Origin of the sequence: Pseudomonas sp. MIS38, assembly GCF_019891575.1 — a bacterium.
GTDB classification, from domain to species: Bacteria; Pseudomonadota; Gammaproteobacteria; order Pseudomonadales; family Pseudomonadaceae; genus Aquipseudomonas; species Aquipseudomonas putida_A.
Map to the genome: position 1 here is coordinate 1 of NZ_JAFLXF010000029.1, position 56904 is coordinate 56904.

At 59.4% G+C, this 56904-nt stretch carries 51 protein-coding genes; 30 read left to right on the plus strand and 21 right to left on the minus strand.

What is annotated here, in order from left to right; genetic code table 11:
- Nucleotides 1–332: 332 nt before the first annotated feature.
- From J1G18_RS25305 to gcl, 8 genes are all read right to left on the minus strand, one after another.
- On the minus strand, nucleotides 333–1328 hold the full coding sequence (locus J1G18_RS25305) for a sulfate ABC transporter substrate-binding protein (protein ID WP_096796240.1): 996 nt from the start codon (nucleotides 1326–1328) through the stop codon (nucleotides 333–335).
- A 105-nt stretch (nucleotides 1329–1433) separates the two neighbouring features.
- Entirely contained in the window at nucleotides 1434–2258 is an 825-nt protein-coding gene (locus J1G18_RS25310) for an ion transporter (protein ID WP_095667160.1), read from the minus strand.
- Nucleotides 2259–2279: 21 nt separating this feature from the next.
- Nucleotides 2280–3194, minus strand: a complete 915-nt coding sequence (locus J1G18_RS25315) for an urea transporter (protein WP_135295237.1) — start codon at nucleotides 3192–3194, stop codon at nucleotides 2280–2282.
- Nucleotides 3195–3393: 199 nt separating this feature from the next.
- A complete protein-coding gene (gene pyk / locus J1G18_RS25320) occupies nucleotides 3394–4809 on the minus strand; it encodes a pyruvate kinase (RefSeq protein WP_007961656.1) in 1416 nt (471 codons plus the stop codon).
- The gene (locus J1G18_RS25325) at nucleotides 4806–6080 is read right to left on the minus strand and encodes a glycerate kinase (RefSeq protein WP_098967869.1); all 1275 of its coding nucleotides are present in this window, start codon (nucleotides 6078–6080) and stop codon (nucleotides 4806–4808) included. The genes pyk and J1G18_RS25325 overlap by 4 nt, the downstream gene beginning before the upstream one ends.
- 161 nt (nucleotides 6081–6241) lie before the next feature.
- Nucleotides 6242–7135 carry a 2-hydroxy-3-oxopropionate reductase gene (locus J1G18_RS25330; protein WP_003222962.1) on the minus strand — a complete coding sequence of 298 codons (894 nt, stop codon included), beginning with the start codon at nucleotides 7133–7135 and terminating at the stop codon, nucleotides 6242–6244.
- Between the two features lie 161 nt (nucleotides 7136–7296).
- A complete protein-coding gene (gene hyi, locus J1G18_RS25335) occupies nucleotides 7297–8079 on the minus strand; it encodes a hydroxypyruvate isomerase (protein WP_223009042.1) in 783 nt (260 codons plus the stop codon).
- A 177-nt stretch (nucleotides 8080–8256) separates the two neighbouring features.
- Nucleotides 8257–10032, minus strand: a complete 1776-nt coding sequence (gene gcl, locus J1G18_RS25340; RefSeq protein ID WP_096796234.1) for a glyoxylate carboligase — start codon at nucleotides 10030–10032, stop codon at nucleotides 8257–8259.
- A 268-nt stretch (nucleotides 10033–10300) separates the two neighbouring features.
- Here gcl and J1G18_RS25345 point away from each other — a divergent pair, with 268 nt between their 5' ends.
- Nucleotides 10301–10741, plus strand: a complete 441-nt coding sequence (locus J1G18_RS25345; RefSeq protein ID WP_027613943.1) for a GlcG/HbpS family heme-binding protein — start codon at nucleotides 10301–10303, stop codon at nucleotides 10739–10741.
- Between the two features lie 211 nt (nucleotides 10742–10952).
- Complete coding sequence (locus tag J1G18_RS25350) at nucleotides 10953–11411, plus strand: REP-associated tyrosine transposase (protein ID WP_223009052.1); 459 nt, start codon at nucleotides 10953–10955, stop codon at nucleotides 11409–11411.
- 100 nt (nucleotides 11412–11511) lie between these two features.
- On the opposite strand, the gene J1G18_RS25355 is transcribed toward J1G18_RS25350, so the two are convergent.
- Nucleotides 11512–12120, minus strand: a complete 609-nt coding sequence (locus J1G18_RS25355) for a TetR/AcrR family transcriptional regulator (RefSeq protein WP_034151540.1) — start codon at nucleotides 12118–12120, stop codon at nucleotides 11512–11514.
- Between the two features lie 134 nt (nucleotides 12121–12254).
- On the opposite strand from J1G18_RS25355, the gene J1G18_RS25360 reads away from it, so the two are divergent.
- Complete coding sequence (locus J1G18_RS25360; protein ID WP_098967870.1) at nucleotides 12255–13169, plus strand: DUF808 domain-containing protein; 915 nt, start codon at nucleotides 12255–12257, stop codon at nucleotides 13167–13169.
- Nucleotides 13170–13345: 176 nt separating this feature from the next.
- On the opposite strand, the gene J1G18_RS25365 is transcribed toward J1G18_RS25360, so the two are convergent.
- Together J1G18_RS25365 and J1G18_RS25370 are read right to left on the minus strand one after the other, a co-directional pair.
- Nucleotides 13346–14134 carry a VacJ family lipoprotein gene (locus tag J1G18_RS25365; RefSeq protein WP_007969640.1) on the minus strand — a complete coding sequence of 263 codons (789 nt, stop codon included), beginning with the start codon at nucleotides 14132–14134 and terminating at the stop codon, nucleotides 13346–13348.
- Nucleotides 14127–15425 carry a serine/threonine protein kinase gene (locus J1G18_RS25370; RefSeq protein ID WP_027613946.1) on the minus strand — a complete coding sequence of 433 codons (1299 nt, stop codon included), beginning with the start codon at nucleotides 15423–15425 and terminating at the stop codon, nucleotides 14127–14129. The genes J1G18_RS25365 and J1G18_RS25370 overlap by 8 nt, the downstream gene beginning before the upstream one ends.
- Before the next feature lie 223 nt (nucleotides 15426–15648).
- On the opposite strand from J1G18_RS25370, the gene J1G18_RS25375 reads away from it, so the two are divergent.
- Nucleotides 15649–16017: a hypothetical protein gene (locus tag J1G18_RS25375; RefSeq protein ID WP_134785772.1), complete on the plus strand. Its 369-nt coding sequence runs from the start codon at nucleotides 15649–15651 to the stop codon at nucleotides 16015–16017.
- Between the two features lie 115 nt (nucleotides 16018–16132).
- On the opposite strand, the gene J1G18_RS25380 is transcribed toward J1G18_RS25375, so the two are convergent.
- On the minus strand, nucleotides 16133–17728 hold the full coding sequence (locus J1G18_RS25380) for a beta (1-6) glucans synthase (protein WP_223009055.1): 1596 nt from the start codon (nucleotides 17726–17728) through the stop codon (nucleotides 16133–16135).
- A gap of 288 nt (nucleotides 17729–18016) precedes the next feature.
- On the opposite strand from J1G18_RS25380, the gene J1G18_RS25385 reads away from it, so the two are divergent.
- The 3 genes from J1G18_RS25385 to J1G18_RS25395 all read left to right on the plus strand — a co-directional run bounded on the left by J1G18_RS25385 (nucleotide 18017) and on the right by J1G18_RS25395 (nucleotide 21146).
- Nucleotides 18017–18868, plus strand: a complete 852-nt coding sequence (locus J1G18_RS25385; RefSeq protein ID WP_098967873.1) for a glycine betaine ABC transporter substrate-binding protein — start codon at nucleotides 18017–18019, stop codon at nucleotides 18866–18868.
- Between the two features lie 311 nt (nucleotides 18869–19179).
- Nucleotides 19180–19491: a DUF485 domain-containing protein gene (locus tag J1G18_RS25390; protein WP_027613950.1), complete on the plus strand. Its 312-nt coding sequence runs from the start codon at nucleotides 19180–19182 to the stop codon at nucleotides 19489–19491.
- Entirely contained in the window at nucleotides 19488–21146 is a 1659-nt protein-coding gene (locus J1G18_RS25395; protein ID WP_098967874.1) for a cation acetate symporter, read from the plus strand. Before J1G18_RS25390 ends, J1G18_RS25395 begins: the two co-directional genes overlap by 4 nt.
- 1016 nt (nucleotides 21147–22162) lie before the next feature.
- On the opposite strand, the gene gltA is transcribed toward J1G18_RS25395, so the two are convergent.
- On the minus strand, nucleotides 22163–23452 hold the full coding sequence (gene gltA / locus J1G18_RS25400; protein WP_003222994.1) for a citrate synthase: 1290 nt from the start codon (nucleotides 23450–23452) through the stop codon (nucleotides 22163–22165).
- A 363-nt stretch (nucleotides 23453–23815) separates the two neighbouring features.
- Between gltA and sdhC the strand changes: the two genes are divergently transcribed.
- The 12 genes from sdhC (at nucleotide 23816) to J1G18_RS25460 (ending at nucleotide 38373) form a co-directional block, all read left to right on the plus strand.
- On the plus strand, nucleotides 23816–24190 hold the full coding sequence (gene sdhC / locus J1G18_RS25405) for a succinate dehydrogenase, cytochrome b556 subunit (RefSeq protein ID WP_016773673.1): 375 nt from the start codon (nucleotides 23816–23818) through the stop codon (nucleotides 24188–24190).
- The gene (gene sdhD / locus J1G18_RS25410) at nucleotides 24184–24552 is read left to right on the plus strand and encodes a succinate dehydrogenase, hydrophobic membrane anchor protein (protein WP_003222999.1); all 369 of its coding nucleotides are present in this window, start codon (nucleotides 24184–24186) and stop codon (nucleotides 24550–24552) included. The genes sdhC and sdhD overlap by 7 nt, the downstream gene beginning before the upstream one ends.
- Before the next feature lie 3 nt (nucleotides 24553–24555).
- Complete coding sequence (gene sdhA / locus J1G18_RS25415) at nucleotides 24556–26328, plus strand: succinate dehydrogenase flavoprotein subunit (protein WP_007962857.1); 1773 nt, start codon at nucleotides 24556–24558, stop codon at nucleotides 26326–26328.
- Nucleotides 26329–26339: 11 nt separating this feature from the next.
- On the plus strand, nucleotides 26340–27044 hold the full coding sequence (locus tag J1G18_RS25420; RefSeq protein WP_003223007.1) for a succinate dehydrogenase iron-sulfur subunit: 705 nt from the start codon (nucleotides 26340–26342) through the stop codon (nucleotides 27042–27044).
- A 259-nt stretch (nucleotides 27045–27303) separates the two neighbouring features.
- Nucleotides 27304–30135 carry a 2-oxoglutarate dehydrogenase E1 component gene (locus tag J1G18_RS25425; protein WP_027614036.1) on the plus strand — a complete coding sequence of 944 codons (2832 nt, stop codon included), beginning with the start codon at nucleotides 27304–27306 and terminating at the stop codon, nucleotides 30133–30135.
- A gap of 42 nt (nucleotides 30136–30177) precedes the next feature.
- Complete coding sequence (gene odhB / locus J1G18_RS25430; RefSeq protein WP_003223011.1) at nucleotides 30178–31401, plus strand: 2-oxoglutarate dehydrogenase complex dihydrolipoyllysine-residue succinyltransferase; 1224 nt, start codon at nucleotides 30178–30180, stop codon at nucleotides 31399–31401.
- 97 nt (nucleotides 31402–31498) lie between these two features.
- Nucleotides 31499–32935: a dihydrolipoyl dehydrogenase gene (gene lpdA, locus J1G18_RS25435; RefSeq protein ID WP_003223013.1), complete on the plus strand. Its 1437-nt coding sequence runs from the start codon at nucleotides 31499–31501 to the stop codon at nucleotides 32933–32935.
- Nucleotides 32936–33135: 200 nt separating this feature from the next.
- Nucleotides 33136–34302 (plus strand): ADP-forming succinate--CoA ligase subunit beta, encoded by a 1167-nt coding sequence (gene sucC, locus J1G18_RS25440; RefSeq protein WP_003223015.1) that lies wholly within the window; start codon nucleotides 33136–33138, stop codon nucleotides 34300–34302.
- On the plus strand, nucleotides 34302–35183 hold the full coding sequence (gene sucD, locus J1G18_RS25445; protein ID WP_003223019.1) for a succinate--CoA ligase subunit alpha: 882 nt from the start codon (nucleotides 34302–34304) through the stop codon (nucleotides 35181–35183). The genes sucC and sucD overlap by 1 nt, the downstream gene beginning before the upstream one ends.
- A gap of 481 nt (nucleotides 35184–35664) precedes the next feature.
- Entirely contained in the window at nucleotides 35665–36978 is a 1314-nt protein-coding gene (gene brnQ, locus J1G18_RS25450) for a branched-chain amino acid transport system II carrier protein (protein ID WP_027614038.1), read from the plus strand.
- 256 nt (nucleotides 36979–37234) lie between these two features.
- On the plus strand, nucleotides 37235–37972 hold the full coding sequence (locus J1G18_RS25455; protein ID WP_027614039.1) for a DUF599 domain-containing protein: 738 nt from the start codon (nucleotides 37235–37237) through the stop codon (nucleotides 37970–37972).
- The gene (locus tag J1G18_RS25460) at nucleotides 37972–38373 is read left to right on the plus strand and encodes an MAPEG family protein (protein ID WP_007962864.1); all 402 of its coding nucleotides are present in this window, start codon (nucleotides 37972–37974) and stop codon (nucleotides 38371–38373) included. The genes J1G18_RS25455 and J1G18_RS25460 overlap by 1 nt, the downstream gene beginning before the upstream one ends.
- 88 nt (nucleotides 38374–38461) lie before the next feature.
- Here J1G18_RS25460 and J1G18_RS25465 read toward each other — a convergent pair whose 3' ends face one another.
- Nucleotides 38462–38698 carry a hypothetical protein gene (locus tag J1G18_RS25465; protein WP_007962865.1) on the minus strand — a complete coding sequence of 79 codons (237 nt, stop codon included), beginning with the start codon at nucleotides 38696–38698 and terminating at the stop codon, nucleotides 38462–38464.
- Between the two features lie 158 nt (nucleotides 38699–38856).
- Between J1G18_RS25465 and J1G18_RS25470 the strand changes: the two genes are divergently transcribed.
- The 4 genes from J1G18_RS25470 to J1G18_RS25485 all read left to right on the plus strand — a co-directional run bounded on the left by J1G18_RS25470 (nucleotide 38857) and on the right by J1G18_RS25485 (nucleotide 42565).
- Entirely contained in the window at nucleotides 38857–39333 is a 477-nt protein-coding gene (locus J1G18_RS25470) for a PaaI family thioesterase (protein WP_139054089.1), read from the plus strand.
- Nucleotides 39330–39782 carry a PaaI family thioesterase gene (locus tag J1G18_RS25475; protein WP_027614042.1) on the plus strand — a complete coding sequence of 151 codons (453 nt, stop codon included), beginning with the start codon at nucleotides 39330–39332 and terminating at the stop codon, nucleotides 39780–39782. The genes J1G18_RS25470 and J1G18_RS25475 overlap by 4 nt, the downstream gene beginning before the upstream one ends.
- Nucleotides 39783–39863: 81 nt before the next feature.
- Nucleotides 39864–41768 carry a molecular chaperone HtpG gene (gene htpG, locus J1G18_RS25480; protein ID WP_047600274.1) on the plus strand — a complete coding sequence of 635 codons (1905 nt, stop codon included), beginning with the start codon at nucleotides 39864–39866 and terminating at the stop codon, nucleotides 41766–41768.
- Nucleotides 41769–41836: 68 nt separating this feature from the next.
- Complete coding sequence (locus J1G18_RS25485) at nucleotides 41837–42565, plus strand: dienelactone hydrolase family protein (RefSeq protein WP_135295244.1); 729 nt, start codon at nucleotides 41837–41839, stop codon at nucleotides 42563–42565.
- A 203-nt stretch (nucleotides 42566–42768) separates the two neighbouring features.
- Here J1G18_RS25485 and J1G18_RS25490 read toward each other — a convergent pair whose 3' ends face one another.
- Together J1G18_RS25490 and J1G18_RS25495 are read right to left on the minus strand one after the other, a co-directional pair.
- Nucleotides 42769–43635, minus strand: a complete 867-nt coding sequence (locus J1G18_RS25490; protein ID WP_223009058.1) for a pirin family protein — start codon at nucleotides 43633–43635, stop codon at nucleotides 42769–42771.
- Between the two features lie 61 nt (nucleotides 43636–43696).
- A complete protein-coding gene (locus J1G18_RS25495) occupies nucleotides 43697–44113 on the minus strand; it encodes an OsmC family protein (RefSeq protein WP_027614046.1) in 417 nt (138 codons plus the stop codon).
- Nucleotides 44114–44243: 130 nt separating this feature from the next.
- Here J1G18_RS25495 and J1G18_RS25500 point away from each other — a divergent pair, with 130 nt between their 5' ends.
- Nucleotides 44244–45290 (plus strand): amidohydrolase, encoded by a 1047-nt coding sequence (locus J1G18_RS25500; RefSeq protein WP_262415673.1) that lies wholly within the window; start codon nucleotides 44244–44246, stop codon nucleotides 45288–45290.
- Nucleotides 45291–45428: 138 nt separating this feature from the next.
- Complete coding sequence (locus J1G18_RS25505) at nucleotides 45429–47054, plus strand: methyl-accepting chemotaxis protein (protein WP_103369304.1); 1626 nt, start codon at nucleotides 45429–45431, stop codon at nucleotides 47052–47054.
- Between the two features lie 193 nt (nucleotides 47055–47247).
- On the opposite strand, the gene J1G18_RS25510 is transcribed toward J1G18_RS25505, so the two are convergent.
- From J1G18_RS25510 to purM, 3 genes are read right to left on the minus strand one after another with little or no spacing between them, the layout of a single operon-like run.
- The gene (locus tag J1G18_RS25510) at nucleotides 47248–47961 is read right to left on the minus strand and encodes a DUF3108 domain-containing protein (RefSeq protein WP_007962880.1); all 714 of its coding nucleotides are present in this window, start codon (nucleotides 47959–47961) and stop codon (nucleotides 47248–47250) included.
- An 8-nt stretch (nucleotides 47962–47969) separates the two neighbouring features.
- A complete protein-coding gene (purN, locus tag J1G18_RS25515) occupies nucleotides 47970–48620 on the minus strand; it encodes a phosphoribosylglycinamide formyltransferase (protein ID WP_047600250.1) in 651 nt (216 codons plus the stop codon).
- On the minus strand, nucleotides 48620–49678 hold the full coding sequence (purM, locus tag J1G18_RS25520) for a phosphoribosylformylglycinamidine cyclo-ligase (RefSeq protein WP_027614051.1): 1059 nt from the start codon (nucleotides 49676–49678) through the stop codon (nucleotides 48620–48622). Before purM ends, purN begins: the two co-directional genes overlap by 1 nt.
- A gap of 374 nt (nucleotides 49679–50052) precedes the next feature.
- Between purM and J1G18_RS25525 the strand changes: the two genes are divergently transcribed.
- From J1G18_RS25525 to J1G18_RS25545, 5 genes are all read left to right on the plus strand, one after another.
- On the plus strand, nucleotides 50053–51111 hold the full coding sequence (locus J1G18_RS25525; protein ID WP_134785783.1) for a DUF2066 domain-containing protein: 1059 nt from the start codon (nucleotides 50053–50055) through the stop codon (nucleotides 51109–51111).
- Between the two features lie 34 nt (nucleotides 51112–51145).
- The gene (locus J1G18_RS25530) at nucleotides 51146–52219 is read left to right on the plus strand and encodes an AI-2E family transporter (RefSeq protein ID WP_134785784.1); all 1074 of its coding nucleotides are present in this window, start codon (nucleotides 51146–51148) and stop codon (nucleotides 52217–52219) included.
- Between the two features lie 219 nt (nucleotides 52220–52438).
- On the plus strand, nucleotides 52439–53143 hold the full coding sequence (gene hda / locus J1G18_RS25535) for a DnaA regulatory inactivator Hda (protein ID WP_025111852.1): 705 nt from the start codon (nucleotides 52439–52441) through the stop codon (nucleotides 53141–53143).
- 225 nt (nucleotides 53144–53368) lie between these two features.
- Nucleotides 53369–53983: a C40 family peptidase gene (locus J1G18_RS25540; protein WP_007962885.1), complete on the plus strand. Its 615-nt coding sequence runs from the start codon at nucleotides 53369–53371 to the stop codon at nucleotides 53981–53983.
- Between the two features lie 220 nt (nucleotides 53984–54203).
- Nucleotides 54204–54740, plus strand: a complete 537-nt coding sequence (locus tag J1G18_RS25545; protein WP_027614054.1) for a C40 family peptidase — start codon at nucleotides 54204–54206, stop codon at nucleotides 54738–54740.
- A gap of 129 nt (nucleotides 54741–54869) precedes the next feature.
- Here the strand turns inward: J1G18_RS25545 and J1G18_RS25550 are convergent, their stop codons facing one another.
- The gene (locus tag J1G18_RS25550) at nucleotides 54870–56183 is read right to left on the minus strand and encodes a PQQ-dependent sugar dehydrogenase (protein ID WP_134785786.1); all 1314 of its coding nucleotides are present in this window, start codon (nucleotides 56181–56183) and stop codon (nucleotides 54870–54872) included.
- Between the two features lie 66 nt (nucleotides 56184–56249).
- Nucleotides 56250–56834 (minus strand): hypothetical protein, encoded by a 585-nt coding sequence (locus tag J1G18_RS25555; RefSeq protein WP_096797405.1) that lies wholly within the window; start codon nucleotides 56832–56834, stop codon nucleotides 56250–56252.
- Nucleotides 56835–56904 lie beyond the last annotated feature (70 nt).

A 56904-nucleotide genomic window follows, 5' to 3' on the forward strand; every position in this document is an offset into this window, starting at 1 on the left:
GAAGCAATTTGCCGACCTGAAACTTGGTTGCCGAATCCATAATCCATAAGGTCTTTCAGGTCGATGTAACTCGCCAGACACCTCGGTTGGCTCCCTCTCCCTCCGGGAGTGTATGTACCGGAGGGGGAGGGGACTGTTTGGGGGATGCTGAAGCAATTTGCCGACCTGAAACTTGGTTGCCGAATCCATAATCCATAAGGTCTTTCAGGTCGATGTAACTCGCCAGACACCTCGGTTGGCCCCCTCTCCCTCCGGGAGAGGGCTGGGGTGAGGGTAAAACTGCCATGAAAAAGGCGACCACCGAGGGTCGCCTTTTTCATGTCCGCCAAATCTTACTGGCTGTAGATCTGATCAAAGATTCCGCCATCATTGAAGTGGGTCTTCTGCACCGAACGCCAGTCGCCGAAGGTTTTCTCCACCGACAGGAAATCGACTTTCGGGAAACGGTCGGTGTACTTCGCCAGCACTGCCGGGTCCCGTGGACGCAGGTAGTTGGCGGCGGCGATTTCCTGACCTTCCGGCGACCACAGATATTTCAGGTATTCATCGGCGGCGGCGCGGGTGCCTTTTTTGTCGACCACTTTGTCGACCACCGACACCGGTGGTTCGGCCTCGGCGGAGACGCTTGGGTAGATCACCTCGAACTGATCGCGACCGAACTCGCGAGCGATCATCTCGGCTTCGTTCTCGAAGGTGACCAGCACGTCGCCGATCTGGTTGGTCATGAACGTGGTGGTCGCGGCGCGGCCACCGGTATCGAGCACTGGCGCTTGCTTGAACAGTTTGCCGACGAAGTCCTTGGCCTTGTTCTCGTCACCGCCATTTTTCAGCACGTAGCCCCAGGCCGAGAGGTAGGTGTAGCGGCCGTTGCCCGAAGTTTTCGGGTTCGGCACGATCACTTGCACGCCGTCCTTGAGCAGGTCCGGCCAGTCTTTCAGGGCTTTCGGGTTGCCTTTGCGGACGATGAACACGGTGGCCGAGGTGAACGGTGCGCTGTTGTTCGGCAGGCGGCTGACCCAGTTTTCCGGCACCAGTTTGCCGTTGTCGGCGAGGGCGTTGATGTCGGTCGCCATGTTCATGGTGATGACGTCAGCCGGCAGGCCGTCGATCACCGAACGCGCCTGCTTGCTCGAACCGCCGAAGGACATTTGCACGGTGATGTTTTCGTTGTGCTCGGCCTGCCAGTGTTTCTGGAACGCAGTGTTGTAATCCTTGTAGAAATCGCGCATCACGTCATACGAGACGTTGAGCAGGGTCGGTGCGGCTTGAGCCACGCTGCCAAAGGCAAGACCGGCGGCGAGAAGTGAGGCGCCAAAGAGTTTTTTCACTGCGCATTCCTTGTTGTGTCGGTGATAACGGTCGGGGGTGATACCGTTTTGCCAGCGACTATAGCCGGGCTGGCATAGTCATTTAAAGATTAAAAAGCTCTGTGCTTATTCCACTTTCTTAAACAGCTGACTGCCGCACCGCGAGCAAAACGCTGCGTTCTGTTCATGGCTGTTTTTCTTGCACACCGGGCAGTCATGTTGCAGCTGTTCGCCGCGCATGGCGTTGGCCAGTTCTGCAGTGAAAATCCCGGTGGGCACGGCGATGATCGAGTAACCGGTGATCATCACCAGCGAAGAAATTACCTGACCCAGCGGGGTCTTCGGCACGATGTCGCCGAAGCCGACGGTGGTCAACGTCACGATAGCCCAATAGATGCCTTTGGGGATGCTGGTGAAGCCATGTTCCGGGCCTTCGATCACGTACATCAGGGTGCCGAACACCGTCACCAGGGTGCAGACGCTGACCAGAAACACCACGATCTTCTGCTTGCTGCCGCGCAGCGCCGACATCAGATAGTTGGCTTGCTTGAGGTACGGGCTGAGCTTGAGCACGCGGAAGATCCGCAGCATCCGAATGATGCGGATGATCAGCAGGTACTGCGCATCGCTGTAATACAGCGCGAGGATCCCCGGCACGATCGCCAGCAGATCCACCAGTCCGTAGAAACTGAAGGCGTAGCGCAACGGTTTCGGTGAGCAATACAGGCGCAGGATGTATTCACCGAGAAAAATGACGGTGAAACCCCACTCGATGTAGGCCAGCACATCGGCGTAGTTCTGGTGAATGCTGTCGATGCTGTCGAGCATCACCACCACCAGGCTGGCAAGGATGATCAACAGCAAGGTGCCGTCGAAGCGCCGCCCGGCGAGGGTGTCGCTCTGGAAAATCATCACGTAAAGCCGTTCGCGCCAACTGTTGCTGCTGTCCATGGATAACGCCTGAATTGAAGATCAGCGCAGCCTAGGTTGATTGTCCCCCTGTGCGCAAGGCGTGGCGTCGACGGCCGCTTTACCGAGCATCTGGATCCCGGCGCGGATCAGCCAGCCGGCGAGGATGAACGGCGCGGTCAGCATCGCCAGACCGAGAGCGGCGAACAGCGGGGTGACCAGCAGCGCAAGGACGATGCCCAGCAGCGGCAGCCACGGTTGCTGGCGCTGCGCACTGAAGGCGAGGGCGGCGAGCACCGCGTTGTAACTGCCCAGTCCCAGCAATGCCGCGCCGGTTTCGTGGTGCAACAGACTGGACGCAAGGCCGATGGCTGACGCGAACAATGCCCAGCAAAAGGCGCGGCGATCAGCGATCAACAAGCCGATGCCGATCAATGCGCCGGCCAGCGGATGCTCGAGGAACATCACCTGACCCAATCCACGCAGTCCTGCGGCGAGCAGGTTCAGCGTGTTCATCTCGATGTGCGCCGTCGGCGCGGATGGCTCGGCGAACAGCAACAGGATCCAGCCGATGGCCACGAATGGCGAGGTGTAGGCCGGTATCGATCGACTGCGGTAAACGTGTTTGAGCCATTGCTGAGTGAGCATCGCACTGACGCCGCCAGCCGCCAGAATCAGCGGCGGCAGCAGCGGTGACCAGGGGAAATACAGACTCAGTAACAAGCCGAGCAGCACGCCGTTGTAGCTGAACAAACCGGCCTGACGATCAGCCTTGGCATAGTTACGTCGCTGTGCAGTGAGCAATCCAGCGACCGCCCCGAGCAGCGCGCCGGCAAACAGCACCGGCGCAGTGAGCAGGATCGCCAGCAGGCACAACAGGCCGCATAGCGGGTGGCGCTGAAGGAATATCTGACTGAAACCGTTGAGCAAAGCCTCGGCCCAGTCGGGGCAGTGGGTGTTGAAATGATTGGCAGGCATGTTGAAAAAATCTGGGCAGTTGGAAAATCAAAAGGTCTTGCTTACCTGTGGTGAGGGGATTTATCCCCGATGGGCTGCGAAGCGGCCCCCAATCGGGGAGTGCGGTTTTTCTGTGAAAACCGTCACTCTCTTGAAAGCGGTGACTGCTGCGCAGTCAATCGGGGATGAATCCCCTCACCACAGGGTTCAGTCGCAATCGTCAGATCAATGTTTCGATCCGCAGTGAGTTAGTCGATCCCGGCTGCCCGAACGGCACCCCGGCAGTGATCAGCAACGTATCGCCACGCTCGGCCATGCCTTGCGCCTGAGCGATTTCCAGCGCGGTCGAACACACTTCATCGACCTGACGCAGGCGATCGTTGACCACCGAATGAATACCCCACGCCACACTCAAACGTCGTGCCGTCTGCAGGTTCGGCGTCAGGTTGAGGATCGGCGCTTTCGGCCGTTCCCGCGCCGCACGTAATGTCGAGGCGCCCGATTCGCTGTAGTTGACCAGCACCGCCACCGGCAGCACGTTGCTGATGCGGCGGATCGCGCAGCTGATCGCATCGGACACCGTCGCCTCGGCTTTCGGTCGGCTGACGTCGAGTTGAGTCTGATAGTCCGGACCGTTCTCAACCTGACGAATGATCTTGCTCATCATCTGCACCGCTTCCAGCGGGTATTCGCCGGACGCGGTTTCGGCCGAGAGCATCACTGCATCCGCGCCTTCAGCCACAGCGTTGGCCACGTCAGTGACTTCAGCACGGGTCGGTGCCGGGGAGAAGCGCATCGATTCGAGCATCTGCGTCGCCACCACCACCGGTTTGCCGAGTTCGCGGCAGGTGCTGATGATGTTCTTCTGGATCTGCGGCACGCTTTCCGCCGGCACTTCGACACCGAGGTCACCGCGCGCCACCATGATCGCGTCGCTCAGTTCGGCGATTTCGCGCAGTTGTTCAACTGCTGACGGCTTCTCGATTTTCGCCATCAGGAACGCCTTGTCGCCGATCAGTTCGCGGGCCTCGAGAATGTCTTGCGGACGTTGCACGAACGACAGCGCCACCCAGTCCACACCCAGCTCCAGACCGAAGCTCAGATCGCGGCGATCCTTGGCGGTCAGCGGGCTCAAATCGAGCACCGCCTGCGGCACGTTCACGCCTTTGCGGTCCGACAGTTCGCCACCGTTGAGCACGGTGGTGTCGATCGCGTCGGAGTATTTGCTGACCACGCGCAGGCGCAGTTTGCCGTCATCCAGCAGCAGATCCATGCCGGCTTCCAGCGCGGCAATGATCTCCGGATGCGGCAGATTCACCCGGCGTTCATCGCCCGGCGTAGCGTCCAGATCGAGGCGAAACGCCTGACCGCGATGCAACTGCACCTTGCCGTCGGCGAACTTGCCGACGCGCAGTTTCGGCCCTTGCAGGTCCATCAGGATGCCCAGCGGGTAGTTGAGCTGGCGCTCGACTTCGCGGATCCACTGATAACGCTTGGCGTGGTCGGCGTGATCGCCGTGGCTGAAGTTCAAGCGGAAGATGTTGACCCCGGCCTCGACCAGTTCACGGATGTCTTCGATGCCATCGACGGCAGGCCCGAGGGTGGCGAGGATTTTGACCTTTTTATCAGGCGTCATGATTTGCAGTTCTCAAGGATCAGGATGGCGCGGAAGTCGTTGACGTTGGTGCGGGTCGGCTCGGTTACGATCAGCGCGTCGAGCGCCTCGAAGTAGCCGTAGCCGTTGTTGTTATCCAGCTCGTCGCTGGCGCTCAGGCCCAGAGCGGCGGCGCGGGCGTAGCTGTCCGGGGCCATGATCGCGCCGGCGTTGTCTTCCGAGCCGTCGATGCCGTCGGTGTCACCGGCCAGCGCATAAACGCCGGGCTGGCCCTTGAGGCTGTCGGTCAGGCTCAGGAGAAATTCGGCGTTGCGTCCGCCACGGCCATTGCCGCGCACGGTGACCGTGGTTTCGCCGCCGGAAAGAATCACGCACGGCGCCGCCAACGGCTGACCATGGTTGATGATCTGCCGAGCGATGCCGGCGTGGACTTTCGCCACCTCGCGGGACTCACCTTCCAGGTCGCCAAGGATCAGTGTGCTGAAACCGGCCTGACGACATTTCACCGCCGCGGCATCCAGCGATTGCTGCGGGCGGGCGATCAACTGGAAGTGGCTGCGAGCGAGGCTCGGATCACCGGGTTTGACCGTTTCCGATTCCGCGCTTTGCAGCCAGTTGCGCACCGTCGCCGGGACTTCAATGTTGTAGCGCTTGAGGATCGCCAGCGCTTCGGCCGAAGTGCTCGGGTCGGCCACGGTCGGGCCGGAGGCGATGACCGTGGCGAGGTCGCCCGGTACATCGGAAATTGCGTAGGTGTAGACGGTGGCAGGCCAGCAAGCCTTACCGAGGCGGCCGCCCTTGATCGCCGAGAGGTGCTTGCGCACGCAGTTCATCTCGCCGATGGTCGCGCCGGATTTGAGCAGGGCTTTGTTGATCGACTGCTTGTCAGCCAAGGTAATGCCTTCGGCCGGCAGCGCGAGCAGGGCAGAGCCGCCACCGGAGAGCAGGAAGATCACGCGGTCGTCTTCAGTCAGATTGCTGACCAGTTCCAGCACGCGTTTGGCCACGGCCAGACCGGCAGCGTCCGGTACCGGATGCGCGGCTTCGACCACTTCGATTTTTTCGCACGGAGCGCCGTGACCGTAACGGGTCACCACCAGACCGGATACTTCACCCTGCCAGCAGCGCTCGACCACCTGCGCCATGGCAGCTGCGGCTTTGCCGGCACCGATGACGATCACCCGACCCGTGCGATCGGCAGGCAGATGGGCTTCGAGGACTTGGTTCGGATGGGCCGCGTCGATGGCTGTGGCAAACAGCTCGCGCAGCAGTTGTTGCGGATCGACCGACATGGCGGGCTCCCGGAATTCTTGTTATTCGAAAGGGCGGTAGAGATCCCTGTGGGAGCGAGCTTGCTCGCGAAAGCGATGGATCAGTCAATATCCATGTCGACTGATACTCCCTCTTCGCGAGCAAGCTCGCTCCCACAGGTTCAAGCGGTGGGGCAGTGGTTTTATTTTTTGTCGCGAATCGAGAAGTTGGCCATGTGTTCCAGACCCTTGATCAGCGCCGAGTGGTCCCAGTTGCTGCCACCGATGGCCGCGCAGGTGCTGAACACTTGCTGGGCGTTGGCGGTGTTCGGCAGGTTGATGTTCAGCTCCTTGGCGCCTTGCAGGGCCAGGTTCAGGTCTTTCTGGTGCAGGCTGATGCGGAAGCCCGGATCGAAGGTGCCTTTGATCATGCGCTCGCCGTGCACTTCGAGGATCTTCGACGAAGCGAAACCGCCCATCAGCGCTTCACGCACCTTGGCTGGATCAGCGCCGTTTTTCGAGGCGAACAGCAGCGCTTCAGCCACGGCCTGGATGTTCAGCGCGACGATGATCTGGTTCGCCACTTTGGCGGTCTGACCGTCGCCGTTGCCACCGACCAGAGTGATGTTCTTGCCCATGGCCTGGAACAGCGGCAGTGCGCGTTCGAAGGCATCGGCGTCGCCACCGACCATGATGCTCAGGGTCGCAGCCTTGGCGCCGACTTCACCACCGGATACCGGGGCGTCGAGGTATTGCGCGCCTTTCTCGTTGATCTTCTTGGCGAAGGCCTTGGTGGCGGTCGGCGAGATCGAGCTCATGTCGATCACCACTTTGCCTTTGCCGATGCCGGCAGCAACGCCGTCGGCGCGGAACAGCACGTCGTCGACCTGCGGGGTATCCGGCACCATGACGATGATGAATTCGGCTTCCTGCGCCACTTCGCGCGGGTTGGCCAGGGCGACGGCGCCAGCGGCGACCAGATCGGCCGGAGCGGCGTCGTGGTGCGCCGACAGGAACAGGCTGTGACCGGCTTTCTGCAGGTTCGAAGCCATTGGGTGGCCCATGATGCCGGTGCCGATAAATCCGATTTTAGCCATGAGAAAATCCTCTTGTTTTTGTCTTGCTCAAGCGAAATAGGGGGTGTTGCCTTGGGTGGGAGCGGGCTTGCTCGCGAATGCGGTGGAACATTCAATATCCGTGTTGACTGAACCACCGCATTCGCGAGCAAGCCCGCTCCCACAAGGGTTTTGCAGTGCTCTTAAATTGCGTTGTGGCTCTTGAGCCAGCCGAGACCGGCCTCGGTGGTGGTCAGCGGCTTGTATTCGCAGCCAACCCAACCCTGATAACCAATGCGATCCAGGTGTTCGAACAGGAAGCGGTAGTTGATCTCACCGGTGCCCGGCTCGTTGCGCCCCGGGTTGTCCGCGAGCTGCACGTGGTTGATCTCGGCCAGGTGCGATTGCAGGGTGCGAGCCAGATCGCCTTCCATGATTTGCATGTGATAGATGTCGTATTGCAGGAACAGATTGGCACTGCCGACCTGCTCGCGAATCGACAGGGCTTGCGCCGTGTTGTTCAGGTAGAAGCCCGGGATGTCGCGGGTGTTGATCGCTTCCATCACCAGTTTGATACCCGCCGCCTGCAGCTTGTCGGCCGCGTACTTGAGGTTGGCGACGAAGGTCTTCTCGACGGTTGCGTCATCAATGCCTTGCGGACGGATACCGGCCAGGCAGTTGACCTGGGTGTTGCCCAGCACTTGCGCGTAGGCAATCGCCAGATCGACCCCGGCGCGGAACTCTTCAACGCGATCCGGCAGACACGCGATACCGCGCTCGCCCTTGGCCCAGTCACCGGCCGGCAGGTTGAACAGCACTTGGGTCAGACCGTTGGCATCGAGCTTTGCCTTGATTTCGGCGGAGCTGAAGTCGTACGGGAACAGGTATTCCACGCCACTGAAACCGGCCTTGGCGGCGGCGTCGAAACGGGCAAGGAAATCCTGTTCGGTGAACAGCATGGACAGGTTGGCAGCGAAACGCGGCATGGTGGTCTCCTAAAACGGTTTTGACGCGGGTGGTCAGACTAAACCCAATCAGTCCCCTCTCCAGGGGGAGAGGGTTAGGGTGAGGGGGGAATCAGGGTTGGCCCCAAATTCCCCGAACGACACAAAATCGCTCCCTCACCCCAGCCCTCTCCCGGAGGGAGAGGGAGCCAGTTACGTTCAGTCGAGCAACGAAATCGCCGTTGGCGCGTCGTTGCCGACCAGTGCCAGGTCTTCGAATTCGTTGACGGCGTTGATCTCGGTCCCCATGGAGATGTTGGTCACACGCTCCAGGATGATCTCGACAATCACCGGTACCTTGAACTCTTCGATCATCTGTTCGGCCTTGCGCAGGGCAGGGGCGATTTCCGATGGTTCGAACACCCGCAGGGCTTTACAGCCGAGGCCTTCGGCGACTGCGATGTGGTCGACACCGTAACCGTTGAGTTCCGGCGCGTTCAGGTTATCGAAGGACAGCTGCACGCAGTAGTCCATTTCGAACCCGCGCTGGGCCTGACGGATCAGCCCCAGGTACGAGTTGTTCACCACGACGTGGATGTAAGGCAGTTTGAACTGAGCGCCGACCGCCAGCTCCTCGATCATGAACTGGAAGTCATAGTCCCCCGACAGGGCCACGACTTTCCGGCTCGGATCGGCCTTGACCACGCCCAGCGCTGCCGGAATGGTCCAGCCCAACGGGCCGGCCTGACCGCAGTTGATCCAGTGACGCGGCTTGTAGACGTGCAGGAACTGCGCGCCGGCAATCTGCGACAGACCAATGGTGCTGACGTAGCAGGTGTCCTTGCCGAACACCTGGTTCATTTCTTCGTAAACGCGTTGCGGCTTGACCGGCACGTTGTCGAAGTGAGTCTTGCGGTGCAGGCTGGCCTTGCGCTGCTGGCAATCCTGCAGCCAGGCGCTACGGTTTTTCAGCTTGCCGGCGGCTTGCCATTCACGGGCGACTTCGATGAACACGGTCAGCGCGGCAGCGGCGTCGGAGACGATGCCCAGATCCGGAGTGAACACGCGGCCGATCTGCGTGCCTTCGATGTCAACGTGAATGAACTTGCGGCCTTCGGTGTAGACGTCGACCGAACCGGTGTGACGGTTGGCCCAGCGGTTACCGATGCCCAGCACCACATCGGATTTGAGCAGCGTGGCGTTGCCGTAACGGTGCGACGTCTGCAGACCGACCATGCCGACCATCAGCGGGTGATCATCGGGAATGGTGCCCCAGCCCATCAGGGTCGGGATCACCGGAATGCCGGTCAGCTCGGCGAACTCCACCAGCAGATCGCTGGCGTCGGCGTTGATGATGCCGCCACCGGCCACCAGCAATGGACGCTCGGCCTGATCCAGCAGCGCCAGAGCCTTTTCGACCTGAACGCGGGTCGCGGTTGGCTTGGCCAGCGGCAGCGGCTGGTAGGCATCGATGTCGAATTCGATTTCAGCCATCTGCACGTCGAACGGCAGGTCGATCAGCACCGGGCCTGGACGACCGGAGCGCATTTCGTAGAAGGCTTTCTGGAACGCGTAAGGCACCTGGCCCGGCTCCAGAACCGTGGTCGCCCACTTGGTGACAGGCTTGACGATGCTGGTGATGTCGACCGCCTGGAAGTCTTCCTTGTGCATACGGGCGCGGGGTGCCTGGCCGGTAATGCAGAGGATCGGAATCGAGTCGGCCGAGGCGCTGTAGAGCCCGGTGACCATGTCGGTACCGGCAGGGCCGGAAGTACCGATGCACACGCCGATATTGCCGGCCTTGGTGCGGGTGTAACCCTCGGCCATGTGTGACGCGCCTTCGACGTGGCGAGCGAGGACGTGATCGATGCCACCGACTTTCTGCAGGGCGGAGTACAGCGGGTTGATCGCAGCACCCGGAATGCCAAAAGCGGTATCAACCCCTTCACGGCGCATCACCAGAACGGCGGCTTCGATTGCTCTCATTTTGCTCATGGTTTTGTGCCTCTTTACGTTTTGTAATTGTATACAAGTGGCTTTGCGCAGAGTGTATTCACGGCGGACGGCGCAGGTCAATCCATTTTCTCAAGCGTCTGTTTCATTCGTCGGAAGCCGGTTTTGCTGTGGCTTTTCGTCGCATGTGGCGCCTTTCGAGAATTATTGTATACAAAAAAATAATTCATTGTGTTCTATTTGTGGCATCGGGCTGCGGCACTTAAGCGCAGCCCCACGACTTTCCCAATAACAAAATGAGGACGGCACCATGAGCGCTTTAACCTTGAAAGTCGCAGTCAACCTGGTCAACGAAGCCATCAGCACCGGGCGCGGGATCAACGCCGCGCCGCTGACCATCGCGGTACTCGATACCGGCGGCCACCTGATCACCCTGCAACGCGAAGACGGCGCCAGCCTGCTGCGCCCGAACATCGCCATCGGCAAAGCCTGGGGCGCCATCGCCCTGGGCAAGGGCTCACGCCTGCTGGCGCTGGACGCCCAACAACGCCCGGCCTTCATCGCCGCACTCAACAGCATGGGCCAGGGCAGCGTCGTCCCGGCCCCGGGCGGGGTGTTGATCCGTGATCAGGCGGGGAATGTGCTGGGGGCGATTGGGATTAGCGGCGATCTGTCGGATATTGATGAGCAGGTGGCGATCAAAGCGGTAGAGGCGCTGGATTTGAGGGCGGATGCGGGGGTGGCTGCTTGAATCTGCGTTGATTGATTAACCGCTATCGCGAGCAGGCTCACTCCTACAAGGGATCCTGGTTGGACACAAAATGTCTGAACACCACAAACCCCTGTAGGAGTGAGCCTGCTCGCGATAGCTCTCTCCCAGAAACATCCAGCCAAGAGTCTGTCCCATCAACTTGAGCACGCAGAACTAGTCTTCTCATGAGCTGATCATGGGAGGCAAAGGAATGCCTGATCTACCCGCTGCACACCGATTGCGAGCCGGTCGCTATGCCGAGCCCAATCGAATCTACCTACTGACGACCAACACTCTTGATCGCAAACCGATCTTTGCCGATTTTGCTTTGGGCCGATTGGTGGTTCATCAATTTCGGCGTGCACAAGATCTCGGCTTGGCGAACTCACTGGCGTGGGTGGTAATGCCAGATCATTTTCATTGGTTAATCGAATTGCAGAGCGGGTCTTTGAGCGAACTGATGCAAAAGACCAAGTCGCTAAGTACCAAAGCGGTGAATCAGGCTACCGGTAGAAATAATGGCCTCTGGCAAAGAGGGTTTCATGACCGGGCACTGCGGCGGGAGGAGGATTTAGTGAAGATGGCAAGGTATGTCGTCGCCAACCCATTGCGGGCTGGACTGGTGGAGAGGCTTGGAGACTATCCGCTGTGGGATGCGATTTGGGTTTGAGCCGAAACCGTGTCGCCTCGATCGCGAGCAGGCTCACTCCTACATTTGGAATGCATTCCCCTGTAGGAGTGAGCCTGCTCGCGATGGCGTCAGCGCGGTCTTACTGATCCGGCTCACACCCTTTCAACACCAACCGGATAATCGTTTGCGCCGCCGCTTCATAATCCGCCTCGTCCAGCTTGTCCTTGCCGGTTACAGCAGAGATCTGCCAGTCGAAGTCGGCGTAGGTCTGGGTCGCGGCCCAGATGCTGAACATCAGGTGATTGGGGTCGATCGGGGCGATCTGGCCGCGGTCGATCCAGCTCTGGATGCAGTCGATGTTGTGCTTGGCCTGGCTGTTGAGCTGCTCCACCAGGTCGGCGCTCAAGTGCGGGGCGCCGTGCATGATTTCGCTGGCGAACACCTTGGAGGCGAAGGGCAGGTCGCGGGAGATGCGGATCTTCGAGCGGATGTAGCCGCTGAGCACTTCGCTCGGTACGCCGTCCGGGTTGAACGGGGTCGAAGCCTGCAGGATCGGCACGATGATGCTTTCCAGGACCTCGCGGTAGAGGTTTTCCTTGGATTTGAAGTAGTAGTAAACGTTGGGCTTGGGCAATCCTGCCTTGGCGGCGATGTCGCTGGTTTTGGTCGCAGCGAAGCCCTTGTCGGCAAATTCCTCACTGGCGGCACGCAGGATCAGTTCTTTGTTGCGCTCGCGGATTGTGCTCATAAACCCGGTGGTTCCTTGCCTGTTCTGGCGGTTGCGCATGGTAGCACCGGCCTCGCGCATGGCTCAAGAATGCCCCGTGTGGCCCGCAGTCGCGGTATGCTGCGCGGCATTATTCACATAAGGAAACAAGATTCATGGCAGGAAGCAGTTTGCTGGTGCTGATCGACGATATTGCCACCGTTCTGGATGATGTGGCGTTGATGAGCAAAATGGCCGCGAAGAAGACCGCCGGCGTACTCGGCGATGACTTGGCGCTCAATGCCCAGCAAGTCTCCGGCGTGCGCGCCGAGCGGGAAATTCCGGTGGTCTGGGCGGTCGCCAAGGGCTCGTTTCTCAACAAGCTGATCCTGGTGCCCTCGGCCCTGGCGATCAGTGCGTTCGTGCCGTGGCTGGTGACGCCGCTGTTGATGGTCGGCGGCGCGTACCTGTGTTTCGAAGGTTTCGAGAAGCTCGCGCACAAGTTCCTGCACAGCAAGGCCGAAGATGATGCCGACCACGCGCAATTGAGCGCGGCGGTGGCCGAGCCGACCACCGATCTGGTGGCTTACGAGAAGGACAAGATCAAAGGCGCGATCCGCACTGACTTCATCCTCTCGGCGGAAATCATCGCCATCACACTTGGCACCGTGGCCGACGCTTCGCTGACCCAGCAAGTGATCGTCATGTCGGGCATCGCCATCGTCATGACCGTGGGGGTTTATGGCCTGGTGGCCGGCATCGTCAAACTCGACGATCTAGGCCTGTGGCTGACCCAGAAATCGGGTGCGGCAGCAAAAAACATCGGCAATGCAATCCTGCGCGCCGCCCCGTACATGATGAAAGGCCTGTCGGTGATCGGCACAGCGGCGATGTTCCTCGTCGGTGGCGGCATCCTTACCCACGGCGTTCCTGTGCTGCATCACTGGATTGAAAGTGTCGGTGTGGCGGCCGGTAGCGCCGGGTTTGCAGTCCCTGTGCTGCTCAATGGCGTGGCGGGGATCATCGCGGGCGCGGCAGTGCTGGCGGTGGTTTCGGTGGTCGGCAAGATCTGGCGCGCGATCAAAGGATAAACACATCACTCCTGTGGGAGCGGGCTTGCTCGCGAATGCGGTGTGTCAGTCGAAGAATATGCTGGCTGATTCACCGCATTCGCGAGCAAGCCCGCTCCCACAGTTTGATCCAGGTTGTGCCATGAAAAAGGGCCATTCGACTCGCATCGAATGGCCCTTTTTTGTTGTCGCTGAGGTTACTCGGCAATCTGCAACTTGCGCGACTCGGTGTAGACGTAACGCACTTTCTCGTACTCGAACGGCGAGTTCATCTGGCCGTAGCGGAAGTTGGTCTGGTAGCGCTTGTCGACCGCGCGCAGGGCCCAGATTTCCGGGTGGTTGGAGCTGACTTCCGACACATTCAGGTAGTTGATTGCCGATTCGGCGGTGTAGTCCACGGCCAGGCCGGCGGTGTCGCGAATGTTCGACGGGCCGAGGATCGGCAACACGAAGTAGGCACCGCCCGGTACGCCGTAGAAGCCCAGGGTCTGACCGAAGTCTTCGCTCTGGCGCGGCAGGCCCATGGCGGTGGCCGGATCCCACAGACCGGCAATGCCGATAGTGGTGTTGAGCAACAGGCGCGCGGTGGTTTCCATCGAGCGCTTGCCCTTGAACTGCAGCAGGCTGTTGACCAGGTTCGGCACGTCGCCAAGGTTGTTGAAGAAGTTGCTCACCCCGGTGCGCAGGAAGCTTGGCGTCACGTAGCGATAGCCGTCGACCACCGGCAGGAACACCCATTGGTCGAAGCGGTAGTTGAAGTGGTAGACGCGGCGGTTCCACGACTCCAGCGGGTCATAGACGTTGAGTGCGTTGAGCGTCGAGCGCTCGAACTCACGCTGGTCCAGCCCCGGGTTGAACTTGAGTTTGGACAGCGGCTCCTTGAAGCCATCGCTGTCGACCACCACCGGCGCGTTGGCTTTGCTGTTGTCGGCCTGGGCCACGCCTGCACTGAGGAGCGCTGCAATCAGCAGGAGATATTTAGCCACGGAAAAACTCCAGCATGGCGTCGCTGTTGACGCGGTAGTTAAGGTTGCCGCAATGGCCGCCCAGTGGGTAAACGGTCAGGCGATCGCCAAAGGTCTTGCGCAGGAAACCGAGGTCGCCCGGGCCGAGGATCACGTCATCAGCATTGTGCATGACGGCGATTTTCGGGCTGTCGTGCAGGTAATCCTTGAGTGCGTACAGGCTGACCTGATCGATCAGTTGCAGCAGGCTGCCGCCGTCAGTGCGCGCGCGCCACATCGGAATCACTTGTTCGGTCAGGTAGCAGTCGAAGTCGCATTGCAGCGCACGCTTGAGGAACGGCGTGAGGCTGGTGCCTTCGGTGATCGGGAATTTCGGCGGGGTGATCAGGCCACGACGGTTGATCAGGTCGGAGGTGAAGGCAATGTCTGCCGCCGAGAAACGGAACGAAGTGCCGATCAGCATCGCCATCTGTTCGTTGGTCAGGTGCTGCTTCGACTGCTGGAAGTCGTAGAGCAGGGCGTCATTGAGGTCGATGTAGCCTTTCTGCTGGAAGTAGCGGGTCAGCTTGTTCAGCACCAGTTCATAGAAGGTGGTGCTGTTGTTGATGCCCTTCACCTCGGTCTGTACCAGCTTGTCGAGGTTGCTGATCGAGGTGTAGAGGTTGACCGGCGGGTTGAGCAGCAGGACTTTCTTGAAGTTGAAGCTGCGTCGGGTCTCGTCCAGATGCGCGACGAACGCGGCATCCAGTGCGCCGAGGCTGTAGCCGCTGAGGTAGTACTCGGTGACCGGCAGTTTCGGATGCTGCGCGCGCACGGCCTGCATCACCCGGTACATGTCTTCGGCGTCTTCCTTGGTGATGCCCGGGGTGGCGAAGCGTGAAGCGGCGCTGATGAAGTCGAAGCTGGTGGGCGACGACAACTGCACGACGTGGTAGCCGGCCTTGTAGTAGAGCTTCTTCAGGTATTCGTTGAGCGTGCTGTCATAGCGCGCACCGGTGCCGGCGATCAGGAAGATCAGCGGCGCCGGTTTGTCCTGCTCGGCGATGCGGTAGGTGAGTTTTTTCACCGCCCAGAAATTGTCCGGGAGGATGAAGGCGCGTTCCGGGCGCAGGGTGATGCTGTGGTCGGACTGATTGATCTCGTCGTTCGACGGCAACTCCGGGCGCAGGTCCGGTGGCGTGGTGGCGATGGTCGCCTCGAACGGGTTGGTCAGGGGATAGCCATAACTGGCGGCATCGATATCCACCGCCAGTGCGGACGCACTCAGAATAAGGCCGCTGAACAGCGCGGCGAAGCGCAAGGAACGGAGCATGACTGGATCCCTTAAAGGAAGGTGCCGAATGAAGTTCGCAGGCTATGACCACCGGGCTCGCGCCAAAGTGCCATGCCTCGGCACCAAACAGGCAGAATTCGGAGTAATAGTAGCTGGACGATACACTTTGCAAGGCGCGGATGACCAGTTAACAGTTGTTAGTGCTTGCCAATGCGTGCGGGCAGATTAAGCTGGCCGCCGATTTCGTTGATTGGAGAGATTCATGTCCCGCCGCTTGCCCGTGATTCTGTTGCTCGTGCTGTTGCCGCTGTGGCTGGCCGCCAGTTATGGCGCGCGTTATGGCTTCATGGAGGACGGACAGTGGGTTGGCATCTGCGTCGATGAAGCGAGCCGTTGGGAATGCTCGGTGCGTTCGAACCTGGGGCTGATGATCCACTTCAAGGTGTTGGGCTGGACCGCGCTGGGTGCGGCGCTGCTGGGTTTTGTGTTGCCCGGGCGGGCAGGGTGGTGGCTGGCGGTGCTGGCGCTGGTGTTCGGGTTGCCGGCGCTGGCGTTGTACAACACGACGCTGGCGGTGTTTGCGCTGGTGATTGCCGGGTTGCGGTTGGTCCGGGAATCCCGTAGCGCCTAAGAGTCAGCCTTCGCGAGCAAGCCCGCTCCCACATTCGATTGCATTCCAACTGGAGGAACCCGATTAAATGTGGGAGCGGGCTTGCTCGCGAAGGGGCCAGACTGGCCTCTGGAGATCAGCGATTGCGAACCCGCAGGCAGCGCCACAACGCCGCCACCATCAACCCGCTGACCAGCGCCCAGCCCCACGCCTGCTGATTCAACAATCCTTCTTCATACAGCTGCGGCGCAATGCCGGCGCCGATGATAAAGGTCAGCAGGGCGATTTCCCGGCGTGGCACGCTGACCGGACGGCACACGAAAACCAGCGCCGGCAGGATGAACGCCATGCTGGCGAAACTGCGATAACGCGCGTCGAACACCATCTCCAGCATCATCACCGCCGCCGCAAAACCGGCCACGGCAACCAGCCATCCAGCACGCCGTTCCAGCAGATGGAACGCCCGTTCACGCCAACCCTGGCGGTTGCTCAAGGTCAGCGCGGCATGCGCCAGCACCAACAGATTCAACGCTGTCAGCAAGCCGACCCACAGCCATTCGCTGGCAAACCGCGTGGTCACTCGCGCCAGATCGCCCCAGGCGCCGATCGAGCAGGCTGCAACTGCCGCAAGCAGGGGCAGAACCAACGCCGATTGCGTGGTGCGAACCCGGCCGCCGAGTAGCAGCGTGCCGAGGAAAATCAGCCCGCCGATGCCCAGCCATTCCTTCCAGTACGGCACGTTGGTCACCGGTCCGGCGAGCACACCCTTGTCCTGGCGATCGGCATCAAACAGGCCCCAGTAACCGCCGACCGCACCTTCGCTGCCACGTTTCCATGGCTGGTCGAACGCCTCGATCAGGTTGTAATGCCAGCCTTCCTTCTCGGCCATCGCGACAAAACCGCGAATGAACTTGGCCTCGTTGACCCGGCTCGGCAGGGCGGTCTCTCGCTGGCGACCTTCGCTGGGCCAGCCGGTTTCGCCGATCATCACGTCCTTGGGCGCGAATTTGTTGCCGAACACCTGACGCACATCCGCCACATGTTGCAGAGCGACGTCAATGTTCGACGGATCATCTTCCCAATACGGCAGCAAGTGAATGGTCAGGAAATCCACCGCCGGCGCGACTTCCGGGTGCTTGAGCCAGAACTCCCAGACATCGGCATAGGTGACCGGTTGCTTGACCTGGCTTTTGACCTTGTTGATCAGCTTCGCCAGTTGCGCGCCGGTGACTTCCTTGCGCAGCAACGCTTCGTTGCCGACGATCACCGCGCTGACCACATCCGGGTTGGCGTTGGCCGAAGCAATCAGCAGGTCGACTTCTTTCTCGGTGTCCGCCGGGTTGCTGTTGACCCAGGCGCCGATCATCAACTTCAGACCGTGCTTGCGCGCCAGTTGCGGCAGGGCTTCGAGGCCGGTCATCGAATAAGTGCGGATACATTCGAAACGCGTCGCCAGCAGGGCGAGGTCGGCGTCCATGCGCTCCGGGCGCAGCTTGAACGGCACGTCGAACGGCGACTGGTCCTTGTCGAATGGCGTGTAGGAGGCGCATTGCAACTTGTGCGTCGGGGTCGCGGCGTCCGGCAGGATCACCGGTTTGCCGAGGCCGTACCAGAAGCCGCCAAGGGCAAACAGGCCGAGCAGGCAGGCGAAGAGATAAGGAACAAACGGGAAGCGGGAAGTCGCGGACATGGTCAGGCCGAGTGGCTGCAAAGCGACGCATGTTACCTGCATTTATCCGCGGGTTGGTGGCCTGCATGATTTGCACATGCAAAGTTCGGGCGGATTGTCTGGCGCCAATTATTCAGAGGCGATTAATGGCCTTCTGATGTCGTTTCTCGGTGTATTGAGGTCGCTGACAGAGCAGGTCGCTACGGGCGTCAGGCCGATGATCGAAAGCGTCAGTACTCCACTGGCATTCGAGCGAGTTTGCGGTCAGGCGTGATGGGGGCGCTGTGCACCATAACAATACGTTGACGATGCCCGGCATCCGTCGGGCGCAGCATTTCGGGGAAGTAAACGATGAAGATGCGACGACTTTTAGGCGCAGGTGCCGCTCTGGTACTTGCGATGAGTTCCACATTCGCCAGCGCTGAAAAACAGACCCTGAACATCGGTTACGTTGACGGCTGGTCCGACAGCGTCGCGACCACTCACGTAGCGGCCGAGGTGATCAAGCAGAAACTCGGCTACGACGTGAAGCTGCAAGCCGTCGCCACCGGGATCATGTGGCAGGGCGTGGCCACCGGCAAACTCGACGCGATGCTCTCGGCATGGCTGCCGGTGACCCACGGCGAGTACTGGACGAAGAACAAGGATCTGGTCGTCGATTACGGCCCGAACTTCAAGGACGCGAAAATCGGCCTGATCGTGCCGGAGTACGTCAAGGCGAAATCGATCGAAGACCTCAAGACCGATGACACCTTCAAGAACCGCATCGTCGGCATCGACGCCGGCTCGGGCGTGATGCTCAAAACCGATCAGGCGATCAAGGATTACGGCCTGGACAAATATACGCTCAAGGCCAGTTCCGGCGCCGGCATGATTGCCGAGCTGACCCGTGCGGAGAAGAAGAACGAATCGATTGCCGTCACCGGTTGGGTGCCGCACTGGATGTTCGCCAAGTGGAAACTGCGCTTCCTCGACGACCCGAAAGGCGTGTATGGCGCGGCTGAAACCGTGAACAGCATCGGCAGCAAAGAACTCGCGACCAAGGCTCCGGAAGTCGCCAAGTTCCTGAAAAACTTCCAGTGGGCGTCGAAAGACGAGATCGGCGAAGTCATGCTGGCCATCCAGGACGGCGCCAAGCCTGAGGCGGCGGCCAAGGATTGGGTCGCCAAACACCCGGATCGCGTGGCTGACTGGACCAAATAAAAGTACCAACAACGCCTGACCCCTGTGGGAGCGAGCTTGCTCGCGAAAGCGGTGTAACAGTTGACAGAAATGTTGGCTGACACGACGCCTTCGCGAGCAAGCTCGCTCCCACATTTGTTTCCAGCGACAAGTCCCGTCTTGCAGGGTTTACGGCTGTCTCAAAGCCTCTTTCCAATTCTTTCGGCTAATTACCGTCCGAAAATTGGCGAAAACGTCATGTCGTTCTAATACTAAGGTCGTCTGGAACCCGTTCCGCAGCCGCATACAGTGGATACGTTCCAACAATAATCTGTGCTGCGAGGATAAAAACAATGAACGACAGCATTTACCTCTCGATTCAAAACAGCCCGCGCTTCAAGGAGCTGGTGCGAAAAAGAGAAAAATTCGCCTGGATACTCTCGGCGATCATGCTCGGGCTGTACTCCGGATTCATCCTGCTGATCGCATACGGGCCGCAAGTGCTCGGGGCGAAACTCAGTCCCGGGTCGTCGATTACCTGGGGTATTCCGATTGGTGTCGGTCTGATTGTCTCGGCCTTCATCCTGACCGCGATCTACGTACGGCGCGCCAACGGCGAGTTTGACGACCTGAACAATGCGATTCTCAAGGAGGCTCAGCAATGATCCGGCGTCTACTGGCTCTTTTGAGCATCGCAGCGTTCGCGCCAGCCGTCTGGGCCGCTGACGCCTTGACCGGCGAAGTCCACAAACAACCGCTCAACGTTTCCGCCATCGCCATGTTCGTGGTGTTCGTCGGTGCGACCCTGTGCATCACCTACTGGGCCTCGAAGCGCAACAAGTCGGCCGCCGACTACTATGCAGCGGGCGGCAAGATCACCGGGTTCCAGAACGGTCTGGCGATTGCCGGTGACTACATGTCGGCGGCGTCCTTCCTGGGGATTTCCGCGCTGGTGTTCACCTCCGGCTACGACGGCCTGATCTACTCGATCGGCTTCCTGGTGGGCTGGCCGATCATTCTGTTCCTGATCGCCGAGCGCCTGCGTAACCTGGGTAAATACACCTTTGCCGACGTGGCGTCCTACCGCCTCGGGCAAACCCAGATCCGCACCCTGTCTGCCTGCGGTTCGCTGGTAGTGGTGGCGTTCTACCTGATCGCGCAAATGGTGGGTGCCGGCAAGCTGATCCAGCTGCTGTTCGGTCTCGACTACTACGTGGCGGTGATTCTGGTCGGTATCCTGATGTGCATGTACGTGCTGTTCGGCGGCATGCTGGCGACCACCTGGGTGCAGATCATCAAGGCGGTGCTGTTGCTGTCCGGTGCCTCGTTCATGGCGCTGATGGTGATGAAGCACGTCAACTTCGACTTCAACATGCTGTTCTCCGAGGCGATCAAGGTTCACCCGAAAGGTGAAGCGATCATGAGCCCGGGCGGTTTGGTGAAAGATCCGGTTTCGGCGTTCTCCCTGGGTCTGGCATTGATGTTCGGTACTGCCGGCCTGCCGCACATCCTGATGCGTTTCTTCACCGTGAGTGATGCGAAAGAAGCGCGCAAGAGTGTGCTGTACGCCACCGGCTTCATTGGTTACTTCTACATTCTGACCTTCATCATCGGCTTCGGCGCGATCCTGCTGGTCAGCACCAACCCGGCTTTCAAGGATGCGGCGGGCGCTCTGCTCGGCGGCAACAACATGGCGGCGGTGCACCTGGCTGACGCGGTGGGTGGCAGCATCTTCCTCGGCTTCATCTCGGCGGTGGCGTTCGCGACCATTCTGGCGGTGGTGGCCGGTCTGACTCTGGCCGGTGCTTCGGCGGTGTCGCACGACCTGTATGCCAGCGTGATCAAGAAGGGCAAGGCCAACGACAAGGATGAGATTCGCGTGTCGAAGATCACCACCATCGCCCTGGGCGTGCTGGCGATCGGTCTGGGTATCCTGTTCGAGAGCCAGAACATCGCGTTCATGGTCGGCCTGGCGTTCTCCATCGCGGCGAGCTGCAACTTCCCGGTGCTGTTGCTTTCGATGTACTGGAAGAAGCTGACCACCCGCGGTGCGATGGTCGGTGGCTGGCTGGGGCTGGTGAGTGCGGTGGGGCTGATGATCCTTGGTCCGACCATCTGGGTGCAGATTCTGCATCACGAGAAGGCGATCTTCCCTTACGAGTACCCGGCGCTGTTCTCGATGGTGATCGCGTTCATCGGGATCTGGTTCTTCTCGATTACCGACAAGTCCGCAGCAGCCGAGAACGAGCGGGCGCTGTTCTTCCCGCAGTTTGTGCGTTCGCAGACTGGCCTTGGGGCGAGCGGGGCGGTTTCGCACTAAGTTCTGGTTACGTGGTTTGAGTGAAATGCCCTGGTTGAGAGATCGGGGCATTTTTTTTGTGGGCGGTTATCGGGCTGGAATTGTGTGCATATCCGTTGCTGCGGTCACGGCCTCCTATGGTTCCGCCCTTACGGCGGGTCACTTTTGGCAAACGCCCCAAAAGTAACCAAAAGGTCTGTGCCCTGACGTTCGGCCCTCGCTTAGGCTCGGGTTCCTTCGCTCCGGGATTCATCCGGGGGGCAGCGCCTACGGTTTGCTTCGCTGCACCTCCTCTCGCTGTGTTTGGCTGCGCCAAACGGTCGCTGCGCTCCCACCCCCGGATCAATCCCTCCACTCAGCCTGCCGACGGGCCCTCAGATCAAAAGCGGTACTCGAGCTAACGCTCATTGTGTTGAGTGGTGGAAAAGCATGCGGTCGGCTTGTGTTCTGTGTTGGATCTACCCCTCACCCCAGCCCTCTCCCAAGGGAGAGGGAGCCGATTTTTGAGCCTTTCAGAACCTGAGTTCGACTGGGTGTTTCACGTCGGCGTAACTCTCCCAAACACCGCGATCAGTCCCCTCTCCCTCCGGGAGAGGGCTAGGGTGAGGGGCTCTTGATCTGGTTTTTGATCTGGCTTTGGCTTTTGATCTTTTGCCCCTTCGGCAGGCCGAGCGAAGGTGTTCACCCGGGGGGTTAGGCGCGCAGCGCCATGCGGCGAAGCCGCATACATCGAGAGGAGGTGCAGCGAAGCAAACCGGAGGCGATGCCCCCGGATGGACACCGTAGCGAGGGAACACTGAGCCTCAGCGAAGTGCCGTACGCCGGGGCAAGACTTTTTGGTTACTTTTGAGGCGTTTGTCAAAAGTGACCCGCCGTAAGGGCGGAACCATAGGAGGCCGTTACCGCAGCAACGGATATACACCCAAAACCCCAAAACCCAGTCGGCCCACAGGCCGCTGCGACCAGACAAACAAAAACGGCCTCTATATAAGAGGCCGTTCCCGATACAACTTCAAGACGTTATCGCAAGACAAGCCTTATTTGCGGTCTTCCAGCTTGGTGATATCACGCGACTCGTAGCCAGTGTACAACTGGCGCGGACGGCCAATCTTGTACGGGCTGGAGAGCATTTCTTTCCAGTGCGAAATCCAGCCCACAGTACGCGCCAGAGCGAAGATCACGGTGAACATGCTGGTTGGAATGCCGATCGCCTTGAGGATGATCCCCGAGTAGAAGTCGACGTTCGGGTACAGCGAGCGCTCGATGAAGTACGGGTCGGTCAGCGCGATCTCTTCCAGGCGCATGGCCAGTTCGAGTTGCGGATCGTTGTTGATGCCCAGTTCTTTCAGCACTTCGTCGCAGGTCTGCTTCATGACAGTCGCGCGAGGGTCGCGGTTCTTGTAAACGCGGTGACCGAAGCCCATCAGTTTGAACGGATCGTTCTTGTCCTTGGCCTTGGCGATGAACTTGTCGATGTTGGACACATCGCCAATCTCGTCAAGCATGGTCAGAACGGCTTCGTTCGCACCGCCGTGGGCAGGGCCCCACAGTGCGGCGATACCGGCGGCGATACAGGCGAACGGGTTGGCACCCGAGGAACCTGCCAGGCGCACGGTGGACGTCGATGCGTTCTGCTCGTGGTCGGCGTGGAGGATGAAGATCCGATCCATGGCCTTGGCGAGTACCGGGCTGATCGGTTTGATCTCGCACGGGGTGTTGAACATCATGTGCAGGAAGTTTTCCGCGTACGTCAGGTCGTTGCGCGGGTACATCATGGGTTGGCCCATGGAGTACTTGTAAACCATCGCTGCCAGGGTTGGCATCTTGGCGACCAGACGGATCGCGGAGATTTCGCGATGCTGCGGGTTATTGATGTCCAGGGAGTCGTGGTAGAAGGCCGAGAGGGCGCCGACTACGCCGCACATGACGGCCATCGGGTGGGCGTCGCGACGGAAGCCGTTGAAGAAGGTTTTCAGCTGCTCGTGAACCATGGTGTGGTTTTTCACGGTGCTGACGAACTGGGCCTTCTGTTCTGCAGTCGGCAATTCGCCGTTGAGCAGCAGGTAGCAGGTTTCCAGGTAGTCCGACTTTTCAGCCAGCTGTTCGATCGGGTAGCCGCGGTGCAACAGAATGCCGTTGTCGCCGTCGATATAGGTGATCTTCGATTCGCACGAGGCGGTCGACATGAAACCCGGGTCGAAAGTGAAGCGGCCCGTGGCCGTCAGGCCCCGAACATCGATTACATCGGGACCAACGGTGCCGGTTAAAATGGGCAGCTCGACGGGGGCTGCGCCCTCGATGATCAACTGCGCTTTTTTGTCAGCCATGTGGCCTCCTATTTATGCTTGAACCATCAGACAGACCCCCCACGCAGGGCCCGCACCACTATAGTGAGATAAATTCGAATGTCAATTTGCCTAAAGTCTTGCTCCAGAAGGCTTTAAGCGCACTTTTTCCTCGAAATTGACTGCCATTTACGCCTTTTATGCGACTTGTGCAATCAGCTATTGGGGGTAGGTGATTGCGTTGTCATTAGTAGCCTAACTGTCTATACTCGGCCACCGACCGCCAAGGGCTTTTGGGCTTGCTTTCATTGGGGGTCGCATCCCTGGGTGGTGGTTACCTGACCAGTGCACTCCCCAACAACTTTGCCCTGATTGTTAGGGGCTCTTCAGTGTGAAAAAAAAGCCGTGAAAAGCCAACGACCTGTAAACCTAGACCTAAGGACCATCAAACTCCCAGTCACTGCTTACACGTCCATTCTTCACCGTATCTCCGGTGTCATCCTCTTCGTGTGCCTTGCCATCATGCTTTACGCATTGGACAAGTCGCTGAGCTCCGAGGAAGGCTTCGGTCAGGTGAAAGCGTGTCTGACCAGTCCGCTAGCCAAGCTAGTGATTTGGGGCATCCTGTCCGCTCTGCTGTATCACCTGGTTGCCGGTGTGCGCCATTTGATCATGGACATGGGCATCGGTGAGACGCTGGAAGGCGGCAAGCTGGGCTCGAAAATCGTTATCGCCGTTTCCGTGGTGGTAATCGTTCTGGCAGGAGTCTGGATATGGTAACTAACGTCACGAACCTCTCGCGTTCGGGCCTCTATGACTGGATGGCGCAACGTGTGTCGGCGGTCGTTCTCGCGGCTTACTTCATTTTTCTGATCGGATACGTCGTGGCCCACCCAGGCCTCGAGTACGCCCAGTGGCATGAACTGTTCGCCCACAACGGGATGCGTATTTTCAGCCTCCTGGCCCTTGTTGCTCTCGGCGCTCACGCCTGGGTCGGCATGTGGACCATCGCGACTGACTACCTGACGCCAATGGCGTTCGGCAAGTCCGCGACGGCTATACGTTTCCTTTTCCAGGCAGTATGCGGCGTTGCAATGTTCGCTTACTTCGTCTGGGGTGTGCAGATTCTCTGGGGTATCTGAGTCATGGCTAACATTCCAACGATTTCTTTCGACGCTATCATTATTGGTGGTGGCGGTGCCGGCATGCGCGCTGCGCTGCAGCTGGCGCAGGGCGGTCACAAGACTGCGGTGATCACCAAGGTTTTCCCGACCCGTTCGCACACTGTATCCGCCCAGGGCGGCATCACCTGCGCGATCGCGTCCGCTGACCCGAACGATGACTGGCGCTGGCACATGTACGATACCGTCAAGGGTTCCGACTACATCGGTGACCAGGACGCTATCGAATACATGTGTCAGGAAGGCCCGGCTGCCGTTTTCGAGCTGGACCACATGGGTCTGCCGTTCTCGCGTACCGAGCAAGGCCGTATCTACCAGCGTCCGTTCGGTGGTCAGTCCAAGGACTACGGTAAGGGCGGCCAGGCTGCCCGTACTTGCGCAGCGTCCGACCGTACCGGTCACGCACTGCTGCACACCCTTTATCAGGGCAACCTGAAAGCCGGTACCACGTTCCTGAACGAGTACTACGCGGTCGACCTGGTGAAAAACCAGGAAGGCGAGTTTGTCGGTGTGATCGCGATCTGCATCGAAACCGGCGAAACTTCGTACATCCGCGCCAAGGCCACCGTACTGGCAACTGGCGGTGCTGGCCGTATCTACGCTTCCACCACCAACGCCCTGATCAACACCGGTGACGGCGTCGGCATGGCGCTGCGTGCTGGCGTGCCGGTACAAGACATCGAAATGTGGCAGTTCCACCCGACCGGCATCGCCGGCGCCGGTGTACTGGTGACCGAAGGTTGCCGTGGTGAAGGTGGTTACCTGATCAACAAGCACGGCGAGCGTTTCATGGAGCGTTATGCTCCGAACGCGAAAGACCTCGCTGGTCGTGACGTGGTTGCCCGCTCGATGGTTAAAGAAATCATCGCCGGCAACGGTTGCGGTCCGAATGGCGACCACGTAATGCTCAAACTCGACCACTTGGGCGAGGAAGTGCTGCACAGCCGTCTGCCAGGTATCTGCGAACTGTCGAAGACTTTCGCACACGTTGACCCGGTGGTTGCTCCGGTTCCGGTTGTTCCGACCTGCCACTACATGATGGGCGGCGTTGCCACCAACATTCATGGTCAGGCGATCACCCAGAACGCCGAAGGCGTGGATCAGATCATTCCGGGTCTGTTCGCCGTAGGTGAAGTGGCTTGCGTATCGGTACACGGTGCCAACCGTCTGGGCGGCAACTCGCTGCTCGACCTGGTGGTATTCGGCCGCGCTGCCGGCCTGCACCTGGAAAAGGCGCTGACCGACGGCATCGAATACGACGACGCTACCGAAGCCGACATCGAAGCTGCCCTGTCGCGTTTGAACGCGCTGAACGGCCGTACCGATGGCGAAGACGTGGCTACCCTGCGTCGCGAGCTGCAAAGCTGCATGCAGAACTACTTCGGTGTATTCCGCACTGGCGAATACATGCAGAAGGGTATCGCTCAGCTGGCCGATCTGCGCAAGCGCATCGCCAACGTGAAGATCAACGACAAGTCGCAAGCGTTCAACACCGCGCGTATCGAAGCTCTGGAACTGCAAAACCTGCTGGAAGTGGCTGAAGCTACCGCCATCGCGGCCGAAGTACGTAAAGAGTCCCGCGGCGCTCACGCCCGTGAAGACTTCGAAGACCGTGACGACGAAAACTGGCTGTGCCACACCCTGTACTTCCCGGGTGAGAAACGCGTCGCCAAGCGTGCCGTAAACTTCTCGCCGAAGACTGTTCCGACTTTCGAACCTAAAGTCCGGACTTATTAAGGGTGATCGCCATGTTGCAAGTCAGTGTTTATCGCTACAACCCTGATCAGGACGCTGCGCCGTTCATGCAGGAATTCCAGGTCGATACCGGTGGTAAAGACCTGATGGTGCTGGACGTGCTGGCCCTGATCAAAGAGCAGGACGAGGGTTTCTCCTATCGTCGCTCTTGCCGTGAAGGCGTCTGCGGCTCCGACGGCATGAACATCAACGGCAAGAACGGCCTGGCGTGCATCACGCCGCTGTCCGCTGTCGTAAAAGGCAACAAGTTGATCGTTCGTCCGCTGCCAGGTTTGCCGGTTATCCGTGACCTGGTTGTCGATATGAGCATCTTCTACAAGCAATACGAGAAGGTTAAGCCTTACCTGCAGAACGACACGCCGGCTCCGGCCATCGAGCGTCTGCAGTCCCCTGAAGAGCGTGAAAAGCTCGACGGTCTGTACGAGTGCATCCTGTGCGCCTGCTGCTCGACCTCGTGCCCGTCCTTCTGGTGGAACCCGGACAAGTTCCTGGGTCCAGCTGCCCTGCTGCAAGCGTACCGCTTCCTGGCAGACAGCCGTGACACCAAGACGTCCGAGCGTCTGGCTTCGCTGGATGACCCGTTCAGCGTCTTCCGCTGCCGGGGCATCATGAACTGCGTCAACGTATGTCCGAAAGGCCTGAACCCGACTAAGGCCATCGGTCACATCCGTAACATGCTGCTTTCGAGCGGCGTGTGATTCAGCTGCTGTAACCGTAGAACCGCTGTAACGAAGAGGCTGTGGCGCGGGCTTCAACCCGCGTCATGGCTATAACCAGAGCAGTAGCCACAAGCTGCAGCTCTTATTTTGAAGAAATGAGACAAGCAGGGGCATCCGGGCTGGTACCCGGACTATCAGCGTGATCCTAAGTGGCTTGTTTTGGTCGCTGCATTCGGACTTCTGCAAGTTTGCTCGGTATTGACGCCGATGGTGTTCCCCTAACCGAGGGTGACCAAGCATGCAAGAAAGCGTGATGCAGCGCATGTGGAACAGCGCCTACCTTTCAGGTGGAAACGCTGCCTATGTGGAAGAGCTTTATGAGCTCTACCTGCACGACCCTAACGCTGTGCCAGAAGAGTGGCGCACCTACTTTCAGAAGCTGCCTGCCGACGGCAGCTCTGCCACTGATGTTTCGCACTCCACAATTCGCGATCATTTCGTGCTGCTGGCAAAGAACCAGCGCCGCGCCCAACCGGTTTCCGCCGGGAGCGTGAGCAGTGAGCACGAGAAGAAGCAAGTTGAAGTGCTGCGATTGATCCAGGCCTACCGTATGCGTGGCCACCAGGCAGCCCAGCTTGACCCGCTGGGGCTGTGGCAGCGTCCTGCACCTGCAGACCTGTCGATCAATCATTACGGCTTGACCAATGCCGATCTTGATACGACCTTCCGTGCCGGCGACCTGTTCATCGGCAAAGAGGAAGCGAGCCTACGCGAAATTCACGAAGCGTTGCAGCAGACATATTGCCGCACCATCGGCGCTGAATTTACGCACATCACCGATTCCGAGCAGCGCCAGTGGTTCCAGCAGCGTCTGGAAAGCGTGCGTGGTCGTCCGACGTACTCCGCCGACATCAAGAGCCACCTGCTCGAGCGCGTGACTGCCGGTGAAGGCCTGGAAAAATACCTGGGCACCAAATACCCGGGCACCAAGCGTTTCGGTCTGGAAGGCGGCGAAAGCCTGATTCCGATGCTCGACGAGCTGATCCAGCGTTCCGGTTCCTACGGCACCAAGGAAGTCGTCATCGGCATGGCCCACCGTGGCCGTCTGAACGTGCTGGTCAACACCTTCGGCAAGAACCCGCGCGAGCTGTTCGACGAGTTCGAAGGCAAGAAGAAGGTCGAGCTGGGTTCCGGTGACGTCAAATACCACCAGGGCTTCTCGTCCAACGTGATGACCACCGGCGGTGAAGTTCACCTGGCCATGGCGTTCAACCCGTCCCACCTGGAAATCGTTTCCCCGGTGGTAGAAGGTTCGGTTCGCGCCCGTCAGGATCGTCGTAACGACCCGACCGGTGAGAAGGTGCTGCCGATCTCCATCCACGGTGACGCTGCATTCGCAGGTCAGGGCGTGGTCATGGAAACCTTCCAGATGTCGCAGACCCGCGGTTTCAAGACCGGCGGTACCGTGCACATCGTGATCAACAACCAGGTCGGTTTCACCATCAGCAACCCGCTGGACTCGCGTTCCACCGAGTACGCCACCGACGTTGCGAAGATGATCCAGGCGCCGATCCTCCATGTGAATGGTGATGATCCGGAAGCCGTGCTGTTCGTGACCCAGTTGGCCATCGATTACCGCATGCAGTTCAAGCGTGACGTGGTGATCGACCTGGTCTGCTACCGTCGTCGCGGCCACAACGAGGCCGACGAGCCAAGCGGCACCCAGCCGCTGATGTATCAGCAGATCACCAAGCAGCGCACCACTCGTGAGCTGTACGCTGATCGTCTGACTCAGGCCGGTGTACTGGACGCTGAACGTGTTCAGGCCAAGGTCGACGAGTACCGCAATGCGCTGGACAACGGTCTGCACGTAGTGAAATCGCTGGTCAAAGAGCCGAACAAAGAGCTGTTCGTGGACTGGCGTCCGTATCTGGGCCACGCCTGGACTGCGCGTCACGACACCCGTTTCGATCTGAAGACCCTGCAGGAACTGTCCGCCAAGCTGCTGGAAATTCCGGAAGGCTTCGTGGTTCAGCGTCAGGTCGCGAAGATCTACGAAGACCGTCAGAAGATGCAAGCCGGCGGCCTGCCGATCAACTGGGGTTACGCCGAAACCATGGCGTACGCGACCCTGGCGTTCGAAGGTCACCCGATCCGCATGACCGGTCAGGACATCGGCCGCGGTACGTTCTCGCACCGTCACGCTGTACTGCACAACCAGAAAGACGCGGGCACCTACATTCCGCTGCAGAACCTGTACGACGGTCAGCCACGCTTTGACCTGTACGACTCGTTCCTCTCGGAAGAAGCGGTATTGGCCTTCGAATATGGTTACTCGACCACCACGCCAAACGCGCTGGTGATCTGGGAAGCCCAGTTCGGCGACTTCGCCAACGGTGCACAGGTTGTTATCGACCAGTTCATCACCAGCGGCGAGCACAAGTGGGGCCGTCTCTGCGGTCTGACCATGCTGTTGCCGCACGGCTACGAAGGTCAGGGTCCTGAGCACAGCTCGGCTCGTCTTGAGCGTTACCTGCAGCTGTGCGCCGAGCACAACATTCAGGTGTGCATGCCGACCACCCCGGCCCAGATCTACCACTTGCTGCGTCGTCAGGTGATTCGTCCGCTGCGCAAACCTCTGGTAGTGCTGACGCCGAAGTCGCTGCTGCGCCACAAGCTGGCCGTCTCGACCCTGGAAGATCTGGCTGAAGGTTCGTTCCAGACCGTGATCCCGGAAATCGATGCCCTGGACCCGAAAAAGGTCGAGCGCGTTGTTCTGTGTAGCGGCAAGGTCTACTACGACCTGCTGGAAAAACGTCGTGCCGAAGGCCGTGACGATATCGCCATCGTGCGTATCGAGCAGCTGTATCCATTCCCTGAGGACGACTTGAAAGAAGTCCTGGCGCCTTACACCAACGTCAAGCATGCCGTCTGGTGTCAGGAAGAGCCGATGAACCAGGGCGCTTGGTACTGCAGCCAGCATCACCTGCGTCGCAGCATCGGTAACCTCGACAAGTCTCTCGTACTCGAGTACGCGGGCCGCGAGGCTTCTGCTGCCCCAGCATGTGGTTACGCATCGATGCACGCCGAGCAGCAGGAAAAACTGCTGCAAGACGCGTTTACCGTTTAACGCCTTCGCGCACCTGAAACCGAATTTAAGGAACCACAGATAATGGCTATCGAGATCAAAGCCCCCACTTTCCCGGAATCGGTTGCCGATGGCACCGTTGCCACCTGGCACAAAAAACCGGGCGACGCCGTCAAGCGTGACGACCTGATCGTCGACATCGAAACCGACAAGGTCGTACTGGAAGTGCTGGCTACCGCCGACGGCGTGCTGGGCGCAATCGTCAAAAACGAAGGCGACACCGTTCTGTCCGACGAAGTCCTGGGCTCCATCGAAGCGGGCGGCGCTGCTGCCGCTGCTCCAGCCGCCGCTGCTGCTCCGGCCGCTGCTGCCGCTGCCCCGGCTGCTGCCGAAGGCGAAGACGATCCTGTTGCTGCTCCGGCTGCGCGCAAGCTGGCTGAAGAGAACGGCATCAACATCGCTTCCGTTGCCGGTACCGGCAAAGGTGGTCGTGTGACCAAGGAAGACGTGGTGGCTGCTGTTGCCGCGAAGAAAGCCGCTCCGGCTGCCGCACCTGCCAAGGCTGCTGCTCCGGCTGCCGCTGCTCCGGTATTCGCTGCCGGTGATCGCGTTGAGAAGCGCGTACCGATGACCCGTCTGCGTGCCAAGGTTGCCGAGCGTCTGGTTGAAGCCCAGTCGAACATGGCAATGCTGACCACTTTCAACGAAGTCGACATGACCGAAGTCATGGCGCTGCGTTCGAAGTACAAGGACCTGTTCGAGAAGTCCCACAACGGCGTACGCCTGGGCTTCATGTCGTTCTTCGTCAAGGCTGCCACCGAAGCGCTGAAACGCTTCCCGGCGGTCAACGCTTCGATCGACGGTGCAGACATCGTTTACCACGGCTACGCCGACATCGGTGTTGCCGTTTCCAGCGACCGTGGTCTGGTCGTTCCGGTTCTGCGTAACGCCGAGCTGATGAGCCTGGCTGAAATCGAAGGCGGCATCGCCACGTTCGGCAAGAAAGCCCGTGACGGCAAACTGTCGATGGAAGAGATGACCGGCGGTACCTTCACCATCACCAACGGTGGTACCTTCGGTTCGATGATGTCGACTCCGATCGTCAACCCGCCGCAGGCAGCGATTCTGGGCATGCACAACATCATCCAGCGTCCTATGGCCATCAACGGTCAGGTCGTGATCCGTCCGATGATGTACCTGGCACTGTCCTACGATCACCGTCTGATCGATGGCAAAGAAGCTGTAACCTTCCTGGTGACCATCAAGAACCTGCTGGAAGATCCGGCTCGTCTGTTGCTGGATATCTGATAGAAGCAGCCATGCGCTGCGGGTGGCGTACCGTCGGCAACGGCGGTACGGCCCGCAGCGCGCGGCTTGAAGCTTTTCGCTAAAGAGGATTTTTTGAATGTCGCAGAAATTTGACGTAGTAGTGATCGGTGCCGGCCCTGGCGGCTATGTAGCTGCCATCAAGGCCGCGCAGCTGGGTCTCACCACTGCCTGCATCGAGAAGTACACCGACGCTGAAGGCAAACAGGCCCTCGGCGGTACTTGCCTGAACGTCGGCTGCATTCCGTCCAAGGCGCTGCTGGACAGCTCCTGGAAGTACAAGGAAGCCAAAGAGAGCTTCAACGTTCACGGTATCTCGACCGGCGAAGTCAAAATGGACGTCGCTGCGATGGTTGGCCGCAAGGCTGGCATCGTCAAGAACCTGACCGGCGGCGTTGCCACTCTGTTCAAGGCCAACGGCGTTACTTCGATCCAGGGCCACGGCAAGCTGCTGGCTGGCAAGAAAGTCGAAGTCACCAAGCCGGACGGTTCGGTTGAAGTCATCGAAGCCGAAAACGTCATCCTGGCTCCAGGTTCGCGTCCGATCGACATTCCGCCGGCTCCGGTCGATCAGAAAGTCATCGTCGATTCGACTGGCGCTCTGGAATTCCAATCCGTACCTAAGCGTCTGGGCGTGATCGGCGCTGGCGTGATCGGTCTGGAGCTGGGCTCGGTCTGGTCGCGTCTGGGTGCAGAAGTGACTGTCCTGGAAGCTCTGGACACGTTCCTGATGGCAGCGGACACCGCCGTTTCCAAGGAAGCGCTGAAAACCCTGACCAAGCAGGGTCTGGACATCAAGCTGGGCGCTCGCGTCACCGGTTCCAAAGTCAACGGCGACGAAGTCGTTGTTAACTACACCGATGCCAACGGCGAACAGACCATCACTTTCGACAAGCTGATCGTAGCCGTTGGTCGCCGTCCGGTGACCACTGATCTGCTGGCTGCCGACAGCGGCGTGACCCTGGACGAGCGCGGTTTCGTGCACGTTGACGATCACTGCGCCACCACCGTACCGGGCGTTTACGCCATCGGTGACGTGGTTCGCGGCATGATGCTGGCTCACAAAGCCTCGGAAGAGGGCATCATGGTTGTCGAGCGCATCAAGGGCCACAAAGCCCAGATGAACTATGACCTGATCCCTTCGGTTATTTATACTCACCCGGAAATCGCGTGGGTTGGCAAAACCGAGCAGGCCTTGAAAGCCGAAGGCGTTGAAGTTAACGTCGGCACCTTCCCGTTCGCCGCTTCCGGCCGTGCCATGGCCGCCAACGATACCGGTGGTTTCGTCAAGGTCATCGCTGATGCCAAGACTGACCGCGTATTGGGCGTGCACGTGATTGGCCCAAGCGCTGCAGAACTGGTTCAGCAGGGCGCGATCGGTATGGAATTCGGCACCAGCGCTGAAGACCTGGGCATGATGGTTTTCTCCCATCCGACCCTGTCTGAAGCCTTGCACGAAGCTGCTCTGGCTGTGAATGGCGGCGCCATCCACATTGCCAACCGCAAGAAGCGTTAAGACACAATAAGAAACCACGGCGGTTGCGGCCCGTCGTGAGCCTTGCGAGCAAGTCTCACCGCGGAATGTCCGCTGGACGCAGTCTTGCGTAGCTGCACCGGGTATCCGGAAAGGCTACGCAAGCAGCAGTCACAGGTGGCGCGGCACTCATCAAGAGCGCAGCGCCGAATGCGCAGTACCTAACGAAGACGGTAAAAAGCATGAATCTTCACGAGTATCAGGGTAAGCAGCTGTTCGCTGAATACGGCCTGCCAGTTTCCACTGGTTACGCAGTAGACACCCCGGAAGCAGCAGCAGAAGCTTGCGACAAAATCGGCGGCAGCGAGTGGGTTGTCAAAGCCCAGGTCCACGCCGGTGGTCGCGGTAAAGCGGGCGGCGTCAAGCTGGTTCGCAACAAAGAAGACGCCAAGGCCTTCGCACAGCAGTGGCTGGGCAAGCGTCTGGTGACTTACCAGACTGACGCCAATGGTCAGCCAGTCACCAAGATCCTGGTTGAATCGTGCACTGATATCGCTAAAGAGCTGTACCTGGGCGCTGTCGTTGACCGTTCGAGCCGTCGCATCGTGTTCATGGCTTCCACCGAAGGTGGCGTGGACATCGAGAAAATCGCTCACGACACTCCAGAAAAAATTCTGAAAGCCACTATCGATCCACTGGTTGGCGCTCAGCCATTCCAGGGTCGCGAGCTGGCGTTCCAACTGGGTCTGGAAGGCAAGCAAGTTGCCCAGTTCGCCAAGATCTTCGTTGGTCTGGCCAAACTGTTCCAGGATCACGATCTGGCCCTGCTGGAAGTGAACCCGCTGGTGATCAAGGCTGACGGCGATCTGCACTGCCTGGACGCCAAGATCAACATCGACGCCAACGCCATGTACCGTCAGCCTAAGCTGAAGACTTTCCACGATCCGTCGCAAGACGATCCGCGCGAAGCGCACGCTGCCAAGTTCGAACTGAACTACGTAGCCCTGGAAGGCAACATCGGCTGCATGGTCAACGGTGCCGGCCTGGCCATGGGTACCATGGACATCGTCAACCTGCACGGCGGCAAGCCAGCCAACTTCCTCGACGTAGGTGGTGGTGCTACCAAAGAACGCGTTACCGAAGCATTCAAAATCATTCTGTCCGACACCAACGTCGCTGCAGTACTGGTTAACATCTTCGGCGGCATCGTTCGCTGCGACATGATTGCCGAAGGCATCATCGGCGCCGTGAAAGAAGTCGGCGTGAAAATCCCGGTTGTTGTTCGCCTTGAAGGCAACAACGCTGAGCTGGGCGCTAAAGTACTGGCAGAAAGCGGTTTGAACATCATCGCTGCTACCAGCCTGACCGACGCTGCTCAACAAGTTGTCAAAGCTGCGGAGGGCAAATAATGAGCGTCCTGATCAATAAAGACACCAAAGTTATCTGCCAGGGTATTACCGGTTCGCAAGGTAGTTTCCACACCCAGCAAGCCATCGAATACGGCACCAAGATGGTTGGTGGCGTAACTCCGGGCAAAGGCGGCACCGAGCACCTGGGTCTGCCAGTGTTCAACACCGTTAAAGACGCAGTAGCTGCCACTGGCGCTACCGCCAGCGTGATCTACGTTCCGGCTCCTTTCTGCAAGGACTCGATCCTGGAAGCTGCTTTCGGTGGCATCAAGCTGATCGTCTGCATCACCGAAGGCATTCCTACCCTGGACATGCTGGACGCCAAAGTTAAGTGCGACGAGCTGGGTGTTACCCTGATCGGCCCTAACTGCCCAGGCGTGATCACCCCAGGCGAATGCAAGATCGGCATCATGCCAGGTCACATTCACTTGCCAGGCAAGGTCGGTATCGTTTCGCGTTCCGGCACCCTGACCTACGAAGCTGTGAAGCAGACCACTGACGCCGGTTTCGGTCAGTCGACCTGCGTCGGCATCGGTGGTGACCCGATCCCGGGTTCGAACTTCATCGACATCCTGAAGCTGTTCCAGGAAGACCCGAAGACCGAAGCGATCGTGATGATCGGCGAGATCGGCGGTTCGGCTGAAGAAGAAGCGGCTGCCTACATCAAGGCACACGTGACCAAGCCGGTTGTTTCCTACATCGCTGGTGTGACTGCTCCTCCGGGCAAGCGCATGGGCCATGCTGGCGCAATCATCTCTGGCGGCAAAGGCACTGCAGACGAGAAATTCGCTGCGCTGCAAGACGCAGGCGTAAAAACCGTGCGTTCGCTGGCAGACATCGGCAAGGCCCTGGCCGAGCTGACCGGTTGGGCTGTCAAGTAAGCCTCGTGCTTGACTGACGCTTCACCAGACAAAGGCCACCTTCGGGTGGCCTTTGTTGTTTCTGGCATCTGCGTTTTAGCGGGCATTTGTGGTGAGGGGATTTATCCCCGATGGGCTGCGAAGCGGCTCCAAACCCGATGTATCCAGCCAATCGAAAAGCGCTACAAGTTCTCAATCAGGGCTGCTTCGGCCCATCGGGGATAAATCCCCTCACTACAGGGTTCGTGCTCTACCTACAGAGTTCCATGTAGGAAAAATAGATGCGTAAATGCGACACAGACACGTCGTGTATCGGATAGTTCGCCCTCAAACAGTGCGTTTGTCAGACAAATTCGTTAGGCTAGCAGCCATTTTTGCGTCTGCCGCCCACAAGGCATGCAACGCGCTAAACGGGTCAGTCTTATACGGACTGACAGCATTTCCCTAACCCCACAGGGAAATCCCCCTCTAAATTCCGATTCAGTAGTGTGGTATTTCCTTAATGAAAGTTTTGAAAGGTCAGGACATCCTGGCACTGGGCTTTATGACATTTGCCCTGTTCGTCGGGGCCGGCAACATCATTTTCCCGCCTATCGTCGGCCTGCAGTCCGGACCTAACGTCTGGATGGCGGCGTTGGGCTTTTTGATCACGGCCGTCGGTCTGCCAGTGGTCACCGTCGTCGCCCTGGCCAAGGTCGGTGGTGCGATGGATGCACTGAGCAGCCCGATCGGCAAGATCGCCGGTGGTGTGCTCGCCGCGGCATGCTACCTGGCGGTCGGCCCGCTGTTCGCCACCCCGCGGACCGCGACCGTGTCGTTCGAAGTGGGTCTGGCGCCGCTGACCGGCGAAAGCCCGCTGGCGCTGTTCCTCTACAGCTCGGTGTACTTCCTGCTGGTGTTCTTCATCTCGCTGTATCCGGGCCGTCTGCTCGATACCGTGGGGCGTTTCCTCGCGCCGCTGAAAATCATCGCCCTGGCGGTACTCGGCATCGCCGCGTTCGCCCTGCCGGCCGGGGATATCGGTCAGGCCACGCCGGAATACGTCGCGGCACCGTTCTCTCAGGGCTTCATCAATGGTTACCTGACCATGGATACCCTTGGCGCGCTGGTATTCGGTATCGTCATCGTCAACGCGATCCGCTCCCGTGGCGTCGAGTCGCCTGCGCTGATCACCCGTTACGCGATCATTGCCGGCCTCATCGCCGGTGTCGGTCTGGCGCTGGTGTACATCAGCCTGTTCCGCCTCGGCTCCGGCAGCCACGAAGTCGCGGTCGGTGCCACTAACGGCGCGGCGGTGCTGCATGCTTACGTGCAACACACCTTCGGTTCGCTGGGCAGCGGTTTCCTCGCGGTGCTGATCTCGCTGGCGTGCCTGGTGACCGCGGTCGGTCTGACCTGCGCCTGCGCTGAATACTTCAGCCGCGTGCTGCCGCTGTCCTACAAGACCCTGGTGATCATCCTCGCCGCGTTCTCGCTGCTGGTGTCCAACCTGGGCCTGACCAAGCTGATCGCGTTCTCGATCCCGGTGCTGACCGCGATCTACCCGCCGTGCATCGTTCTGGTGGCTCTGAGCTTCTGCAAGGACTTCTGGCATGAACACGGGCGGATCCTCGGCCCGGTCATGCTGGTGTCGTTCCTGTTCGGCACCATCGACGCGCTCAAGGGCGCCGGTCTGGCCGACTGGATGCCGTCGCAGCTGTCGCACCTGCCGCTGAGCGAGCAGGGTCTGGCGTGGCTGGTGCCATGCGTGATGACCCTGGTGGTCGCCGTGGTCTGTGATCGCCTGCTGGGCAAGCGCAGCGAAGCCGTTGCCTGACGTTGTCTGACCCGCCACAAACGGGGCTTCAGCGCTTAAACAGAAATGCCCCGTATCAATCGATACGGGGCATTTTTTATGGGCGTCTGGCAGTGTCTTTTTCCGCGAGCTAACGTCGAAGCACTGCACAGATTTTATGTAGGAGTGAGCCTGCTCGCGTTGGCGTCGTACCTGTCGGATCAATGCCGGGTGTGCCAGCGAATCGCGAGCAGGCTCACTCCTACAGGTAATGCATCCACACTTCACAGGAAAACGAATGTCGTTCATCCAAGCCAATCTGATCCACCTGCTGGCCGCGCTCTGGTTTGTCATCTGCTGGGGCGGCTACACCCGTTATGCGTCGTGGAAGGCCCGCGACACCGCGTGCCTCGCCAGCGTGCTGCACCTGTATCGCGAAGACTGGATGCGCCGCATGCTGCTGCGTGACAACCGTATTGCCGACGCCAGCGTGATCGGCAATCTGGAGCGCAACGCCTCGTTCTTCGCCTCCAGCACTTTGATCATCCTCGCCGGCATTCTCACCGTGCTCGGTGCGTCCGAACGCGCCGTGTCGCTGCTGGCGGATATCCCGATGGTGCAGCAGGCGTCGCAGGGCATGTCGGAGATCAAGTTGCTGTGTCTGGCGCTGGTGTTCGTCTATGCGTTCTTCACCTTCAGTTGGTGCATGCGTCAGTACAACTTTGCTGCGGTGCTGGTCGGTTCCGCGCCGATGATCGGTGAGCGTCAGGTCTCGGAGCAGGAGCGCAAGGCGTTCGCACTGCGGGCGGCGCGGGTGATTTCGATGGCGGCGAACCAGTTCAACTTCGGTCTGCGCTCTTATTACTTCGGCATGAGCATGCTGGCGTGGTTTGTCAGCCCGTGGCTGTTCATGTTGATGAGTGCCGGGGTGGTCATCGTGTTGTACCGCCGCGAGTTTCATTCCGACGTGCTGGATGTGATGGTCTATACCCCTACAGAGGCACCATTGCCCGAAACCAATAAAGAGGCTGCTTGATGAGTATTCCGTTCTGGTGTGTGTTTATCAGTGCACTGTTGATTTACATCGCGCGCATGCCGGTGGGCAAGGCCATGAAAGAGCAGGGTGGTTACAACAACCATCTACCGCGCCAACAGCAGGCGCAACTCACTGGCTATGGCGCGCGGGCGCTGGCGGCGCACCAGAACTGCATCGAAGCGTTCATCCTGTTCGCCGTGGGTGTGCTGATGGCGCACACCACGCAAACCCAAGGCTGGTTGATTGATGCGCTGGCGATCATCTTTGTGATCGCGCGAATTCTTTACGTGTGGTTATACCTGGCGGATAAACCATCCCTGCGCAGCCTGGTGTGGCTGGTCGGCCTGATCTGCAGTTTGTTGCTGATGATTAGTCCGACTTTTAGAACCGTATTGCTCTAAGAAAGCCTCTAAGCCAAGACTGACAAAAAATCACAGGCAAAAGAAAACCCGCACTTGGCGAGTTTTCTTTTACTGCATCAAGTCGCAATTATTGCTTCTTGGCAGCTTCTTCCTGAGCAGCTTGATTCGATTCAGCCTGAGCTTTGGCAGCTTCGGCGTTTTCTTTTGCTGCGTCGTTCACTTTATCCTGAGCTTTGTTCATGTCTTGCTGAGCTTGCTCAGCATGTTGGTTTGCATCTTGAGCTTTGTCCTCGGATTTTTTATCGCAGGCAGCGAGACCGAGGGAAGCGGTCAACATCAAGGCAATAGCTAAAGTCTTACGCATGGGGTGTTTCTCCTTATGGAAAATAACTACTGGCCTTAAGAGCGCAGCGCCAAAGGTTAAGTTCCTCATTTCCTTCAGATATATAAGTTTGTTTTTTAGTGGAACTTTTGCGGTATTTCCTACTACTGGCACAAGGCTCTAACGAGAGTAATTATCAAATGGCTGAAAACCCCGTTTTTGAGCGCGCGACACGATTTCTTTCGGCCCTGCGCCATTGTCAGGTGCTCGGTTTGACGGTACACAGCGCCAGCAGCGAAGGGCTGACGGTGAGGTTGCCGTACAGCGCGCAAATCGTCGGCAATCCACAGACCGGGGTCATCCACGGCGGTGCCATTACTTCGCTGATGGACACCGCGTGCGGCATGTCCACGTTGTGCGTGCTGGCGGAGTTCGAAGTCTGCCCGACCCTGGACCTGCGTATCGACTACATGCACGCCGCCGAGCCGAACAAGGACGTCTATGGCTTTGCCCAGTGTTACCGGGTCACCACCGATGTGATCTTCGCTCGCGGCTTTGCTTATCAGGATGACCCGAGTCAGCCGATCGCCCATGTCGTCGGCACTTTCATGCGCATGGGCAAAAACCTGAAAGGCACCCAGGGATTTGGCGGCAAGGTCAAAGGAGAGAATCGATGAGCGATGACTGGAAGCAACAACTGCTGCAGGCTCACGCTCAGGGCGACTACGCGCCGCTGCTGCGGATAATTCCTTACGCCGGGTTGATCGGCGTCGAATGTTCCCGGGTCGGCGATGAATTGCTCTTCAAGCTGCCGGCGAACAAGGACAACATTGGTAACCCTTTATTGCCGGCGATCCATGGCGGGGTGATTGCCGGGTTCATGGAGCTGGCAGCCGCGTTGCATTTGCTGATCTTCACCGGTTCGCCCGGGGTGCCGAAGATCATCGACTTTTCTCTGGATTATCTGCGCGCCGGGCAGTTTCGCGACACTTGGGCCAAATGTCAGGTCTGTCGCCAGGGGCGGCGCGTGGCCAACGTTGCCATCACGGCCTGGCAAAGCACCGAGAGCGAACCGATTGCCACCGCCCGTGCACATTTCAAAATTGATGAGCCCTTGAAATCCTGAACGCTGCCCCCAACTCAGTGAACAACCCGCCGCCGACCCTCAAGGTCGCGGCCACTGCCATCTGATTGGAGTTTGATGACCATGAGTGTGGAAACTCAAAAGGAAACCCTGGGCTTCCAGACCGAGGTAAAGCAGCTGCTGCACCTCATGATCCATTCGCTGTATTCCAACAAGGAAATCTTCCTTCGCGAATTGATCTCGAACGCCTCTGACGCTGTCGACAAGCTGCGCTTCGAAGCCCTGGCCAAGCCTGAGTTGCTCGAAGGTGGCGCTGAACTGAAAATCCGTGTGAGCTTCGACAAGGACGCCAAGACCGTCACCCTCGAAGACAACGGTATCGGCATGAACCGTGACGATGTGATCACCCACCTGGGGACCATCGCCAAGTCGGGCACCGCCGATTTCATGAAGAATCTCTCGGGCGATCAGAAAAAAGATTCGCACCTGATCGGCCAATTCGGTGTCGGCTTCTACTCGGCCTTCATCGTGGCTGACAAAGTCGACGTGTACAGCCGTCGCGCCGGCACCCCTGCCAGCGAAGGCGTGCACTGGTCGTCGAAAGGCGAGGGCGAGTTTGAAGTCGCCACCATCGACAAACCAGAGCGCGGCACCCGCATCGTCCTGCACCTGAAATCCGCTGAAGACGAGTTCGCCGACGGCTGGCGTCTGCGCAACATCATCAAGAAATACTCCGACCACATCGCGCTGCCGATCGAACTGCCGAAAGAAGTCACTGCCGCTGAAGGCGAAGAGAAGCCTGCCGTTGAATGGGAAACCGTCAACCGCGCCAGCGCCCTGTGGACCCGTCCGCGCACTGAAGTGAAGGACGAGGAATACCAGGAGTTCTACAAGCACATCGCTCACGACTTCGAAAATCCGCTGGCCTGGAGCCACAACAAAGTCGAAGGCAAGCTCGAGTACAGCTCGCTGCTGTACGTGCCGGCCCGCGCGCCGTTCGACCTGTACCAGCGTGAAGCGCCGAAAGGCCTGAAGCTGTACGTGCAGCGCGTGTTCGTGATGGATCAGGCCGAGTCGTTCCTGCCGCTGTACCTGCGCTTCATCAAGGGTGTGGTCGATTCCAACGACCTGTCGCTGAACGTGTCGCGGGAAATCCTGCAGAAAGATCCGATCATCGACTCGATGAAGTCGGCGCTGACCAAGCGCGTGCTGGACATGCTGGAAAAACTGGCGAAGAACGAGCCTGAGCAATACAAGGGCTTCTGGAAAAACTTCGGTCAGGTCATGAAAGAAGGCCCGGCAGAAGATTTCGCCAACAAGGAAAAAATTGCCGGTCTGCTGCGTTTCGCATCGACCCAAGGCGACGACGGCGAGCAAGTTGTCGGTCTGGCTGACTACCTGGCGCGCGCCAAAGAAGGTCAGGACAAGATCTACTACCTCACCGGCGAAACCTACGCGCAGGTCAAGAACAGCCCGCACCTGGAAGTCTTCCGCAAGAAAGGCATCGAAGTGCTGCTGCTGACCGACCGTATCGACGAGTGGCTGATGAGCTACCTCAGCGAATTCGACGGCAAGACCTTTGTCGACGTGGCACGCGGTGATCTTGATCTGGGCAACCTGGACTCGGAAGAGGACAAGAAAGCTGCAGAAGAAGTCGCCAAGTCCAAAGAAGGTCTGGTCGAGCGCCTGAAAACCGCGCTGGGCGACTCCGTTGCCGAGGTTCGCGTCTCTCACCGTCTGACCGATTCGCCAGCCATTCTGGCCATCGGCGAACAGGACCTGGGCCTGCAAATGCGCCAGATCCTCGAAGCCAGCGGACAGAAAGTGCCGGAGTCGAAGCCGATTTTCGAATTCAACCCGAGTCACCCGCTGATCGAGAAACTCGACGGCGAGCAGAACGAAGGGCGTTTTGGCGACCTTTCGCACATCCTCTTCGATCAGGCCGCCCTGGCGGCTGGCGAAAGCTTGAAAGACCCGGCCGCTTACGTGACCCGTCTGAACAAGCTGCTGGTTGAACTGTCAGCTTGATCACGTTGTAGAAAAACCCGCTTCGGCGGGTTTTTTCATTCTGGTGTTTAACTAATCAGGAGTCAGAAATGAGCCAAGTTACTGTACGTTCCGTGGTCTATCAGCTGGATGGCCAGCCCTATGAAGGTCGTCTGGCGTTCGACGCCGAGCACAAGGGCGCGCGCCCGGGCCTGCTGATGGCGCCGAACTGGATGGGTGTCAGCGCCGGTGCGGAGGAGATCGCCAAGTCGGTCGCGGCCAAGGGCTACGTGGTGTTGATTGCTGACGTGTATGGCCAGGCAGTACGTCCGCAGAACGCTGACGAGGCCGGCGCGGCGATGATGCCGCTGAAGAACGATCGTGCACTGCTGCGCAAGCGCATGCAGGCAGCGTTCGAGCAGTTGCAGAAGCAGGGCGAGGCAGCGGTCGATACCTCGAAGCTGGCGGTGTTCGGGTTCTGCTTCGGTGGTTGCTGTGCACTGGACCTGGCGCGCACCGGTGCACCAGTGAAGGCGGCGGTGTCGTTCCACGGTACGCTGGACTCGCCGAATCCGGCGGACGCAAAGAACATCAAGGGCTCGGTGCTGGTACTGCACGGTGCCTCCGACCCGCTGGTGCCGAAGGAGCAATTGCCGGCGTTCGAAGATGAAATGAACGCGGCGAAGGTCGATTGGCAGTTGCTCAGCTACGGCGGTGCGGTGCATTCGTTTACCGATCCGCATGCCAATGTGCCGGGCAAGATGATGTACGACGCGAAGACCGCCAAGCGTGCGTTCAAGTCGATGCATGATTTGCTGGATGAAGTGTTCAAAGCCTGAAGCCTGGAAAGCTAAAAGCCCCCTCACCCTAACCCTCTCCCAAAGGGAGAGGGGACTGATCGGGGGATGCTCAAGGATTACGCCGACCTGAAAGTGCCTTAGTGAATCCATAATCGCCAGGATTTTTCAGGTCGATGTATGACGCCAGATACCTCGGTCGGCTCCCTCTCCCACCGGGAGAGGGCTGGGGTGAGGGTAAAGACTTAACGCGGCAATTCAATCCGCTCCACTTCCCCCGGCACCGTCGGCCAATCCCCGGCCGCCCACTTGTGCCGTGCCTCATCGATCGCCGCCGGATCGCTCGCGACAAAATTCCAGTTGATCCGCCGAGGCCCGTCCAGCGGCGCGCCGCCAAACACCACCGCGTGTACATCACCCTCGGCAAACAGGCTCATCTGTTCCCCGGCCGGCAACACCGCCAGCGCATGGGGTTCGAGGGGCTCGCCATTCAACTGCGCATCGCCACTCAGCACATAAATCGCGCGTTCTTCGTGCTCGGTCGGGATCAGCAAAGTGGTTGCGGTCTGCATCTTTACTTCGGCGTACAGCGTAGGAGAAAGCACCGGCACCGGCGATTCCAGGCAAAAGCCTGACCCGGCGATCATCCGGATCTGCACACCAAGGTTATCGCTGACCGGCAAGGTTGCCGCCGGGTGATGGCTGTAATGTCCCGGACCTTGCTCGTGATCCTTGGGTGAGGCCAGCCAGATCTGCAAGCCGTGCATGGTGAAGCTTTGCTCCCACAGCGGCTCGGGCGTGCGCTCGACGTGGGCAATCGCACTGCCCGCGGTCATCCAGCTGACATCGCCAGCACTGACCACCTGATCGGAGCCGAGGCTGTCCTTGTGCTGGATCTGTCCTTCGAACAGGTAGGTCAGGGTCGACAGACCAATGTGCGGATGCTGTCGGATGTTCATGCCTTTGCCCGCCGGATAAACCGTTTCGAGCATGTGGTCGAAAAACACGAAAGGCCCGATGCTGCGGCATTTGGCTGACGGCAGCGGGCGCAGGATCGGCTGGCCTTCGACGTCTTCGGCGCGCGGGCGGATGATCAGTGGTTGCGTATCCATGGTGCATTCCAGGCTGAGCGGGTGATGCCAGAAGCATAACCCGCCGCTGGCAAGAGGGTGATTACTGGCTGTCGAAGCCTTGTGGGGCGTGGGTTTCGATGCTGACGTCGGTGGTAGTCATCAATTTGTGGATCGGGCAGCGATCGGCGACGCGCAGCAGTTCTTCACGCTGGGCATCGGTGAGGACGCCCTTGAGGGTAAGCGTCACGTGCAGGGCGTATTTGCCTTTCTGCTCTTCGCTGTTGTCGCGTTTGACCTCGACACCCACGCCGGTCAGCGGGATGTCTTTCTTCTTTGCGTACATCTTCAGGGTCAGTGCCTTGCAGGCACCGAGCGCGGCGTCGAAGTAGTCGTGTGGCTCGGGGGCCGAGCCCTCGCCGCCGGCAGACTTCGGCACGTCGGCAAACAATTCATGGTCATCGATCTGTACGGTGTGACGAAAACCTTCGGCGGAGACGGTATTGACGGTAACAGTCATGGCAACCTCACTGGCAGTAGGAAAAAGTCGTTCGATCAAAAAAGGACCTTGCAGTTATAGAGCATTCCTACGGAGGCGCGTTCCACTTTCCTGCAGGATGAACCCTTGTGATCGGCTCAGGGTCTAGGCTATGCCTACCTGCCGGAGATTACTTGTGTCCTTGTTTCGTTTGAGTCTTGCCTGCCTGCTGGCATTCGCCGGTAGCGCCAGCGCCCGCGATTACACCTACAGCGATGCGCACTTGCACTACGTGGACTTCTTCCAGGAAACCGCCGGCATGGCGAAATTGCTCACGGCCATGCAGGACAATTCCATCGACCATGTGATGATTTCCGGTATTCCCGTGGCGAAGAAGTGGCACGAGGACGAACCCAAGCGTCCGCGCTATTACGCCGGCGATGATGCCGATGCCTACTGGTACAGCGCCACCGATGTGATCGTTGCCGATGCCGTGCAAAAGCTGACTCCGGAGCAGCGTCAGCACTTTCATCCGTTCCTGTCGGGCTTCAACCCCAATGACAAGAACTCCGCCGCGCACATCCAGCGCATGCTCGATCTGTATCCGGGGCTGTGGCAGGGCATTGGTGAAGTGTTCACCCGCCATGATGACTTGACGGCGTTGACCGCCGGCGACACGCCACGGGCCAATAACGAGGCGATGAAGCGGATTTATCACCTGGCTGCCGAAAACGATCTGCCAGTGATGCTGCATTCCAACATCACCTCCAAGCGTGAGAAAAATCCGCTGTACTTGAAGGAAATCGAAGAACCCCTGCGTAATCACCCGCACACCCGGTTCATCTGGGCGCACGCCGGCACCAGCGCGGAAATTCATCGGCACCAGACGCAACTCGATTTTCTCCTGCCGACGGTGAGTCGGATGCTTGAAGCTTATCCGAATCTGTTCATTGATCTGTCGTGGAGCATGCTCACGCCGTATCTGTTGGACGAGCAGGGCAAGCCGCGTGCGGAATGGCTGGCATTGGTGGAGAAATACCCTGATCGGTTCATGATCGGCTCGGATGTTGTAGGCCGTTTCACCAAGCTCGGTCAGGAAATGCGCAGCTTCACGCCGTTCCTTGATGCCTTGCCTGAAGAAATTGCGCGTAAGGTCGCCCGGGATAACTTCCTGGCGATATTGCCGCGAACAGCGGCAAAGTCCGGGAAACCGCGCTGAATCGTTAATGCCGAGGGTTCGAAGTATCAAGGCCTTTTGATATCACCTTTTGGTCTTACGCAAATTTTCGCCGGGCCGATACCTTCTAGAGCAACCAGCTGCAGGGTTGATGCAGCGCTTTTGGAAGGAACCAGAGTCATGAGCATCCGTAGTCTCAATATCGCGCCGCGAGCCGGCCTGGGTTTTGGTGTGTTGGCGCTGATGGTGTTTGCCCTTGGGGCGTTCGCCCTGCTGCAAATGGCGAACATGCGCGCCCAGTCTGATGAGGTCGACAACAACTGGCTGCCGAGCGTGATGGCGGTCGGCGAGATGAGTCAGGACATGTTGCGCCTGCGTGCGCTGACCATGCGCCTGCTGCTCAATCGTGACCCGCAGGCGCTGGCGCAGAATGTCGCCAAGCTCAATGATCTGCGCGGTGTCTTGAGCGAAGCCCAACAACGCTATGACGTGTTGATCGTGCTGCCCGAAGAGCGCAAGTTGTTCGACCGCTTCAAGGTCGCCGAGCACAAGTACCTGGAGTTTCAGGCGCAGGTCATGCAGTTGTCCGCACAGAATCGGGTGGAGGAGGCGGCGGCGATTCTCAACGGTGAAATGAGCCCGTTGGCCGACGACATGGCGGCCACCCTGAAGGAGCTGGTCGAGCTGAACAAGCACAACGCCAATCTTGCCACTGAAGCCGCGCGCCTGGTTTTCATCAATTCGCGGGTGTGGGTCGGGGTGATGATTGGCATTACCGCATTGATCACCATCGGTCTGGCGTTGTTGCTGACCCGCAGCATCGTCCTGCCGCTGGCGCAATCACTGGGCGTGGCGGAAGTGGTGGCCGGCGGTGATCTGACGGGCGATATCAACATCTCCGGCAAGGACGAACCGGCGCGGCTGCTGCAGGCGCTGAAAAGCATGCAGCACAACCTGCGCGACACCATTCGGCAGATTTCCGAATCGTCCAGCCAGTTGGCGTCGGCTTCGGAGGAACTGAGTTGCGTCACCGAGGACGCCACGCGCGGGCTGCACCAGCAAAGCCTGGAGATCGAGCAAGCCGCCACGGCGGTCAATCAGATGACCGCTGCCGTGGAAGAGGTGGCGAGCAACGCCGTGGCGACTTCCGAGGCGTCGCGCGAGTCTGACCGGATTGCCCAGCATGGGCGCGAGCAGGTCAACCAGACGGTGACTTCGATCCAGTCCCTGGCTGACGACGTCACGTCCAATGCAACGCAGGTCGAGGATCTGGCGCAGAAGGTTCACGGCATCAGCAAAGTGCTCGACGTGATCCGCTCGATTGCCGAGCAGACCAATCTGCTGGCACTGAACGCAGCGATTGAGGCGGCGCGGGCCGGGGATGCCGGGCGTGGCTTCGCGGTGGTGGCCGATGAGGTGCGGGCGCTGGCCCATCGCACCCAGCAATCGACCCAAGAAATCGAGCAGATGATCGGTGGCATTCAGCAGGGCACCGATTCGGCGGTCAGTTCGATGCAACAGAGCAGCGTCCGCGCCAATTCGACCCTGGAACTGGCCAAGGCTGCGGGTTTGGCGCTGGAGGAAATTGCCTCGGCGTTCACCTTGATCAACGAGCGCAACCTGGTGATCGCCAGCGCCTCGGAGGAGCAGGCAGCGGTGGCGCGGGAGGTGGACCGCAACCTGATGAACATCCGCGATCTGGCGATGCAGACGTCGGCGGGGGCAAATCAGACCAGTGCGGCAAGCCAGGAATTGTCGCGGCTGGCGGTGGATTTGAACAATATGGTGGCCAAATTTTCGGTCTGAGCTGACCCTTGACGATTGCACTCACCCCCTGTGGGAGCGGGCTTGCTCGCGAAGGTGTTGTATCAGATACATCTTCGTTAGCTGGCAGGCCGCCTTCGCGAGCAAGCCCGCTCCCACAGTATTTGTGTGTCGCCTGGGAATCGCAGGCACAAAAAAGCCCCGCATCTGCGGGGCTTTTTGTTGTAGCGGCGGATCAGCTGCCTTTAACGGTTTTGCCGTTGACCGTGCCGTCCTGGAGCATGATGTTGTACTCCTTGCCGTCGGTTTCAACCTGTTGCAGGCGCACCAGCAGGTAATCCCAGTCCTTGGCGAACCACAGCACCGTGATGCGCTTGCTTTGTGTCGGGTCACGCACGCGCTCGACCTTGATTGCATCGATCTTGCCGGCCTTGGTGTCGACTTTCTCGGCACCCAGTACACGGAAGTCATAGGTATCGACTTCACCGTCATCGACCACCTGATAGCTCATGGTCTTTTTGCCGGCGGCCACGTCATGCTGCAGCGCCAGTTGATAGGTCGACTTGTCGACCATGCCACGGTTCAGCGGGATCTTCACCGCGTCGCCCCGGTCAGTGCCGGTGACCATCTTGCTGTTCCAGTCGAAGTCCAGATCAGCCTTTTTTGCTTTGCCCAGACCACCACGTTCGAAGTGGTAGGACTGTGGCAGCAGGGTGTCCTTGTCCAGGGTCAGCGTGCTTTCTTCGGTCAGGCTGGCGATCATCATCGACGCCTTGAAGCTGAGTTTCCAGACGCCGTTGGCTTCCTTGGTCAGGCTGCGTTCGGCAGTGCCGCTCATGGGCAACTGTTTCCAGTCGGCGGTGTAGCTGGCGGAGAACGGTTGAAGGTCTGCCGCCTGCGCGAAAGGCAGGGCGAGCAGAGCGCAAGCGAAGAGCAGGGCGCGACGCATAAAATCTCCTAGTGTCGAATCAAGTGGCCGCTGGCCGCGAGTAACTGGCCATCCAGTAAAGCACCTTGCTCACCGAGTGCCAGTCGGCCTTCGGCAAACCAGCGTACAGCCATCGGGTAGATCAGGTGTTCCTGGACATGCACTCGCTGCGCAAGTGTCTGCGGCGTGTCGTGCAACTCTACCGGTATTACTGCCTGTACGACCAGTGGTCCACCATCGAGTTCCTCGGTGACGAAGTGCACGGAGCAGCCGTGTTCCGCATCGCCGGCCTCGAGCGCGCGCTGATGAGTGTGTAACCCTTTGTATTTGGGCAGCAGCGACGGGTGGATATTGAGCAGACGACCCTGATAGTGGCGCACGAAATCAGCGCTGAGAATACGCATGAAGCCGGCCAGTACCACGAGTTTTGGTTTGAATTCGTCGATCAGTTCGATCAGGGCAGCATCGAAGGCCTCGCGACCTTCGAAAGCCTTGTGATCCAGCGAGCGGGTGGCGATACCCGCGTCACTGGCGCGTTGCAGGCCATAGGCGTCGGCGCGGTTGGAAATCACCGCAGCGATGCGGACCGGGCTGTCGCCGGTCCGCGTGCTGTCGATCAGAGCCTGCAAGTTACTGCCGGTGCCGGACAACAGCACCACGACATCACAGGTTGCGGACATTAATGAGCCTTAAGGTTCTGCAGATCAACCTGGGCAGCGCCTTCGGCAGCGGCAGCGATCTGGCCGATGACCCAAGGCTGTTCGCCGGCGTCACGCAGGGTGTTCAGGGCCACTTCAACGTGCTCCTGAGCCACGCAGATCACCATGCCCACGCCGCAGTTCAGTACGCGGTGCATTTCGGTCTCGTCGACGTTGCCTTTCTCTTGCAGCCAGTCGAAGACCGCCGGGCGAGTCCAGCTGGCCACGTCAACCACGGCCTGAGCGCCTTTTGGCAGAACGCGCGGAATGTTGTCCAGCAGGCCGCCACCGGTGATGTGGGCCATGGCTTTGACCGCGCCGGTGTCTTTGATCAGCTTGAGCAGCGGCTTCACGTAGATGCGGGTCGGGGCCATCAGCAGTTCGGTCAGTGGCTTGCCGTCGAGCTGAACGGTTTCAATGTCGGCACCCGACACTTCGATGATCTTGCGGATCAGCGAGTAGCCGTTGGAGTGCGGGCCGGACGATGGCAGGGCGATCAGCGCATCACCGGTGGCGACTTTCGAGCCGTCGATGATTTCGGCTTTTTCCACGACGCCGACGCAGAAGCCGGCCAGATCGTAGTCTTCGCCTTCGTACATGCCAGGCATTTCAGCGGTTTCGCCGCCGACCAGGGAGCAGCCAGCCAGTTCGCAGCCTGCACCGATACCGGTGACCACGGTGGCAGCTACGTCGACGTTCAGCTTGCCCGTGGCGTAGTAGTCGAGGAAGAACAGCGGTTCTGCGCCGCACACCACCAGATCGTTGACGCACATGGCGACCAGGTCCTGGCCGATGCTGTCGTGCTTGTTCAGGTTCAGCGCCAGGCGCAGCTTGGTGCCGACGCCATCAGTACCGGAAACCAGCACCGGCTGTTTGTAACCGGCCGGGATCTCGCAGAGGGCGCCGAAACCGCCCAGGCCGCCCATGACTTCCGGGCGCGCAGTGCGCTTGGCGACGCTCTTGATGCGTTCGACCAATGCTTCACCGGCGTCGATGTCTACACCGGCGTCCTTGTAGCTCAGGGAGGGTTGCTTGCTCATGATCCAGGCCTTTAGGGGAGGGGATTCAGGGGTAACGACCGAGTTCAGCGGGAACATCGAAATCGAGAGGGCGATGGCCTTACGCGAATTTCGGGGTGCCCGGCTGTTGCCGGTCTGCGAAGGCGCGCGATTTTATCAGGCTTGAGGGGCAGCGGCCATCCTCGCGCCGACGGGCAGGGGCATAATCGACTGAAATTTTTTGCAATTGTGCCGGGCGGCTGCCTGTATAAGGTGTGCCGATTAACCGTCTATCGTTATCACTGTGCAAAAACTTACCGCTAGCGTGTGAATGTTTTGCGATGGCAGATTGTCACAGCCTTGCTTAACCGGTTCACGCGGCCTGTTCCAGCCGCTCCTGTCGACGGGAATTTTCCATGCGTTTTTGTAAATTGTTGGTTGTGGGTTGTTTGTCGTTGGTCAGCCTGGCGAGTCATGCCGAAAACCTCAAGGGTCTCTATCAAGTGCGCCAGCCGGTCAGCAGCCAAGCGCCGGAGGAGCGTGATCGCGCCACTCAGGCGGCACTGGATACGCTGGTGTTGCGCCTGACCGGTGACCCCAAGGCTCCGCAGAATCCGGGGTTGGCGGCGATTCGCAAGGATCCGCAGCAGATCATCAGTCAGTTCGGTTTCGATGCCGGGCCGCCGGAGGTGCTCAAGGTCGATTTCGATCCGGCCACCACCGAGCAGGCGCTGCGTCGCGCCGGGCTGTCATTGTGGGGGGCGAGTCGGCCGTCGATTCTGAGCTGGTGGCTGAACGATTCGACTGAAGGTTCGAGCCTGGTCGGCGACGGTCAGGCAGCGGCTGCACCATTGCGTTCTGCGGCTCAGCATCGCGGCTTGCCGCTGCGTCTGCCGCTGGCGGATCTGAGTGAGCAACTGGTGGCTACCGCGCCAGTGCTGGATGGCACCGATCCCGCGCCATTAAGCGGCGCTTCGGAGCGTTACGGCGCGGATGCGTTGCTGGCGGTGCATGCGCACGAAGAGAGCGGGCAGTGGCAGGCCAAGTGGCATCTGTGGCTGGGCGATCAGAAAGAGGCCGGCAGTGTGCAGGGCGCTGATCAGGCTGCCGTGGCCGATGCGGTGATGCTGGCGGTGGCCGAGCGTCTGGCGCCGCGCTTTGTCGCCAAGCCTGGTGCTTCGGGCCAACAGACCCTGGAAGTGCAGGGCATGAATCTTGAGCATTACGCCACACTGCTGCGGTTACTCGAACCGTTCGGTGTGCGTCTGCAAAGTGTCGATGGTGATCGCATCGTGTATCGGGTCAACGGCAGTGCCGATCAGTTGCGCGCGCAGTTGTCGCTGGCGAAGTTGCAGGAGTTGCCGGCCGAAGCACCGACGCCAGTGGCAGCGCCGCAGCCAGCGGTGGCAGGTGCAGCGCCTGTTGCGGCTCCAGCGCCTGCACCGGTAGCACCTTCGTTGCGGTTTCGCTGGTAAGTCTTTCCTTATATAGAAGCAGTGGGAGTGGTAAATGGCCGATACGCGGCGTTGGTTCTGGCTCGGTGGGGTAGTCCTGCTTTGCGCATTTGTCTGGTTGCTGCATCCGATCCTCACGCCGTTTCTGGTGGCGTTGCTGCTGGCGTATCTGTTCGATCCGCTGGTGGATCGGCTGGAGAAACTCGGTTTGTCGCGAACCTGGGGTGTGATCGCGGTGTTCGCCTTGTTCACTCTGATCGTCACCACGTTGCTGTTGGTGCTGGTGCCGATGCTTGCCAAGCAGTTGGTGCGTTTGTATGAGTTGGCGCCGCAAATGCTTGACTGGCTGCAGCACACGGCGCTGCCGTGGGCGCAATCGAAGCTGGGCCTGTCTGACGGCTTCTGGAAGTTCGACAAGGTCAAGGCAGCGATCAGCGAACACATGGGGCAGACCACTGACATCGTCGGTGTGGTGCTGAGTCAGGCGACGGCCTCGAGTCTGGCGCTGATCGGCTGGCTGGCGAATCTGGTGCTGATTCCAGTGGTGAGTTTTTATCTGCTGCGCGACTGGGACGTGATGATGGCCAAGATCCGCAGCCTGTTGCCGCGTGATCGTGAAGAAACCATCGTCTCGCTCGCCGGTGAGTGCCACGAAGTGCTCGGCGCTTTCGTGCGCGGGCAACTGCTGGTGATGCTGGCGCTGGGCGTGATCTACGCAGCGGGCCTGATGATTGTTGGTCTGGAACTGGGGCTGTTGATCGGCCTGATCGCAGGCCTCGCGGCAATCGTGCCGTACATGGGTTTTGTGATCGGTATTGGCGCGGCGCTGATTGCCGGGCTGTTCCAGTTCGGTGGCGACCTGTACCCGATGATCGGCATCGTTGCGGTGTTCATGGTCGGGCAGGCGCTGGAAGGCATGGTGCTGACGCCGCTGCTGGTCGGCGACCGGATCGGCCTGCATCCGGTGGCGGTGATCTTCGCGATCCTGGCCGGCGGCGAGCTGTTCGGCTTTACCGGTGTGCTGCTGGCATTGCCGGTGGCGGCGGTGATCATGGTGCTGGTGCGTCACGTGCACGATTTGTACAAGGACTCGGATATTTACAGCGGGGCAGATGATCCCGAGTTGTAATCCGATCACGGGCGGCCCGGCATTGTGCCGGGTTGGCCCGGGTTTTGCGGCGGGTTCGTTCGATACCGCGTCAGAGAAACTGTCATAAAACCAGCGTGTTAACGCAAACCTTTGATTTTGCTTGGGGTCTGTCGCATTGTGCGCTCAGCTTCACGGGTATAAACTTCGCAAACTTTACACAGAGGCCACTAACGGTTCCTTGAGAACTGTTCAGTCAGCATGAAACCGATTCAGCTGCCCCTAGGTGTGCGTCTGCGTGACGACGCCACCTTCATCAACTACTACCCAGGCGCCAATGCCGCTGCACTCGGCTATGTCGAGCGCCTATGCGAAGCCGACGCCGGCTGGACCGAAAGCCTCATCTACCTGTGGGGCAAGCATGGGGTAGGGCGTACGCATCTTTTGCAGGCGGCATGTCTGCGTTTCGAGCAGATGGGTGAACCGGCGGTGTATCTGCCGCTGGCCGAGCTGATGGATCGTGGTATCGAAATCCTCGACAACCTTGAGCAGTACGAACTGGTCTGCCTGGATGACTTGCAGGTGATTGCCGGCAAGCCGGACTGGGAAGAGGCGATGTTTCATCTGTTCAACCGCCTGCGTGACAGCGGTCGACGTTTGCTGATTGCCGCTTCAACCTCGCCGCGCGAGCTGCCGGTGAAGCTGGCTGACCTCAAATCGCGCCTGACCCTGGCGCTGATCTTCCAGATGCGTCCGCTCTCCGATGAAGACAAATTGCGTGCCCTGCAATTGCGCGCGTCGCGTCGCGGTCTGCACCTGACCGATGAAGTCGGACACTTTATTCTGACTCGCGGCACCCGCAGCATGAGTGCATTGTTCGACCTGCTCGAACAGCTGGATCAGGCCTCGTTGCAGGCGCAACGCAAGTTGACGATTCCGTTCCTGAAAGAGACCCTCGGTTGGTAGCCAGCCCTTGAAATACGAGGCTTTCAGCACGTTTCGACATATTTCAGGCGCCAGAAAATTCGCGTTTCCGCAACGTATGCAGACCGCGTATCGAGTCAAATGGGCTTAAGCGCTTAGATGTAAACGAGAAACCGGGAAGTCACAAAAAGATCGATTGAATTTGCAAATGAGGCCGATAGCGGGCATAGTCTCGGCTTCTTTACAACTTCAGCCACGGTCGTGCCCATGCTAAATCGCTTCGCACCCCTCGTGCCTCTCGCACTCGTCACCCTGTTGTTCGGTTGCGCTGCTCATTCTCCAGTTCAAGAGCAGCCTCAGCAGGTTAAAAATTCTGCCACTGCCCAGTCTTCCGTTATTTACCAGGAAGAGCTGGACACCGAAAAAGAACTCTCGGACTTCAACAAGAAGCCGTACGAGCTCCCGGTTCTGGCCGACAGTATCCTTGAACGCGGCATGTCCCTGATCGGTACCCGTTACCGTTTCGGCGGTACCTCTGAAGCCGGCTTCGACTGCAGCGGTTTCATCGGTTATCTGTTCCGCGAAGAAGCCGGCATGAATCTGCCGCGCTCCACCCGTGAAATGATCAACGTCGATGCGCCTCTGGTCTCGCGCGGCAACCTTGAGCCGGGCGATCTGCTGTTCTTCGCCACCAATGGTCGTCGCGGTCGTGTAAGCCACGCCGGGATCTACCTGGGTGACAATCAGTTCATCCACTCCAGCAGTCGTCGCAGCGGCGGTGTTCGCATCGACAGCCTGGGTGACAGCTACTGGAGCAAGACCTTCATCGAAGCCAAGCGCGCCCTCGCGATGGCTCCGACCGTGGTCACCGCTCGCAAGTAATTCCCCCGTTGTCGCCACGTCCGTGGCGACAAAAACGGTGCCCGGCAAGGGAGTAGACCTAGACTTTACAAGGTGAAGTTAAAGTCTTACTTGAAGTTTGCCGCGTAGCCGCTAGAATCCTGTATCTATATTGATGGCAAACCGCCTGCGTGCTCCGCAGGCGGTTTTGTTTCTGTCCATTCGGCAGAGAAAGCCGCAGCCAGATCAGGATGTTCTGCTTATGACGATGTCGGCCCGCCTCACAGTGATTTTCTTCGCAGCGCTGCTCAGCGCCTGCGCCAGCCGCACTCCGCCGCCTGCTCCCGTGGTACGCGCCCCGGTGGTGTTCGGGCCTTCCCAGGCTTTTTCGCCGGCTGCTGAAGACGTGCTGTTTCGCGCGCTGGGCCTGGTTGGCACACCTTATCGCTGGGGCGGCAACACACCGGATTCCGGGTTCGATTGCAGTGGCCTGATCGGTTTCGTCTACCGCGATGCTGCCGGTATCTCTTTGCCGCGTTCGACGCGCGAGATGATCGTGATGCAGGCGCCGAATGTCGGCAAAGAGGGTTTGCAGACCGGCGACCTGATCTTCTTCGCCACCAATGGCGGCTCGCAGGTCAGTCATGCGGGGATCTACGTCGGGGAAGGGCGCTTCGTGCACGCGCCGGCCACCGGCGGCACGGTGAAGCTGGACAGTCTGTCGAAGGCGTACTGGCAGAAGGCGTACCTGAGTGCCAAGCGGGTGTTGCAGCCGGAGCATCTGGCGCATAACCCGTAAACGCTGAAAATCTAAATGTGGGAGCGGGCTTGCTCGCGAATGCGGTGTGTCATTCACCCATGATGTTGAATGACCTGACGCTTTCGCGAGCAAGCCCGCTCCCACATTTGTTATGTGTCGGGCCCTGATTTATTTAGCGGCCGACACCCGCCAAACCTTGTTCCCCACATCATCCGCCACCAGCAAACCACCTTGCTGGTCGATCACCACGCCTACCGGGCGACCCAAAGCGTTCTCGTCCTTGTCGAGGAAACCGGTCAGCACATCCACCGGTGCTCCATTCGGCTTGCCGGCCGCGAACGGTACGAAAATCACTTTATAACCACTGTGCGGTTTGCGGTTCCACGAGCCGTGTTGACCGATGAACGCGCCTTCCTTGAACTGCGCCGGCAGGCTGTTGCCTTCGGCGAAGGTCAGGCCCAGCGAGGCAGTGTGCGGGCCGACGGCGTAGTCCGGGGCGATAGCTTTGGCCACCAGATCCGGATTCTGCGGTTTTACTCGCACATCCACGTGTTGACCGTAATAGCTGAATGGCCAGCCGTAAAAACCGCCGTCCTTGACCGAGGTGATGTAGTCCGGCACCAAGTCGCTGCCGATCTCGTCACGCTCATTGACCGCTGTCCACAGCGCGCCTGTCGTGGGCTCCCACGCCAGGCCGTTGGGGTTGCGGATGCCCGAGGCGAAGATCCGGTGGTTGCCGGTGGCGCGATCGACTTCCCAGATCGCGGCGCGACCTTCTTCTTTATCCAGACCATTCTCGCCGACGTTGCTGTTCGAGCCGACAGTGACGTACAGCTTACTGCCGTCATTGCTGGCGATGACGTTTTTGGTCCAGTGATGGTTCAGCGTGCCGCCCGGCAGATCGGTGACTTTGATCGGCTGGGTCTTGATCTCGGTCGCGCCGGATTCGTAGTGGAAGCGCAGCAGGCGATCGGTGTCAGCGACGTACAAATCGTTACCGACCAGGGTCATGCCAAACGGCGAATTGAGATTTTGAAGAAACACCGTGCGGGTCTCGGCCACGCCGTCGTGGTCGGCGTCGCGCAACAGGGTGATGCGGTTCGGGCTCGGCACACCAGCGCCGGCCTTGCCCATGACTTTCTTCATCACCCAGCCACGAATGCCGCTGCTGTCGTCAGGCTTGGGCGGAGCGTTGGTTTCCGCCACCAGCACGTCACCGTTGGGCAGCACGTAGAGCCAGCGCGGATGATCGAGGCCTTCGGCGAATGCTGCGACTTGCGTACCGGCTACGGCGGTCGGTTTACCGCCTGCAGGCCAGCCGACCGCCGGGGCGATGTTCACCGTCGGGATCAGGGTTTTGTTTGGTTCAGGCAGCTTCGGCGACGGACCGGTGCCGTCAGAAACTTGCAGGCTGGAGGATTCACCGCAGGCGGCGAGCCCTCCGGCGAGGGCGATGACGAGAGCGAGTTGGGTTTTGCGCATTACTGATCTTCCCTATGAATGCATGCCTAATCATAGAGGAGTGCGCGCACCCGATGGTTCAACCGCTCAACCACGGGCCTCTTTGAACAGCACGGCGATGCCTGGGTGATAGTTACCCGCTTCGCTGCGCAACTTGCGGTAGGCGTAGGGGAAATACCAGGCCACTGCGCAGCAGTGTTCCTTTTGCAGGTCGTCGACCATGTCCTGCAACTCTTCGGGGCTGGCGCTGTGTTGGGCTTTTTGCGGGGCGACGAACAGGCAACCGAGCTTGAGGTCGCTGGCAAAACTGATGCGTTTGGCGTCGCTGGTGATGTCCAGCAGGGCCTGGGTCAGATTGAGGTTGTTGACCCGTGGCCAGCGCTGGGTGGCCTGAAGGTAGGCGCGGTCTTCGGCGCCGGCGATGAACAGATCGGCGCGGGCATTGCGTTCGCCTTCCTCGTTCTGCTTTCGGGTCGAGGTATCACAAAGGGTCACCAGCTCGGCCATCCAGGCGGCCGCGGAGAGCAAGCCGAGATTGGCTTTCTCGTCATGCCAGTAAGGGGTGTCGTTGTCGCCGCGTACAGCGTTGTAGCGGTCGATACAGTCAAACCAGCGTTCAAGCATCGGGCGCAGGAATTCCAGGCGCGGGTTGCTGATGATCATGCCTTGCATCGTCATCATCCTTATTGTTGTGATGTGCTTTTCAATCAAAAGCATGGCTCTTTGATATCACTTGTCTCAG

Coding starts and splice junctions, on each gene's coding strand:
- J1G18_RS25310 (WP_095667160.1), bottom strand. CDS start 2,258: ATGGACAGCAGCAACAGTTGGCGCGAACGGCTTTACGTGATGATTTTC.
- J1G18_RS25315 (WP_135295237.1), bottom strand. CDS start 3,194: ATGCCTGCCAATCATTTCAACACCCACTGCCCCGACTGGGCCGAGGCT.
- pyk (WP_007961656.1), bottom strand. CDS start 4,809: ATGACGCCTGATAAAAAGGTCAAAATCCTCGCCACCCTCGGGCCTGCC.
- J1G18_RS25325 (WP_098967869.1), bottom strand. CDS start 6,080: ATGTCGGTCGATCCGCAACAACTGCTGCGCGAGCTGTTTGCCACAGCC.
- J1G18_RS25330 (WP_003222962.1), bottom strand. CDS start 7,135: ATGGCTAAAATCGGATTTATCGGCACCGGCATCATGGGCCACCCAATG.
- hyi (WP_223009042.1), bottom strand. CDS start 8,079: ATGCCGCGTTTCGCTGCCAACCTGTCCATGCTGTTCACCGAACAGGAT.
- gcl (WP_096796234.1), bottom strand. CDS start 10,032: ATGAGCAAAATGAGAGCAATCGAAGCCGCCGTTCTGGTGATGCGCCGT.
- J1G18_RS25345 (WP_027613943.1), top strand. CDS start 10,301: ATGAGCGCTTTAACCTTGAAAGTCGCAGTCAACCTGGTCAACGAAGCC.
- J1G18_RS25350 (WP_223009052.1), top strand. CDS start 10,953: ATGCCTGATCTACCCGCTGCACACCGATTGCGAGCCGGTCGCTATGCC.
- J1G18_RS25355 (WP_034151540.1), bottom strand. CDS start 12,120: ATGAGCACAATCCGCGAGCGCAACAAAGAACTGATCCTGCGTGCCGCC.
- J1G18_RS25360 (WP_098967870.1), top strand. CDS start 12,255: ATGGCAGGAAGCAGTTTGCTGGTGCTGATCGACGATATTGCCACCGTT.
- J1G18_RS25370 (WP_027613946.1), bottom strand. CDS start 15,425: ATGCTCCGTTCCTTGCGCTTCGCCGCGCTGTTCAGCGGCCTTATTCTG.
- J1G18_RS25375 (WP_134785772.1), top strand. CDS start 15,649: ATGTCCCGCCGCTTGCCCGTGATTCTGTTGCTCGTGCTGTTGCCGCTG.
- J1G18_RS25380 (WP_223009055.1), bottom strand. CDS start 17,728: ATGCAGGTAACATGCGTCGCTTTGCAGCCACTCGGCCTGACCATGTCC.
- J1G18_RS25385 (WP_098967873.1), top strand. CDS start 18,017: ATGAAGATGCGACGACTTTTAGGCGCAGGTGCCGCTCTGGTACTTGCG.
- J1G18_RS25390 (WP_027613950.1), top strand. CDS start 19,180: ATGAACGACAGCATTTACCTCTCGATTCAAAACAGCCCGCGCTTCAAG.
- J1G18_RS25395 (WP_098967874.1), top strand. CDS start 19,488: ATGATCCGGCGTCTACTGGCTCTTTTGAGCATCGCAGCGTTCGCGCCA.
- gltA (WP_003222994.1), bottom strand. CDS start 23,452: ATGGCTGACAAAAAAGCGCAGTTGATCATCGAGGGCGCAGCCCCCGTC.
- sdhD (WP_003222999.1), top strand. CDS start 24,184: ATGGTAACTAACGTCACGAACCTCTCGCGTTCGGGCCTCTATGACTGG.
- sdhA (WP_007962857.1), top strand. CDS start 24,556: ATGGCTAACATTCCAACGATTTCTTTCGACGCTATCATTATTGGTGGT.
- J1G18_RS25420 (WP_003223007.1), top strand. CDS start 26,340: ATGTTGCAAGTCAGTGTTTATCGCTACAACCCTGATCAGGACGCTGCG.
- J1G18_RS25425 (WP_027614036.1), top strand. CDS start 27,304: ATGCAAGAAAGCGTGATGCAGCGCATGTGGAACAGCGCCTACCTTTCA.
- odhB (WP_003223011.1), top strand. CDS start 30,178: ATGGCTATCGAGATCAAAGCCCCCACTTTCCCGGAATCGGTTGCCGAT.
- lpdA (WP_003223013.1), top strand. CDS start 31,499: ATGTCGCAGAAATTTGACGTAGTAGTGATCGGTGCCGGCCCTGGCGGC.
- sucC (WP_003223015.1), top strand. CDS start 33,136: ATGAATCTTCACGAGTATCAGGGTAAGCAGCTGTTCGCTGAATACGGC.
- sucD (WP_003223019.1), top strand. CDS start 34,302: ATGAGCGTCCTGATCAATAAAGACACCAAAGTTATCTGCCAGGGTATT.
- brnQ (WP_027614038.1), top strand. CDS start 35,665: ATGAAAGTTTTGAAAGGTCAGGACATCCTGGCACTGGGCTTTATGACA.
- J1G18_RS25455 (WP_027614039.1), top strand. CDS start 37,235: ATGTCGTTCATCCAAGCCAATCTGATCCACCTGCTGGCCGCGCTCTGG.
- J1G18_RS25460 (WP_007962864.1), top strand. CDS start 37,972: ATGAGTATTCCGTTCTGGTGTGTGTTTATCAGTGCACTGTTGATTTAC.
- J1G18_RS25465 (WP_007962865.1), bottom strand. CDS start 38,698: ATGCGTAAGACTTTAGCTATTGCCTTGATGTTGACCGCTTCCCTCGGT.
- J1G18_RS25470 (WP_139054089.1), top strand. CDS start 38,857: ATGGCTGAAAACCCCGTTTTTGAGCGCGCGACACGATTTCTTTCGGCC.
- J1G18_RS25475 (WP_027614042.1), top strand. CDS start 39,330: ATGAGCGATGACTGGAAGCAACAACTGCTGCAGGCTCACGCTCAGGGC.
- htpG (WP_047600274.1), top strand. CDS start 39,864: ATGAGTGTGGAAACTCAAAAGGAAACCCTGGGCTTCCAGACCGAGGTA.
- J1G18_RS25485 (WP_135295244.1), top strand. CDS start 41,837: ATGAGCCAAGTTACTGTACGTTCCGTGGTCTATCAGCTGGATGGCCAG.
- J1G18_RS25490 (WP_223009058.1), bottom strand. CDS start 43,635: ATGGATACGCAACCACTGATCATCCGCCCGCGCGCCGAAGACGTCGAA.
- J1G18_RS25495 (WP_027614046.1), bottom strand. CDS start 44,113: ATGACTGTTACCGTCAATACCGTCTCCGCCGAAGGTTTTCGTCACACC.
- J1G18_RS25500 (WP_262415673.1), top strand. CDS start 44,244: ATGCCTACCTGCCGGAGATTACTTGTGTCCTTGTTTCGTTTGAGTCTT.
- J1G18_RS25505 (WP_103369304.1), top strand. CDS start 45,429: ATGAGCATCCGTAGTCTCAATATCGCGCCGCGAGCCGGCCTGGGTTTT.
- J1G18_RS25510 (WP_007962880.1), bottom strand. CDS start 47,961: ATGCGTCGCGCCCTGCTCTTCGCTTGCGCTCTGCTCGCCCTGCCTTTC.
- purN (WP_047600250.1), bottom strand. CDS start 48,620: ATGTCCGCAACCTGTGATGTCGTGGTGCTGTTGTCCGGCACCGGCAGT.
- purM (WP_027614051.1), bottom strand. CDS start 49,678: ATGAGCAAGCAACCCTCCCTGAGCTACAAGGACGCCGGTGTAGACATC.
- J1G18_RS25525 (WP_134785783.1), top strand. CDS start 50,053: ATGCGTTTTTGTAAATTGTTGGTTGTGGGTTGTTTGTCGTTGGTCAGC.
- J1G18_RS25530 (WP_134785784.1), top strand. CDS start 51,146: ATGGCCGATACGCGGCGTTGGTTCTGGCTCGGTGGGGTAGTCCTGCTT.
- hda (WP_025111852.1), top strand. CDS start 52,439: ATGAAACCGATTCAGCTGCCCCTAGGTGTGCGTCTGCGTGACGACGCC.
- J1G18_RS25540 (WP_007962885.1), top strand. CDS start 53,369: ATGCTAAATCGCTTCGCACCCCTCGTGCCTCTCGCACTCGTCACCCTG.
- J1G18_RS25545 (WP_027614054.1), top strand. CDS start 54,204: ATGACGATGTCGGCCCGCCTCACAGTGATTTTCTTCGCAGCGCTGCTC.
- J1G18_RS25550 (WP_134785786.1), bottom strand. CDS start 56,183: ATGCGCAAAACCCAACTCGCTCTCGTCATCGCCCTCGCCGGAGGGCTC.
- J1G18_RS25555 (WP_096797405.1), bottom strand. CDS start 56,834: ATGCAAGGCATGATCATCAGCAACCCGCGCCTGGAATTCCTGCGCCCG.